At 62.4% G+C, this 55,692-nt stretch carries 56 protein-coding genes (2 of these 56 cut by a window edge); 34 read left to right on the top strand and 22 right to left on the bottom strand.

Features of this window, described 5'->3' with window-relative positions:
* Positions 1-679, bottom strand: the 5' portion of a protein-coding gene (locus tag ACFORG_RS02545) for an LLM class flavin-dependent oxidoreductase (RefSeq protein ID WP_386733800.1). 458 nt of this gene lie to the left of the window's left edge; the window shows 679 of its 1,137 coding nt (coding positions 1-679); it begins with the start codon at positions 677-679; its stop codon lies off the left edge, out of view.
* Positions 680-821: 142 nt separating this feature from the next.
* On the opposite strand from ACFORG_RS02545, the gene ACFORG_RS02550 reads away from it, so the two are divergent.
* The gene (locus tag ACFORG_RS02550; protein ID WP_386733801.1) at positions 822-1,358 is read left to right on the top strand and encodes a winged helix DNA-binding protein; all 537 of its coding nucleotides are present in this window, start codon (positions 822-824) and stop codon (positions 1,356-1,358) included.
* Here the strand turns inward: ACFORG_RS02550 and ACFORG_RS02555 are convergent, their stop codons facing one another.
* Positions 1,359-2,375 carry an AraC family transcriptional regulator gene (locus ACFORG_RS02555; protein WP_386733802.1) on the bottom strand — a complete coding sequence of 339 codons (1,017 nt, stop codon included), beginning with the start codon at positions 2,373-2,375 and terminating at the stop codon, positions 1,359-1,361.
* A gap of 140 nt (positions 2,376-2,515) precedes the next feature.
* On the opposite strand from ACFORG_RS02555, the gene ACFORG_RS02560 reads away from it, so the two are divergent.
* The 18 genes from ACFORG_RS02560 to ACFORG_RS02645 all read left to right on the top strand — a co-directional run bounded on the left by ACFORG_RS02560 (position 2,516) and on the right by ACFORG_RS02645 (position 22,938).
* Positions 2,516-3,292, top strand: a complete 777-nt coding sequence (locus tag ACFORG_RS02560; protein ID WP_386733803.1) for an SDR family oxidoreductase — start codon at positions 2,516-2,518, stop codon at positions 3,290-3,292.
* A gap of 26 nt (positions 3,293-3,318) precedes the next feature.
* Positions 3,319-4,548 (top strand): styrene monooxygenase/indole monooxygenase family protein, encoded by a 1,230-nt coding sequence (locus ACFORG_RS02565; RefSeq protein ID WP_386733804.1) that lies wholly within the window; start codon positions 3,319-3,321, stop codon positions 4,546-4,548.
* Between the two features lies 1 nt (position 4,549).
* Positions 4,550-5,047: a flavin reductase family protein gene (locus ACFORG_RS02570; RefSeq protein ID WP_386733805.1), complete on the top strand. Its 498-nt coding sequence runs from the start codon at positions 4,550-4,552 to the stop codon at positions 5,045-5,047.
* 210 nt (positions 5,048-5,257) lie between these two features.
* Entirely contained in the window at positions 5,258-7,543 is a 2,286-nt protein-coding gene (locus tag ACFORG_RS02575) for a bifunctional salicylyl-CoA 5-hydroxylase/oxidoreductase (protein ID WP_386733806.1), read from the top strand.
* The gene (locus ACFORG_RS02580; protein ID WP_386733807.1) at positions 7,540-8,283 is read left to right on the top strand and encodes an SDR family NAD(P)-dependent oxidoreductase; all 744 of its coding nucleotides are present in this window, start codon (positions 7,540-7,542) and stop codon (positions 8,281-8,283) included. Before ACFORG_RS02575 ends, ACFORG_RS02580 begins: the two co-directional genes overlap by 4 nt.
* Complete coding sequence (locus tag ACFORG_RS02585) at positions 8,280-8,723, top strand: acyl-CoA thioesterase (RefSeq protein ID WP_386733808.1); 444 nt, start codon at positions 8,280-8,282, stop codon at positions 8,721-8,723. The genes ACFORG_RS02580 and ACFORG_RS02585 overlap by 4 nt, the downstream gene beginning before the upstream one ends.
* Before the next feature lie 94 nt (positions 8,724-8,817).
* Positions 8,818-9,282 carry a MarR family winged helix-turn-helix transcriptional regulator gene (locus tag ACFORG_RS02590; protein ID WP_386733809.1) on the top strand — a complete coding sequence of 155 codons (465 nt, stop codon included), beginning with the start codon at positions 8,818-8,820 and terminating at the stop codon, positions 9,280-9,282.
* Between the two features lie 287 nt (positions 9,283-9,569).
* Entirely contained in the window at positions 9,570-10,361 is a 792-nt protein-coding gene (locus ACFORG_RS02595; RefSeq protein ID WP_386733810.1) for a cyclase family protein, read from the top strand.
* A 9-nt stretch (positions 10,362-10,370) separates the two neighbouring features.
* Entirely contained in the window at positions 10,371-11,945 is a 1,575-nt protein-coding gene (locus ACFORG_RS02600; RefSeq protein ID WP_386733811.1) for a phytoene desaturase family protein, read from the top strand.
* Complete coding sequence (locus tag ACFORG_RS02605; protein WP_386733812.1) at positions 11,942-12,391, top strand: MarR family winged helix-turn-helix transcriptional regulator; 450 nt, start codon at positions 11,942-11,944, stop codon at positions 12,389-12,391. The genes ACFORG_RS02600 and ACFORG_RS02605 overlap by 4 nt, the downstream gene beginning before the upstream one ends.
* A 42-nt stretch (positions 12,392-12,433) precedes the next feature.
* On the top strand, positions 12,434-14,578 hold the full coding sequence (locus tag ACFORG_RS02610) for a thiamine pyrophosphate-dependent enzyme (protein WP_386733813.1): 2,145 nt from the start codon (positions 12,434-12,436) through the stop codon (positions 14,576-14,578).
* A gap of 11 nt (positions 14,579-14,589) precedes the next feature.
* On the top strand, positions 14,590-16,149 hold the full coding sequence (locus tag ACFORG_RS02615; protein ID WP_386733814.1) for an indolepyruvate oxidoreductase subunit beta family protein: 1,560 nt from the start codon (positions 14,590-14,592) through the stop codon (positions 16,147-16,149).
* A complete protein-coding gene (locus ACFORG_RS02620; RefSeq protein WP_386733815.1) occupies positions 16,146-17,690 on the top strand; it encodes a phytoene desaturase family protein in 1,545 nt (514 codons plus the stop codon). Before ACFORG_RS02615 ends, ACFORG_RS02620 begins: the two co-directional genes overlap by 4 nt.
* Before the next feature lie 70 nt (positions 17,691-17,760).
* Positions 17,761-19,293 carry an ABC transporter substrate-binding protein gene (locus ACFORG_RS02625; RefSeq protein WP_386733816.1) on the top strand — a complete coding sequence of 511 codons (1,533 nt, stop codon included), beginning with the start codon at positions 17,761-17,763 and terminating at the stop codon, positions 19,291-19,293.
* Positions 19,294-19,348: 55 nt separating this feature from the next.
* Positions 19,349-20,356 carry an ABC transporter permease gene (locus tag ACFORG_RS02630; protein WP_386733817.1) on the top strand — a complete coding sequence of 336 codons (1,008 nt, stop codon included), beginning with the start codon at positions 19,349-19,351 and terminating at the stop codon, positions 20,354-20,356.
* Positions 20,349-21,212, top strand: coding sequence for an ABC transporter permease (locus ACFORG_RS02635; RefSeq protein ID WP_386733818.1), 864 nt, complete (start codon positions 20,349-20,351; stop codon positions 21,210-21,212). The genes ACFORG_RS02630 and ACFORG_RS02635 overlap by 8 nt, the downstream gene beginning before the upstream one ends.
* Positions 21,209-22,096, top strand: coding sequence for an ABC transporter ATP-binding protein (locus ACFORG_RS02640; RefSeq protein WP_386733819.1), 888 nt, complete (start codon positions 21,209-21,211; stop codon positions 22,094-22,096). Before ACFORG_RS02635 ends, ACFORG_RS02640 begins: the two co-directional genes overlap by 4 nt.
* On the top strand, positions 22,093-22,938 hold the full coding sequence (locus ACFORG_RS02645) for an ABC transporter ATP-binding protein (RefSeq protein WP_386733820.1): 846 nt from the start codon (positions 22,093-22,095) through the stop codon (positions 22,936-22,938). The genes ACFORG_RS02640 and ACFORG_RS02645 overlap by 4 nt, the downstream gene beginning before the upstream one ends.
* Before the next feature lie 61 nt (positions 22,939-22,999).
* Here the strand turns inward: ACFORG_RS02645 and ACFORG_RS02650 are convergent, their stop codons facing one another.
* From ACFORG_RS02650 to ACFORG_RS02670, 5 genes are read right to left on the bottom strand one after another with little or no spacing between them, the layout of a single operon-like run.
* Positions 23,000-25,120, bottom strand: coding sequence for a hypothetical protein (locus ACFORG_RS02650; protein WP_386733821.1), 2,121 nt, complete (start codon positions 25,118-25,120; stop codon positions 23,000-23,002).
* Positions 25,117-25,986 (bottom strand): flagellar motor stator protein MotA, encoded by an 870-nt coding sequence (gene motA / locus ACFORG_RS02655; protein ID WP_386733822.1) that lies wholly within the window; start codon positions 25,984-25,986, stop codon positions 25,117-25,119. The genes ACFORG_RS02650 and motA overlap by 4 nt, the downstream gene beginning before the upstream one ends.
* Positions 25,987-26,015: 29 nt before the next feature.
* Positions 26,016-26,585, bottom strand: a complete 570-nt coding sequence (locus tag ACFORG_RS02660) for a MotE family protein (RefSeq protein ID WP_386733823.1) — start codon at positions 26,583-26,585, stop codon at positions 26,016-26,018.
* Positions 26,585-26,980: a hypothetical protein gene (locus ACFORG_RS02665; protein WP_386733824.1), complete on the bottom strand. Its 396-nt coding sequence runs from the start codon at positions 26,978-26,980 to the stop codon at positions 26,585-26,587. The genes ACFORG_RS02660 and ACFORG_RS02665 overlap by 1 nt, the downstream gene beginning before the upstream one ends.
* 10 nt (positions 26,981-26,990) lie before the next feature.
* Positions 26,991-27,497 (bottom strand): flagellar basal body-associated FliL family protein, encoded by a 507-nt coding sequence (locus tag ACFORG_RS02670; RefSeq protein WP_386733825.1) that lies wholly within the window; start codon positions 27,495-27,497, stop codon positions 26,991-26,993.
* A gap of 115 nt (positions 27,498-27,612) precedes the next feature.
* Between ACFORG_RS02670 and fliF the strand changes: the two genes are divergently transcribed.
* Genes fliF through fliP form a run of 4 tightly spaced genes read left to right on the top strand, consistent with a single transcriptional unit; the run spans position 27,613 to position 30,812 of the window.
* Positions 27,613-29,202, top strand: coding sequence for a flagellar basal-body MS-ring/collar protein FliF (fliF, locus tag ACFORG_RS02675; protein ID WP_386733826.1), 1,590 nt, complete (start codon positions 27,613-27,615; stop codon positions 29,200-29,202).
* Positions 29,202-29,801, top strand: coding sequence for an ABC transporter ATP-binding protein (locus ACFORG_RS02680; RefSeq protein ID WP_386733827.1), 600 nt, complete (start codon positions 29,202-29,204; stop codon positions 29,799-29,801). The genes fliF and ACFORG_RS02680 overlap by 1 nt, the downstream gene beginning before the upstream one ends.
* Positions 29,794-30,078 (top strand): FliM/FliN family flagellar motor switch protein, encoded by a 285-nt coding sequence (locus tag ACFORG_RS02685; protein WP_386733828.1) that lies wholly within the window; start codon positions 29,794-29,796, stop codon positions 30,076-30,078. Before ACFORG_RS02680 ends, ACFORG_RS02685 begins: the two co-directional genes overlap by 8 nt.
* Positions 30,075-30,812, top strand: a complete 738-nt coding sequence (fliP, locus tag ACFORG_RS02690) for a flagellar type III secretion system pore protein FliP (protein ID WP_386733829.1) — start codon at positions 30,075-30,077, stop codon at positions 30,810-30,812. The genes ACFORG_RS02685 and fliP overlap by 4 nt, the downstream gene beginning before the upstream one ends.
* A gap of 242 nt (positions 30,813-31,054) precedes the next feature.
* Here the strand turns inward: fliP and ACFORG_RS02695 are convergent, their stop codons facing one another.
* The 6 genes from ACFORG_RS02695 to ACFORG_RS02720 all read right to left on the bottom strand — a co-directional run bounded on the left by ACFORG_RS02695 (position 31,055) and on the right by ACFORG_RS02720 (position 38,285).
* On the bottom strand, positions 31,055-32,155 hold the full coding sequence (locus ACFORG_RS02695) for a flagellar basal body P-ring protein FlgI (protein WP_386733830.1): 1,101 nt from the start codon (positions 32,153-32,155) through the stop codon (positions 31,055-31,057).
* Positions 32,152-33,156 (bottom strand): flagellin, encoded by a 1,005-nt coding sequence (locus ACFORG_RS02700; protein WP_386733831.1) that lies wholly within the window; start codon positions 33,154-33,156, stop codon positions 32,152-32,154. The genes ACFORG_RS02695 and ACFORG_RS02700 overlap by 4 nt, the downstream gene beginning before the upstream one ends.
* A gap of 4 nt (positions 33,157-33,160) precedes the next feature.
* Positions 33,161-34,585, bottom strand: coding sequence for a flagellar hook-associated protein FlgK (flgK, locus tag ACFORG_RS02705; protein ID WP_386733832.1), 1,425 nt, complete (start codon positions 34,583-34,585; stop codon positions 33,161-33,163).
* Between the two features lie 32 nt (positions 34,586-34,617).
* Entirely contained in the window at positions 34,618-35,919 is a 1,302-nt protein-coding gene (locus ACFORG_RS02710) for a flagellar hook protein FlgE (protein WP_386733833.1), read from the bottom strand.
* A 91-nt stretch (positions 35,920-36,010) separates the two neighbouring features.
* Entirely contained in the window at positions 36,011-36,856 is an 846-nt protein-coding gene (locus ACFORG_RS02715; RefSeq protein WP_386733834.1) for a flagellar motor protein MotB, read from the bottom strand.
* 88 nt (positions 36,857-36,944) lie between these two features.
* On the bottom strand, positions 36,945-38,285 hold the full coding sequence (locus tag ACFORG_RS02720) for a FliI/YscN family ATPase (RefSeq protein WP_386733835.1): 1,341 nt from the start codon (positions 38,283-38,285) through the stop codon (positions 36,945-36,947).
* Positions 38,286-38,372: 87 nt separating this feature from the next.
* Here ACFORG_RS02720 and ACFORG_RS02725 point away from each other — a divergent pair, with 87 nt between their 5' ends.
* Genes ACFORG_RS02725 through ACFORG_RS02765 form a run of 9 tightly spaced genes read left to right on the top strand, consistent with a single transcriptional unit; the run spans position 38,373 to position 42,899 of the window.
* Entirely contained in the window at positions 38,373-38,762 is a 390-nt protein-coding gene (locus ACFORG_RS02725) for a FlgB family protein (RefSeq protein WP_386733836.1), read from the top strand.
* 5 nt (positions 38,763-38,767) lie between these two features.
* Positions 38,768-39,160 (top strand): flagellar basal body rod protein FlgC, encoded by a 393-nt coding sequence (gene flgC, locus ACFORG_RS02730; RefSeq protein ID WP_386733837.1) that lies wholly within the window; start codon positions 38,768-38,770, stop codon positions 39,158-39,160.
* Positions 39,161-39,171: 11 nt separating this feature from the next.
* Positions 39,172-39,462: a flagellar hook-basal body complex protein FliE gene (gene fliE / locus ACFORG_RS02735; RefSeq protein WP_386733838.1), complete on the top strand. Its 291-nt coding sequence runs from the start codon at positions 39,172-39,174 to the stop codon at positions 39,460-39,462.
* A gap of 4 nt (positions 39,463-39,466) precedes the next feature.
* Positions 39,467-39,739, top strand: coding sequence for a flagellar biosynthetic protein FliQ (locus ACFORG_RS02740; RefSeq protein WP_386733839.1), 273 nt, complete (start codon positions 39,467-39,469; stop codon positions 39,737-39,739).
* A complete protein-coding gene (locus ACFORG_RS02745) occupies positions 39,739-40,452 on the top strand; it encodes a flagellar hook-basal body complex protein (protein WP_386733840.1) in 714 nt (237 codons plus the stop codon). Before ACFORG_RS02740 ends, ACFORG_RS02745 begins: the two co-directional genes overlap by 1 nt.
* A 12-nt stretch (positions 40,453-40,464) precedes the next feature.
* On the top strand, positions 40,465-41,250 hold the full coding sequence (gene flgG / locus ACFORG_RS02750; protein ID WP_386733841.1) for a flagellar basal-body rod protein FlgG: 786 nt from the start codon (positions 40,465-40,467) through the stop codon (positions 41,248-41,250).
* The gene (gene flgA, locus ACFORG_RS02755; protein WP_386733842.1) at positions 41,250-41,663 is read left to right on the top strand and encodes a flagellar basal body P-ring formation chaperone FlgA; all 414 of its coding nucleotides are present in this window, start codon (positions 41,250-41,252) and stop codon (positions 41,661-41,663) included. The genes flgG and flgA overlap by 1 nt, the downstream gene beginning before the upstream one ends.
* Positions 41,663-42,394 (top strand): flagellar basal body L-ring protein FlgH, encoded by a 732-nt coding sequence (gene flgH / locus ACFORG_RS02760; protein ID WP_386733843.1) that lies wholly within the window; start codon positions 41,663-41,665, stop codon positions 42,392-42,394. The genes flgA and flgH overlap by 1 nt, the downstream gene beginning before the upstream one ends.
* Positions 42,395-42,404: 10 nt before the next feature.
* Complete coding sequence (locus ACFORG_RS02765; RefSeq protein ID WP_386733844.1) at positions 42,405-42,899, top strand: flagellar basal body-associated FliL family protein; 495 nt, start codon at positions 42,405-42,407, stop codon at positions 42,897-42,899.
* Here ACFORG_RS02765 and ACFORG_RS02770 read toward each other — a convergent pair.
* From ACFORG_RS02770 to gcvT, 6 genes are all read right to left on the bottom strand, one after another.
* Complete coding sequence (locus ACFORG_RS02770; RefSeq protein WP_386733845.1) at positions 42,896-43,324, bottom strand: hypothetical protein; 429 nt, start codon at positions 43,322-43,324, stop codon at positions 42,896-42,898. The two genes, ACFORG_RS02765 and ACFORG_RS02770, sit on opposite strands and share 4 nt — an antisense overlap.
* Positions 43,324-44,409 (bottom strand): flagellar type III secretion system protein FlhB, encoded by a 1,086-nt coding sequence (flhB, locus tag ACFORG_RS02775; RefSeq protein ID WP_386733846.1) that lies wholly within the window; start codon positions 44,407-44,409, stop codon positions 43,324-43,326. The genes ACFORG_RS02770 and flhB overlap by 1 nt, the downstream gene beginning before the upstream one ends.
* Positions 44,406-45,173 carry a flagellar biosynthetic protein FliR gene (locus tag ACFORG_RS02780; protein ID WP_386733847.1) on the bottom strand — a complete coding sequence of 256 codons (768 nt, stop codon included), beginning with the start codon at positions 45,171-45,173 and terminating at the stop codon, positions 44,406-44,408. Before ACFORG_RS02780 ends, flhB begins: the two co-directional genes overlap by 4 nt.
* Entirely contained in the window at positions 45,170-47,257 is a 2,088-nt protein-coding gene (gene flhA / locus ACFORG_RS02785) for a flagellar biosynthesis protein FlhA (protein WP_386733848.1), read from the bottom strand. Before flhA ends, ACFORG_RS02780 begins: the two co-directional genes overlap by 4 nt.
* A gap of 10 nt (positions 47,258-47,267) precedes the next feature.
* The gene (locus ACFORG_RS02790; RefSeq protein WP_386733849.1) at positions 47,268-47,957 is read right to left on the bottom strand and encodes a transglycosylase SLT domain-containing protein; all 690 of its coding nucleotides are present in this window, start codon (positions 47,955-47,957) and stop codon (positions 47,268-47,270) included.
* Positions 47,958-48,019: 62 nt separating this feature from the next.
* Positions 48,020-49,114 (bottom strand): glycine cleavage system aminomethyltransferase GcvT, encoded by a 1,095-nt coding sequence (gene gcvT, locus ACFORG_RS02795; RefSeq protein ID WP_386733850.1) that lies wholly within the window; start codon positions 49,112-49,114, stop codon positions 48,020-48,022.
* A 193-nt stretch (positions 49,115-49,307) separates the two neighbouring features.
* Between gcvT and ACFORG_RS02800 the strand changes: the two genes are divergently transcribed.
* Both ACFORG_RS02800 and ACFORG_RS02805 read left to right on the top strand, forming a co-directional pair.
* Positions 49,308-50,081 (top strand): HAD-IIB family hydrolase, encoded by a 774-nt coding sequence (locus tag ACFORG_RS02800; protein ID WP_386733851.1) that lies wholly within the window; start codon positions 49,308-49,310, stop codon positions 50,079-50,081.
* A 12-nt stretch (positions 50,082-50,093) separates the two neighbouring features.
* Entirely contained in the window at positions 50,094-51,329 is a 1,236-nt protein-coding gene (locus tag ACFORG_RS02805) for a glycosyl transferase (protein WP_386733852.1), read from the top strand.
* Here ACFORG_RS02805 and ACFORG_RS02810 read toward each other — a convergent pair.
* The 3 genes from ACFORG_RS02810 to ACFORG_RS02820 all read right to left on the bottom strand — a co-directional run.
* A complete protein-coding gene (locus ACFORG_RS02810) occupies positions 51,307-53,058 on the bottom strand; it encodes a sugar phosphorylase (RefSeq protein ID WP_386733853.1) in 1,752 nt (583 codons plus the stop codon). The two genes, ACFORG_RS02805 and ACFORG_RS02810, sit on opposite strands and share 23 nt — an antisense overlap.
* Before the next feature lie 260 nt (positions 53,059-53,318).
* Positions 53,319-55,364, bottom strand: coding sequence for a penicillin-binding protein 1C (gene pbpC, locus ACFORG_RS02815; protein WP_386733854.1), 2,046 nt, complete (start codon positions 55,362-55,364; stop codon positions 53,319-53,321).
* Positions 55,345-55,692, bottom strand: the 3' portion of a protein-coding gene (locus ACFORG_RS02820) for a putative glycolipid-binding domain-containing protein (RefSeq protein WP_386733855.1). The gene runs 225 nt beyond the window's last position; the window shows 348 of its 573 coding nt (coding positions 226-573); its start codon lies beyond the right edge, outside the window; its stop codon occupies positions 55,345-55,347. The genes pbpC and ACFORG_RS02820 overlap by 20 nt, the downstream gene beginning before the upstream one ends.

Below are 55,692 nucleotides of genomic sequence, written 5' to 3' on the forward strand. Positions count from 1 at the left end.
GCGACCGCTCCAAGTCGATTGCAGGTGTGAAAAGATAGTTGGCGTTCTGCGTTGCAAACTCACGACCAAGACCGGACCCTGCCGCGTTCAGAATGGGAACCTCGCCATTCACCGGCCACGGATCCCCTTTCACACCCTTGAGCGAAAAGTTCTCGCCGTTCCAATCGAAATGCTCCTTACTTCTCCAGAGCTTCTTGATGATGTCGTACCATTCCTGCGCATAACCGTATCGTGTCTCGTGATCGTCCGGCAGGGAAAGGCCGAGGGCTTCGTATTCCGGTTTGTTCCAACCGGCGACGATGTTCAGCCCGGCACGGCCCTGACCGACCTGGTCCATCGTCGCGATCTGTTTGGCGACAACGACCGGATGGTTCGCAGCGGTGTGGATCGTGGCGAAGACGGTCAGGTTCTTCGTATTGGCCAGAAGGGCGGTTGCCCAAGTAACCGTTTCCAGAACGCCACCGTGAAAATCCGTCTCGCCGCCATATCCTATCCAGCGCGCAATCGGCAGCATGAAGTCGATGCCAGCCTCGTCCAGCATCTTGCCCAGGGCAAGGTTGTTCTCCCAGCTGTTGTCCCAGCGCTCCGAAAGCTTGCTGACCGTCATGCCCGAAGAGCAATTGGACGAAAAGGTTCCAAGCTTGAACCCTTCCTTTTGAAGCATCTTGTTGGTGGTCATGGTCGTCTCTCCTGTTGGATAGGTTTTTAAATTTACTTTCGGATTGATTTTTTATTTGAAGCATGAAGCACCCAATCGACTTGAGTCAAGCCTCTTGTCGGGCGAAGCTTTGCAGTGGCGGATCACACGGAAGGAACGGGATATGACGGAGGAAGATCAGAAAGACCGCAGCGGGCTCGATTTCCGCTGGCACTTATCCTCTGATCCGCTGGAAATCCGAACCACAGAGTTGGAATTCGCACTGATGCGAACCTTCGAGAGTTTTGGCCGTTGGCAGGCCGAATGCCTGATCGGGGCATCGGGGCTGACATTGAGCGGACCCGAAAACGCCCTGCTGCACATCATTCGGATGAACGACCGCCCAAAGACCGTCAAGGAACTGGCCCGCCTAACCAATCGCGACGATATACCCAACATACAGTATTCATTGAGGAAAATGGTGTCCGAGGAGTTGGTGGTGAAAAAGGGCACCAACCGTTCGGGCGTCACCTATGAGGCCACCGAAAAGGGACGGCGTGCGACGGATGTTTATGCCGAGATCAGGCGCAAACTGCTGATCGAAGAGCTGTCGGAACTCCCCGATTTCGCCAATCGATTGGAAGAGGTCACGCGGGTTCTCAACATCTTGTCCGGCATTTACGAGGAAGTGTCTCGCGTGGTCGCCACGCATCGCCGCTGATCAGGCTTGTCGCGCCCGGCGCAATGTCTCGATCGGCGAGCATCCGAACTTCGCGCGGTATTGCTGCCCGAACCGTCCGAGGTGAAAGAAGCCTAGGGCAGTCGCGACGTCGGTCACACTTGTGTTTGGTCCGGGATGGCTCAAGTCCTGCCACGCCTGTTCCAGCCGCATTTCTCGCAGGACCGTCATCGGAGACCGGCCACGACTCTCGCGAAAAGCGCTCTGCAAGGCGCGTGGGCTTACTCCGGCCTCTGCTGCCATCACTTCCAGTGTGATGGGGTTGCCGAGGTTCGCCGTCATGAACGCTTCGGCCAACCGTACCGCCCGCGGTCCTGCAGCCGGGGCGGGCACGTCACTCAGATTATGGCTCTGGCTTTGAAGAAGACCCACCATCAGTGTTGTTTCGACCTGCTCGGCCATCAGGTCCGGCCCATCGAACAAGTTGCACCCGAAGTCAGCCTCGCGGACCACATGCTCCAGCAACCCGGCAAAAGCCCGCCCGGACCCGTGCGACAAGGCGTTGGACCCCGCGAATCGCAATGCCGCGCCAGCCGGCAACCCAAACCGGGTGCGTGCCAAGGCCTCCAGCGCCGTGCGTTCGACCTGAATCATTACCTGCACGCAGTCCTCGCTCCAGATCATGCAGGTTTCGGCGTCGGGGTTCAGCACACCGCTGCGACCACCGCCGATCTCATGGATGTTATCCCCATTGCTGACAGAGGCATGGCCCCGGATCGGAAACTGGAACAGGAAAAATCGCTCCAGCGCGCCGGGCGCAATCATCGTTTTCGACCCGTAGGTCATGATGTTGACCGACAGCGACCGTCCCTCGATCCGGTTCTGAACCGCTGAAAACGTGCCACCGCGCACCACGTCCAGCCGATGGTCGCAATAGACCCGCGCGACCCGCGCGCGCGCCTCGTCGACATCCGCCGAAGAAAACAGCCGATGACCCGCCAGCGGCAGAATCGCCCCTTGTCCAAGGGACAAGTCGAACGGTCCTGGCTGTCGCGTCACGGGCACCTCCACCGCCGGATATTTCGGGTTTGAAGTTGTTATTTGCGCAATCCGGATAACGCCATCGTTCAGAGGATAGCGGCAATCCCCCCGCAACGATCAAGCTTTCTTTTCAGATCATAAGAAACAGGGAGAACATCATGCGCGGACTTAAAGGCAAGACAGCCATCGTGCCCGGCGGCGCAACCAAGATCGGCGCAGCCATCGTCGCCGCCTTTCGCGAGCACGGGGCAAACGTGGTGATCGCCGATATCAATGCCGAGGCAGGCAAAACGCTCGAGACCGAGGGCGTCGCCTTTATCGAGGCGAACCTGCGGTCGGACGCCGACGTGGCCAAGATCGTGCAATTCGCCAAGGACAGGTTCGGGCGGATCGATTTTCTTGTGAACGTAGCCGCCACCTATCTGGACAATGGCGCCGAAAGCACACGCACCCAATGGTTGGAAGCTCTGGATGTAAACCTCGTCGGCTCGGTGATGCTGATGCAGGCCGCGCGCGAGGAACTGGCCCGTAACAAGGGGGCGATCGTCAATTTCGGCTCGATATCGGCCCGGATCGCACAGACCGGTCGCTGGCTCTACCCTGTCAGCAAGGCGGCCATCCTGCAATTGACGCGTAGCCAGGCGATGGACCTTGCGGCCGATGGCATCCGTGTCAACGCGGTCTCTCCGGGCTGGACTTGGTCCAATATCATGGACGAGCTGACAGGCGGAAACCGCGACAAGACTGACAAGGTTGGCGCCGATTTCCATCTTTTCCCTCGGGTTGGAGACCCCGAAGAAGTCGCCAACACGGTGATGTTCCTGTGCTCGGACGAGGCGAGCTTCATCACCGGAACCGATATCCGTGTCGATGGCGGATACACCGCCATGGGGCCAGAGCGGGCCGAACCCGCCATTCCGCGCCTCATGGACTGAACAACCACACCAACAGGAGAGACAAGATGAAAAGCATCAGCATCGTGGGCGGCGGTCAATCCGGCCTGCAACTCGGGATTGGCCTTCTGCAAAAGGGTTACGACGTAAAGATCATTCAGGATCGTACCGGAGAGGAAATCGCCAGCGGTCGGGTCCTGTCATCCCAATGCCAGTTCGACGCGGCCCTGCAACATGAGCGCGATCTGGGATTGAACTACTGGGAAGACGAATGCCCGCCGGTCGAAGGCATCTCTTTCGTCGTGCCCAACCCCGAAGGTCCTGGCAAGGCGATCGACTGGTCCGCGCGGCTCGATGACAAGGCGCAATCCGTGGATCAGCGCGTCAAGATGCCCCGCTGGCTGGAGGAGTTCGAACAGCTGGGCGGCAAGCTCGAAATCGCCTCGGCCGACGTGGCCAAACTCGAGCTTGAAGCGAAAGGCGCCGATCTGGTGATCGTCGCCTCGGGCAAAGGTGAAATCGGCAAGCTGTTCGAGCGCGACGCCGACCGCTCGACCTTCGACGCGCCGCAACGGGCCCTTGCGCTGACCTATGTGCATGGGATGAGGCCGCGCGAACCCTTCTCGGCGGTCAACTTCAACCTGATCCCCGGTGTCGGCGAATACTTCGTCTTTCCCGCCCTCACCACCACGGGACCCTGCGAGATCATGGTGTTCGAGGGCATCCCCGGTGGCCCGATGGATTGCTGGAAGGATGTGAAGACACCGGCAGAACACCTTGCGAAATCCAAGGAGATTCTGAACACCTTTCTCCCATGGGAGGCCGACCGCTGCCACAACGTCGAACTGACCGACGAAAATGGCATCCTTGCCGGTCGTTTTCCTCCGACCATTCGCAAGCCGGTCGGGACACTGCCTTCAGGCGCCAAGGTCATGGGGCTCGGCGACGCCGTATGCCTGAACGATCCGATCACCGGGCAAGGCGCAAACAATGCCGCCAAGGCGGCAGCCGTCTACCTGGATGCGATCCTGGCACATGGCGACCGACCTTTTGACGAGGCATGGATGAGTGCAACGTTCGAGCGGTTCTGGGACTATGCGCAATGGGTCGTGCGCTGGACGAACATGATGCTGCTGCCGCCCCCGCCCTTCGTTCTGGACATCATGGGCTCAGCGCAGGTGCTGCCGGGCCTCGCACAGCGCATCGCCAACGGGTTCGACGATCCGCGCGACTTCTTCCCATGGTTCGCCGATTCGAACGCGGCCCAGGATTACCTGACCAGCCTGCAGGCGGCGTGACATGACGGTCGATGTTCCAACCTTTCGGCGTACGATGGGCCTGTTTCCCGGCGCGGTAACCCTGATCACCACCGGTTCGGGCGACCTGCGCCGCGGGATCACCGCAACAGCGGTCTGTTCGGTCACCGACAACCCGCCCAGCCTGCTTGTCTGCGTCAACCGCAAGACCGGCACCTGCATGGAGATCGCACGCCTCGGGCTATTCTCGGTCAATCTTCTAGGTCAGGATCATGCTGACGTGGCCATGGCTTTCGCTGGGGCGCACGGCGTGACCGGGCCTGAGAAGTTCGACTTCGGGCATTGGATCACCTGCCCTCAAGGCCTCCCCCGGCTCAGTGGTGCTTTGGCAAGCATCTCGTGCAAGGTCACCGCCACCACCGAGGCAGGTGGGCATTCGGTCTTCATCGGCCGGATCGAGGACGTTGCCTTTGCCGATGAGGATGGCGGTGCCTTGGTTTACGCCCAATCCCGTTTCCACAGGCTACAATCCGTGGCCTGATCCTCCCCAACTTCGCGGCCCCGCAAGCCTGCCGGGGCCGTGCCTTTTAGTTTGTGGTCAAAGTTGGGTCAGGACACCCTTTCTCTGCAAGCATCTGTTTTCCATCGTCCAATATGCCAGAAGAAATCTTTTTGACCTCCTGTTATTTTATACTTGAAGTATATTTCGGCGCCGCTACCCTAATCACAAACAACCTCAGAAGGCTTCGACATGAAAATCGCTGTTCTCGGCGGCGGACCCGCCGGCCTTTACTTCGCCATCTCGATGAAACTGCGGGATGAAAACCACCAGATCACCGTATACGAGCGTAACCGGGCCGATGATACGTTCGGGTGGGGCGTGGTCCTTTCGGATGAGACGATGTCGAATTTCGAGGGCAACGATCCCGTCACCAACCAGATGATCCGCGGCAGCTTTGCCTATTGGGACGACATCAAGGTCGTTCGCGGCGACGAGGCGATGACGTCTTCCGGTCATGGGTTTTGCGGGATCGGACGCAAAAAGATGCTGCTGCTGCTTCAGGAGCGCGCCCGGGCTCTGGGTGTCGAAACCGTGTTCGAAACCGAGATCACGCCCGAACGGATCGAGGAACTGAAAAATTCCAACGACCTCCTCGTTGCCGCCGATGGCCTGAACTCTCGCACCCGCAGCATTTACGCGGATAAGTTCCAACCCGAGATCGACATGCGCCGCAACCATTTCGTTTGGCTCGGCACACATCAGAAGTTCGACGACGCGTTTACCTTCATTTTCGAAAAGACCGAACATGGCTGGGTCTGGGCCCATGCCTACCAGTTTGACGATGATACGGCGACGTTCATCGTCGAATGCGGCCCAGAAACCTATGAGGCTTTCGGCTTTGCCAACCTGAACCAGCAGGAAAGCATCGCGCTGTGCGAACGGATCTTCGAAAAGCACCTCGGCGGCCATAGCCTGATGACCAATGCCAACCATATTCGCGGCTCGGCCTGGATCCGGTTCCCGCGCGTGACCTGCGAGAACTGGCATTTCGACAACGTGGTGCTGCTGGGCGACGCCTCGGCCACAGCCCACTTTTCGATCGGATCGGGATCCAAGCTTGGCATGGAAAGCGCGATCGCGCTTGCCAATGAGTTGCATTCCGGCAAACCCCTTGCCGAGGCGCTCGACAGCTACCAAGAGGACCGCAAGCTGCAAGTTCTGCGCGTCACCTCCGCCGCGCGCAATTCCACCGAATGGTTCGAAGAGATCGACCGCTATCTCGACCTCGACATGATGCAGTTCAACTATGCGCTGCTGACCCGGTCGCAACGTATCAGCCACGAGAACCTGCGGCTGCGCGATCCTGAATGGCTTGCCTCTGCCGAGGCATGGTTCCAAAGCCAGTCGGGCACAAATTCCAACCGGCGACCGATGTTCGCGCCCTTCAAACTGCGCAATCTGACACTGACCAACCGGGTCGTCGTCTCGCCCATGGCGCAGTACAAGGCCAAGGATGGGATGCCCACGGATTGGCATTTCTCGCATTACGCCGAACGCGCCAAAGGTGGTGCCGGGCTGATCTTTACCGAGATGCTTTGTGTCAGCCTCGAAGGTCGTATCACCCCCGGATGCCCTTGTATCGGACCCGAGCAGGTGCCGGCCTGGACCCGACTGACCGATTTTGTTCACGCCGAGACCGAAGCCAAGCTATGCGCTCAGATCGGTCATGCCGGGCGCAAGGGATCGACGCGACTAGCCTGGGACGGCATCGATCAGCCGCTCCCGCATGGCGAAACATGGCCGTTGATTTCCGCCTCCGCAATTCCGCTCGCCGATGGCAACGTCGTGCCCAAGGAAATGGATCGCGCCGACATGGACATGGTCAAGGAACAGTTCAGTCGGGGGGTGAAAGCGGCGCTTGATGCGAATTTCGACATGATCGAAATGCACGCGGCACATGGTTACTTGCTGGCCTCCTTCATATCACCCATCACCAACACGCGCTCGGACGAATACGGCGGGTCGCTTGAAAACAGGATGCGCTTCCCTCTCGAAGTGTTCGAAGCGATGCGTGAGGCATGGCCCGAAGACCGCCCAATGACGGTACGTATCTCGGCGCATGACTGGATGGGCGAGGATGGGGTAACGCCCGACGAGGCCGTGAAAATCGCGGCGCTGTTCAAGCAGGCTGGTGCCGATGCGATCAACGTCTCTTCTGGCCAGACCGACAAACGCGAACAGCCTGTCTATGGCCGCATGTTCCAGGTTCCCTTCGCCGACCGCGTCCGGCAAGAGGTTGGCCTGCCCACATTGGTTGCGGGCAACATCTACGAACCGGATCACGTCAATTCTATCCTGATGGCAGGTCGCGCCGATCTTGTCCTTCTGGCCCGCCCGCATCTGACCGATCCTTACTGGACGATGCATGCCGCGGTCGAACTTGGCGATCAGGAACAGGTCTGGCCGAAACCCTATGAAAGCGCTAGGCGCCAGGCCTACACCCTTGCCGAACGCGCACAGGCCATGGCCATATGAACCTGTCAGGAAAGACCGCATTTGTAACCGGCGGCGGGACCGGGGTGGGGGCGGAAATCGCCCTCTCACTGGCCGAGGCCGGGGTATGCGTCACCATCTGCGGTCGTCGCGCCGAACCGCTCGAAGTAACTGCGGCGCGTCACCAGCGCATCCAGGCAAAGGTCTGCGATATCACCGATGAGACTGCGCTCGCATCGGCAATGGCCGAAATCTCTCCGGATATCGTGATTGCCAACGCCGGAGCCTCGGAAAGCGCGCCGCTGGTCAAGACCGAACGCGCTGCGTTCGAGCGAATGGTCGAAATCAACCTGACGGGCACTTTCCTGACACTGCGCGAAGGGTTGCGCGCGATGAAAGACAAGCCTTGGGGGCGTTTCATCGCGATCGCGTCGACCGCCGGTTTGAAAGGGTACGCCTATGTCGCACCTTACTCTGCAGCCAAGCATGGCGTGATCGGGCTGGTCAAATCCGCGGCTTTGGAGGTTGCGCGAAAAGGCATCACCGTGAACGCGATCTGCCCCGGGTTCCTCGATACAGAGATGACCGAGCGATCCATCGCGAACATCGTTGAAAAGACAGGCCGCAGCGCGGAAGAGGCGCGCGCCTCGCTCGAAGCGACGAACCCGATGCACAGGCTGGTCCCACCCGGTGATGTGGCACGTGCCGTGTTGTGGCTGTGTGGCGATGGCTCGGAAATGGTCACTGGTCAGGCGATCTCGATTTCGGGGGGGGAAACATGAACCAGATGTTCACCTTGCGTCGCCAGGTAGAGTTCAATCACTGCGACCCGGCCGGCATCGTTTTCTATCCACGGTATTTCGAGATGATTTCGGCCACGGTCGAACGGTTTCTTGCGGACGAGATCGATCTGGCATGGGCAGACATGGATTTTCGCTCCGGTGCCGGAACCCCCCTTGGTGAAATCGAGGCCCGCTTTCATGCGCCCTCGCGGTTGGGCGACAAGCTGGAGCTTTCGCTGCAGGTGGAGCGCATTGGGCGCAGCTCCTTTACTGCTCGGATAACCTGTGCCTGCGTGGGCGAGGCGCGGTTCACTTGTCGCGCCACCATGATCCACACGAACATCGATGCTGGTGGCTCGCAACCGTGGCCGGCCGAAGCACGCGCCCGGATGACACGATTCCTGATCGACGGGTCGGATGCCACCCTGAAATCTGCTTGACGCGGCCATCCGGGTCGCGCTTACCCGCTTTGCCCCGGCCCAACATGTTGATAGAGGAAACGGACTCATCGCCGACACTTTGCAGGACACTTCGATGAACACTTCCACGTCGCATCGAATCGAAGATGATCATCTGGCCCGCCAGCGTGTTCGCCTTTGGCTGCAGATGCTCAAGGCGACACGTCACGTCGAGGCCGCGCTGCGCGAGCGCCTTCGCGAAGGATACGGCACCACCCTGCCGCGCTTCGACGTTCTCGCGACCCTGCATTCGCGGCCCGACGGAATGCGCATGAGCGAGTTGTCTCAACACCTTGTCGTATCCAACGGGAATGTCACCGGGCTGGTCGACCGGCTCGTCGCCGAAGGGCTTGTTGAACGAGAGACGCTCGAAACCGATCGGCGGGCTTTTGTCGTCAGGATTACCGAAACGGGCAAAGCTCTCATGGACGAGATGACCGCCAGCCACCTTTCCTGGATCGACGAGTTCCTTGGAAACGTGACCGAGGCCGATGTCGCCCGCGGTATTTCCATAATGCTCGATATCCGCCACAACGGATAGACTGGCGGACAAACCCCCACTTACTTCACAACTAAAACAAAAACTCGAACATCGCCTTGGCGGGTTCCTTCTGCACGCGCGACGCTCATGCTGCACCCGCAGCATTGCCATCGTAGGTCGCAATTTTTGACCTAATACTGTCTATTTTCCGGTCATTTGCGCCACCCACATGGGCTGGACACAAAGAAAACGCGCAATGTGAAACTTTGTACTTGAAGTAATGAGAAACATGCAGTTGCATATTTCTCGGACATCACACCGCCCAGAACAAGACAGGGAGAGCTTTCATGACTAATCAGGACACACTTGCCAGCCTTGCCACGGGCCTGCTCGACGGATCGATCAGGGTGGTGGATTGCTCGGGGCCGCTGGGGCCCGACACGCCGATCCTTCGCCTACCCGAGGATTTCGCCAAGAACACGCCCAAGGTGGAAATTCATAAAATTTCGAAATATGACGAGGATGGCCCGTTCTTCGCGTGGAACTGGCTGAAACTGGGTGAGCATTCCGGAACCCATTACGATGCGCCGCATCACTGGATCACCGGCAAGGACTATCCCGACGGGTCCGTGGACACGATGAACCCGCAGTATTTCGTGGCGCCCGCAAACGTCATCGACTGCTCCAAAGAGGCCGACGAAGATCCCGATTTCCTGCTTACCGCCGACCACATCAAGGCGTGGGAAGCCGAGCATGGCGAAATCAAGGAAGGCGAATGGGTCCTGATGCGCACCGATTGGGACAAGTTCAACACGGACGAGGAGAAATTCCTCAACGCAGACGATACCGGCCCCCATACACCCGGGCCGACCGCTGACGCGATCCAGTACCTGATGGAAGACCGAAAGGCACTTGGATGGGGCAGCCAATGCATTGGTACGGATGCCGGCAAGGCCGGTGAATTCGAGATCCCGTTCCCCGCGCATAATCTGCTGCACAAGCACAACCGCTATGGCCTCGCATCGCTTGCCAATCTCGACCAACTACCGCCCAAGGGCGCGATCTTCGTTGCCGCACCCTTGAAGATCGTCAAAGGCACCGGCTCCCCGATCCGCGCTTTGGCACTCGTCGCAAACTGAGGCGCGCGCATGTCCGGACCTGTCACCAATCCTGATGTCGCTATCATCGGCTCGGGCATCAATGCCCTTGCTGCCGGAGCGATGCTCGCCAAAAGCGGCAAACGCGTCGCGGTCTTTGAGCGTGAAGAGGTGGCAGGCGGTTGCATGCGCACCGAAACACTGGCCGAGGGAGTCACATACGATCCCCTCGCCACCACTTTCGTCCTTTGGGTGACCGGGGCCGCACATGGCGCGTTGGCGGATGATCTTGCGCGGCACGGGGTCGAATTCTGCGCCACCGACACGCCGACCGGTGTTCTGCTGCCGGACGGGCGGGCGCTGACCTACACGATAGATCGGACGCGTAACATCGCGGCCTTTGACGCGGCGCATGACGGCGACGGCAAACGACTCGCCGCCGATCTGGACGCTTTTGCCGGAAATGCCGACTTGCTGTTCGGGTTGATGGGTGGCGACCCGTGGTCGCGCCCCACCGCCAAGATGCTTGGTCGCGAAGCGTGGAAGCGCGGGACCCATGGCCTTGCATCCACCCTGGGCGGGGCGCTCTCGTCGATGCGCGGCTGGGTTGAGACTTCGTTTTCATCCGACCTGTCACGCGCCATCTGGGCACCGTGGTGCCTGCACGCGGGTTTGGGCCCGGAGGCGGCCTTTTCAGGACAGATGGGCCAGGTGATCGGCTTCGCTCTCGAAGCTGCGGGCGCCCCGATCATCAAGGGCGGCTCCGCCAACATGGTCCGCGGCCTGGTGGCGATCATCGAAGAAAACGGCGGCATCGTCCGGACCGGCGCAAATGTCGACGAAATAATGGTCAGCAATCGCCGTGCGGTCGGGCTTCGCCTGTCCGACGGTAACACCATCACCGCTCGCACGATCCTGGCGTCGACGACTCCGCACCAGCTTTACGGCGATCTCGCGCCGCAGCCCGAACATGCGGATGACTTGCGTCGCTACCGCTATGGCAAAGGCAATTTCCAGCTCCACTACCTGCTTGATGGCCCTGTCGGCTGGAAAACCGAAGGACTGGACAAGGTGCAGCTCCTGCACCTCACACCGGGCCTCGACGGTGTCTCGAAGGCCGGGAACGAAGCAGAACGTGGCCTGTTGCCCGAGGTTCCGACGATCTGTGTCGGCCAGCCCTGCGCCGCCGACCCGACGCGCGCACCCGACGGAAAAACCGTCCTTTGGCTTCAGATGCCCGAAGCCCCGCGCGAGGTGAAAGGTGACGCGGCAGGCCAGATCGAAACGCCCGCCGATGGCACGTGGACCGAGGCGCTGCGCGACGCCTTTGCCGACAGGATCGAGGGTGTCCTTTCCGATCACATTAGTAACTTCAAATCGCGCGTGGTGACACGACGCGCCCTGTCGCCCGCCGATCTGGAGCGGTACAACGTGAACCTCGTGGGTGGTGATCCCTATGGCGGAGCCTGCACGCTGGACCAGTTCTTCTTGTTCCGCCCCTTCCCCACCAGCAAACGGCACGAGACCGGGATCAAGGGGCTGCACCATATCGGTGCATCGACCCATCCGGGTCCGGGCTTGTCCGGCGGCTCCGGGTACCTGGTCGCCAAGGAGCTCGGCGCATGATCCATCAGCGGCCCGAAGAGCTCGAAGAGTTCACACCCTACCTGATGAACCGCATCATGGCGCGGTACAACAAGGGGGTTGAGGCCGCACTGCGCGAGGTCGGCGTCACGGTTGCTCAGATGCGAGCCTTGGCGGTTCTGGCCGATAACGGAACATGTACGATCAACGAGCTTTCGGTTCTGACTGTCATCAAGCAGTCGACGCTATCCCGCGCGCTAGACGGGATGGAAACCGCGGGCCTCGTCCGCCGCGAAGCACAGGACGGCGACAGCCGCGTCCGCCGCATTACGCTGACGAAGGCAGGTCGCGCCGCCTATGACGCTGCATGGCCCGAAATGCTGCGTGCACGCGACCGGATGCTGGCCCCGCTCGACGAACGTGAACGGGCAGAGTTCAACAACACGTTGCTGCGGATCTTTTACGACATCCGCCACCACGATTTCTGACGCGCCCCTTGCGGGCAGCGCAGCAGACCAAGGAGACCACCCATGGCAGAACGTTCATTCGCCAAGGAAGTCCAGAAACTGACAAAGGGAGAGGGCGAAACCTTCTCTGGCGAGGGTATCCTGGCCATCACAAAGGCGCTGTTGGAAAACGGCGTCGGCTATGTCGGCGGCTACCAGGGGTCGCCCATCAGCCACCTGATGGACGTTCTTGCAGACGCGCAAGAGATCCTGGGAGAGCTTGGCGTGCATTTCGAGGCCTCTGCATCCGAGGCGACGGCCACCGCGATGCTCGCCGCCAGTGTTCACTATCCGATCCGAGGCGCAGTCACCTACAAGTCGGTCGTCGGCACCAACGTGGCCTCTGACGCCCTTTCAAACCTCGCCTCGGGCGGTGTGACGGGCGGCGCCTTGATCATCGTGGGCGAGGATTACGGCGAAGGCTCCTCGATCATGCAGGAACGGACCTATGCCTTTGCGATGAAAAGTTCGGTCTGGATGCTGGACCCGCGCCCCAACCTGCCCTCGATCGTCAAGACCGTCGGGGCCGGGTTCGAGCTCTCCGAGGCTTCGAACACGCCTGTGATGCTTCAGGTCGGCATCCGCTCCTGTCACGTTCACGGCCATTTCACGGCCTCCGACAACAAGCGGCCGCCCGTCACCGTGTCGGACGCGCTGGAAAACCCGAAACGCGACCTCAATCGCATCGTGCTGCCGCCCGCGACCTACCTGCACGAGAATGAAAAACTGACCAAGCGCATGCCCGCCGCCCAGGACTTCATCCTCGAAAAGGGGATCAACGAGAGGATGGGAAAGCCCGGTTCAAAGGTCGGGCTGATCCTGACCGGGGGCAGCTACAACACCGTCATTCGCGCGCTCAACCGCCTCGACCTCGCCGACATCTACGGTGACACGGATCTGGACCTGCTGGTGCTCAACTGTGTATTCCCGCTGGTCGAAAGCCAGATCATGGAATTCTGCGAAGACAAGGATGCCGTGCTGATCGTCGAGGAAGGTCAGCCCAATTACATCGAGCAGCAGATCGCCCACATGCTCTACAAGTCGGGCAAGCGCATCGCGCTGGAAGGCAAGGGCAAGCTGCCGATGGGCGGCGAGTATACCGGACAGGTCATGGTCGACGGTATCGCCGACTTTCTGGCGGATCATACGCCTTCGTTGCTGCCCGTCGCCAAGGTTGCAACCAACGAAACCCCTGTCGAGATTCCCGACCTGTCACAAACGCTGCCGCCGCGCCCGCCGGGTTTTTGCACAGGATGCCCAGAACGGCCGATCTTTGCCGCGACCAAGCTGGTCGAGCAGGAATTGGGAGAGCACCATATCTCGTCCGATATCGGCTGCCATCTTTTCTCGATCATGCCACCCTTCGACATCGGCGCGACAACGATGGGCTACGGCCTCGGTCCCGCCTCGGCCGCGGCCTTTCACAACGAAAACCCCAAGGGCCGCCGCTCCATCTCATTCGTGGGCGATGGCGGCTTCTGGCATAACGGGCTGACCTCTTCGATCGGCAATGCGGTCTTCAACAAGTCCGACAACGTCATCGTCATCGTCGACAACTATTATTCTGCCGCAACAGGCGGACAGGACATCCTGTCGTCACGTGCAGACAACCGCACCAAGCAGACGCAGAACTCCATCACCGATGCGGTCAAGGGTATGGGGGTCAAATGGGTTCGCCAGATTGATCGCACCTACGACGTCACCAAGATGCGCGACACGTTGAAAGAGGCGCTGACCACCGAAGAGACCGGCCCAAAGGTCATCGTCGCCTCCTCGGAATGCATGCTCAACAAGCAGCGCCGCGTGAAACCGCAACTCGCCAAGGCCGCAAAGGACGGCAAGCGCGTCGTCCGGCCTCGCTTCGGCGTGGATGAAGACGTCTGTACAGGCGATCATGCCTGCATGCGTCTTTCAGGCTGTCCGTCACTGTCGGTCAAGGACACCGGCGACCCGCTGCGCGACGACCCGGTCGCGGCCATCGACCAGACTTGCGTGGGATGCGGAAACTGCGGCGAGGTGGCCGACGCCGCCGTGCTGTGCCCCTCGTTCTACGAGGCGCAGATCGTCACCAACCCCACAGCTTCCGAGAAACGCCGGGCCAGCCGCGCGCAACGCCTGATTGGCTGGCTGCAATCACGCCGCGCAGCACGCCGTATCGCGCTGGTTTGAGGGATAGCACCATGAACATGCAAGCAAGCCCCGTCATCGCCCGCCGCTCTCCCGGCCCGCAGGGAGAAAAGATCATCACGCTCGCCGCGCTCGCAGTCGGTGGCCAAGGCGGCGGCGTTCTGACCAATTGGATCGTCGAAGTGGCCGAAGCCAACGGTTACCGCGCACAATCGACATCCGTGGCAGGTGTTGCGCAACGTACCGGCGCCACGATCTATTACATCGAAATGTGCCGCGATACGGGCCGGATGCCGGTCTTTGCCCTTTCTCCTGCGGTCGGCGATGTCGACATCCTGATGGCCGCGGAACTGATGGAAGGCGGCCGCGCGATCATGCGTGGCTTCGTCACGCCCGGACGCACCACTATGATCGCCTCGACCCACCGGATTCCGGCGGTGGCCGAGAAGGTGGTACCGGGCGACGGTCGGGCCAATGGTCCCGAGGTGCTCGACGCGATGGGCATTGCCGCAGACCACGTTGTCGCCTTTGACATGGAGCGCATCGCGAAGGATGCGGGATCCGTTATATCTTCTTCCATGCTGGGGGCACTTGCGGGATCGGGCGCGCTGCCGTTTCCGCGCGAAACCTACGAAGAGGTCATCCGCAAGTCGGGCCGTGGGGTAGAGGCAAGCCTGCGCGCCTTCGTCGAGGCCTACGAGGTCGCCAAGGGTGAAAAACCCGCACCAGTGCCCGATGTGCCGATGGCCAAACCGTCGCCAACCCTGGCCATCCCGGACAAACTGCGCCCGAAATGGGAGGCTTTGGAAAGCCGGCTGGCAAATCTTCCCGTCCCGGCACAGGACATGGCCCGGGCCGGCTTGGCAAAGGTCGTCGATTACCAGGATGTCGCATACGGCGCGCAATATCTCGATATGGTCGAGCGGATCGCAGCATTGGACGCCGCGCCCTTCGACCTGACGGACAATGCCGCGAAATACTGCGCCCGCGCGCTCTGCTACGATGACATCCTGCGCGTGGCTGACCTCAAGACGCGGGCGTCGCGCTTTGACCGTGTACGCGACGAAGTCTCCGTGGATGACGAGCAGGTCTTGATGCTGACCGAGTACTTCCATCCGCGGTTCGAGGAGTTCACCACCACCCTGCCCCGCGGCATCGGCCGCTGGATACAGAGCCGCAAGGAGATCGAGGCGTTTTACACCCGGCATTTCGACAAAGGCCGCCGCATCCGCACCGACCGCATCGGCGGCTTCGTGATGCTCTGGATGGTCTCCGCGCTACGCCCGATGCGCCGCCGCCTGCTGCGACATGACAGCGAGATGGAGCATATCGACCGGTGGTTCACCACGGTAACCGATGTTGCTCAGGAGGATCACGCACTCGCGTCGGAGCTCTTGGCGAATTACCGGCTTATCAAGGGATACTCAGACACGCATGCACGCGGTCTGTCAAAATTCGCCCGCGTGATGGGTGCTCTCGACATGTTGCGCGGCCGCCCCGATGCCGCCGACTGGATGCGTCGCCTGCGGACCGCCGCACTGGAAGACGAAGAGGGCACGGCGCTTGACGGCGCGCTGGCCACCGTGCGCAGCTTTGCCGAGTCTGCGGCATGAGTAAACCGATCATAATCATTGGCGCGGGTATCAACGGGCTCGTTGCCGCTGCCGATCTGGCCAAACACGGAAAAGCCGTTCGGGTCCTCGAACGTGGTCCCACACCAGGCGGCGCGGTCCGGACCGAGGAATTGACACTGCCCGGCTTCCGCCACGACGTCGCCGCGATGAACCTGTCGCTTTTTGCCGGTTCCGGGTTCATGGCTGCGCATGGCGAAGAGATGGCCAACCACGGATTGGAATTCACCCCCATCGACCGCCCGTTTGCACAGGCCCTGGTGCCGGGCGATCATCTTGGCGTGACGACCGACGTCGAAGAGACGCTGTCCAGTTTCCATAGCGAAGCCGACAAGACGCGTTGGCGCGAGATGATGGCAGATTTTCCCGCAAGGGCCGAAGTCGTCGGCGGGCTTCTGGGCACGCCGATGCGCCGCGGACCTTTGGCGAAGTTCCTCTGGAAAAGCTGGCGCAAGCTCGGCACCGGAAAGTCAGTCGAGATTGCGCAGTTCCTTGCAACATCACCCCGCGCCTTTCTCGAGGAGAACTTCGAAGATCCGCGCCTGCGCGCAGCTCTCGCTTCGTGGGGCATGCATCTCGACTTCGCACCCGACATCGCCGGCGGTGCCATCTTTCCGTATCTCGAGGCGATGGCAGGTCAGGCAATGGGCATGGTGATCGGCAAGGGTGGCGCCGACACCGTGACCCGCGCCCTCGTCAAGATGATCGAGGCGCATGGCGGCAGCGTGGAAACCGGAACCGAAGTCACGGGCATCGCGCATGCGGGCGGCAAGGTGACCGGCGTCACGACCGACTCGGGTACCTTTGCCGCGCAGACAGTCCTGGCCGGCCTCGCGCCCAAGCATCTTTTGCGCATGATCGGTGGATCCGGCGATGCTCGGTTCGACCGGGGCCTCACGACTTTCCGTCATGCGCCCGGCACGATGATGCTGCATCTCGCGCTGGACCGGCCCGTGCCTTGGCTTGCGGATCCGCTGGGTCGATTTGCCTATGTCCATATCGGCCGGTCGCTGGATGGCGCGGCGCGCACCTATGCGCAGGCGATGGCCGGTTTGCTGCCAGCCGAACCGCTGCTCGTGGTCGGACAACCAACGCTCTTTGACCCCAGCCGTGCGCCCGAGGGCAAGCACACGCTCTGGGTCCAGGTCCGAATGGTTCCTGCCGAGATCAAGGGCGACGCCGCCGAAAAGATCGCCGCAACCGACTGGACGGACGCACTCGGCCCGATGACCGAACGCGCGCTTGACCTGATCGAGGCGCAGGCACCCGGTTTTCGCGATACGATTGTGGGTCATCGCGCCGTTTCGCCGCTCGATCTCGAGGCAGAAAATCCCAACCTCGTCGGCGGAGACCAGATCTGCGGATCGCATCACATCAGCCAGAATTTCCTGTTCCGGCCCCTGCGCGGCTTTGCCGATGGGACAACCCCCATCTCGGGTCTGCATCTGATCGGTGCGGCCGCATGGCCCGGCGCGGGAACCGGAGCAGGATCAGGATTTTTCACCGCGCAGACGTTGAAATGAGTCCACGAAACCAGACCAGGAAGAACCCGGAAAACACCGGGCCCCAACCAACCAACGGGAGAACCAGACCATGACCAAACCCACATTTACCCGGCGCGGGTTTCTCGGCACAAGTGCCGCGCTGTCCGCCCTGCTGGCCTCGGGCCTGCCTGCCATGGCTCAGGATGGCAGCCTGACCATCGCCTACAACGTCCCCGTGCAAAGCTGGGACCCCACAACCGGACCGTCGGCGGTGAACCCGACGCTTCAAGCGATCTACCTGTCCGTTTTCGACCGTTTCATCGGACAGAACCCCGATCTTTCCTTTACCGAGGGCCTGCTGACCGATTGGGGCTTTTCCGAGGACAAGAGCCAGATCACCATGACCGTCCGCGAAGGCGTCAAATGGCATAACGGCGCGGACCTGACGCCCGAAGACATCGTCTGGTCCCTGACGCGTGCGGGCGATCCCGCCACCGGTAACCCGATCCAGTTCGTCTGGGGCAAGATCGGCAACTACCAGATCGACGGCAACACGATCACCGCGGACGTCAAGGAATTCGAACCCGCGCTGTTCAAGTGGATGGCCTTCCTGACCGGTTATGTGCTGCCCAAGGATTATTATGAAGAGGTCGGCGCCGAAGGTTTCGAGAAGGCGCCGGTCGGTACCGGCCCCTACATGGTCGATGCGTTCGAACAGGGGGCCTTTGTCCGGCTCAAGGCATTCCCGGACTATTGGGGCGAAAAACCTCAGTTCGAAACGGTCACGATCAAATTCGTCACAGATGCAGCCTCGCGCGTGGCCGAGGTCGAGTCGGGCAATTCCGACATGACGCTCAACATCCCCTACGAAGAGTATGACCGCCTGACCGCCAAGGACGAGCTGTCTGGCACTGCGATTCCGATCACCGATATCGGCATGATCTTCCTCAACGATATCGACGTGATGACGGACAAGAACGTGCGCCTTGCCGCCCATCACGCAATCGACAAGCAACTCATTATCGACCGTCTGCTGCGCGGCTACGGCGTGCCGATCTCGACGCTGGATGCCCCGGGATACGCGGCCTATGACGAAAGCATCCAGGTGGCGCACGATCCGGAGAAGGCCAAGGAACTGCTGGCGGCGTCGGGCTACTCCACCGACAACCCGGTGAAATTCACCATCCAGACCACGCGCGGATTCAAGCCCAAGGATTACGAAATGATCCAGGCCATTGTCGGCATGTGGCGCAAGGTCGGAATCGAGGCCGAGATCGAGGTTTATGAAATCGCCAAGCATTTCGAGTTGCGCGCCGCCGACGAACTGGCGCCAGCAGCCTTCTACAACTGGGGCAACTCTATCGGCGACCCTTCGACTTCGACCGGGTTCGCCATGTTCGGACCCTCGCCGCACTCCGTGTGGGATGGCCAGGATCTGATCGAGATGATCGGGCCCCTGTTCGGTGAACCGGATGAAGAGAAACGTATCCAAGGTTATCGCGACGTTTCGCGGCACATTGCCGAGCAGGGCTATGTCATCCCCCTCCTGCAATACGTGATGCCGATCGTCCACCGCTCGGACCTTTCGGTCACACCCTACAGCTCGGGCGACCTGCTGCCGCAAGCCGTCGGCAACAGCTGATACGTCATAGCGCGGGCCGATCGACGGCCCGCGCCTTCCTGCACACGGGGGCATAATGCTGATCCGAACCATCCTTGCGCGGCTGTTGACCACTGCCGTCACACTTTTTGGTGTTGCCGTCGTCGTCTTCACTCTTGTCCGCGTCGCACCCGGAAACCCGATCGCGATGATGCTGCCCCCGGGCGCCACCGAGGAGGATATCGCCGCGCTCACCGCGCTCTACGGATTGGACAAGAGCCTGCCACAGCAATTCGTGATCTGGCTGGGCGGTGTCGTGCAGGGCGATTTCGGCACCTCGATCACCCTGCGCCAGCCGGTGGAGGAGCTGGTTCTGGGCCGTCTTCCCGCGACCCTCGAACTGTCCCTGATGGCATTGGTTATCGCCGTGGCCGCAGGAGGGCTGGCTGCGGTTCTGGGTGCCCGTCATCGCGGAACGGGAACCGAGGTCGGCCTCGATCTCGGCGCCGGGGCGGTTCTTTCGATCCCCGATTTTCTCTGGGGGCTGCTATTTGTCCTGCTGTTCGGCGTGTTCTGGCCCGTCCTGTCGATCTCGGGGCGCATCGATCCGCGGCTTGAATTCGACTTCACCACGAATTTCTACGTGATCGAAGGCCTCTTGCGAGGGCGGTTCGACGTGGTCGGATCGACCCTGTCGCATATGCTGATGCCTGCCATGTCACTCGCCTTGCCCCTGGCCGCGATGATCGCGCAATTGCTCAAGCAAAACCTCAAGGAGGCGCTGGTTCAGGATTACACGACGCTGGCCCGCGTGCGCGGCTTTTCCGAAACAGCCGTGATCCTGCGCGAGGCACTTCGTAACGCGGCCCTGCCGACACTCACCCTGGTGGGGGTACAGTTCACCTTCCTCATCGGTGGTACTGTCATCGTCGAACGCCTCTTCGCCTACGAGGGTCTCGGGAACATGGCCATCGATGCGGTGATCAACCGCGACCTGCCTCTTATCCAGGGAATCGTTCTGCTCTTTGCCGCTCTCTTCATCGCGATCAACCTGATCGTCGATCTGTCCTATACCCTCTTGAACCCGAGACTGCGCCATGGCTGATGCAACCGCCCTTCCCCGCGCGCGCCGATCGGGCGGCCGGAACCTTCGGCTCTGGCTGCCCCTCGGCTGGCTCGGCCTGCTTGCCCTTGCCGCGCTCTTTGCCCCGTTCATCGCCCCGCATGATCCGCTGGCGCAGGACCTCTTGATGGAGCGTCTGCCGCCCTTCTTTATAGCGGGAAGTGAACCCGGTTACTGGCTGGGAACAGACAGCCTTGGCCGCGACGTTCTATCTCGGATGATTTACGGTGCGCGGGTGGCGTTGTTCGTTGCCCTCATCGCTGCAACGATCACCTGCGTGTTCGGATCGATCCTCGGGTTGCTCGCCGGGTATTACGCCGGATGGTGGGACCGCGTGATCTCCCGCCTGATCGAGATCTGGATGGCCTTTCCCCCCGTCCTGTTCGCCGTGCTGCTCGTCGCCGTCATGGGCACGGGCCTTTTCTCGGTCATCGCGGCCATCGCCCTGATCGACTGGACCCGCTTTGCACGCGTCATCCGGGCGGAAACCATGGTTCAGTCCCGCATGGATTACGTCGACAGCGCCCGCATCGGCGGCGCCAACCGATTGACGACACTGATCGGAGAGATCCTGCCAAATGTCCTGCCTTCGATCATCGCGCTGCTCATGCTCGAAATGGGCATCGCCGTGATCGTCGAAGCGATACTGTCCTTCGTGAACCTCTCGATCTCGACCGACGACCCGACCTGGGGCTCGATGATCGCCGAAGGTCGCGGGGCGATCCATTTCGCCTGGTGGGTCCTCCTTTTCCCTCTCATCGCGCTTTTCCTCACCGTCCTGTCCTTTTCGACACTGGGCGAAGGGCTCAAGCAACGTTTCGACCCGGTGCTGCAATGACCAACCATCGCAATACACTCGACGTTGTGGACCTGACCATCGAACTCCCGAACGGGATGCGCCTTCTTCGCGATGTCTCTCTGACACTGGAACCTGGCGAAGTTCGCGCGCTGGTCGGCGAGAGCGGGGCGGGCAAATCCATGATCGGCAAGGCGGTTCTAGGTATCCTGCCCTCGGCGCTCTCCATCACACGTGGTGAAATCCTGATGGAGGGGCACAATCTCGGCTCCCTCTCCCTAGCCCGACGCCGCGCTACTGTTGCGGAAACCGCCGCTCTTATTCCGCAGGATCCGCTCACGGCACTCAACCCGGTTCGCAAGATCGGGCCACAGATCACCGACCCGCTGGTACGCATACGCGGTTGGTCGGCAGCACAGGCACGAGAGCGCGCGCTCGACCTTCTGGATCGCGTTCATATCCGCGCACCCGAACGCGTGATGAACAGTTACCCGCATGAACTCTCGGGCGGGATGCGCCAGCGCGTTCTCATCGCTGCGGCCTTTGCCCCCTCGCCCCGTTTGATCGTCGCGGACGAACCGACCACCGCGCTCGACGTGACGGTGCAGAAACAGATCCTGCGCCTGATCCGGGAGTTGCAACAGGAAACAGGTACGTCTGTCCTGTTCGTGACGCATGACATGGGCGTCGTCGCCAAGATCAGCCAGAAGGTGACTGTGCTGTTCGCCGGCAAGGTGATGGAGGATGCAGCGACGCGTGACATATTCACAAATCCCGGCCATCCTTACACGCGTGCCCTGATCGCCGCGACACCCAGCCATGCCGACCCCGATCGCAGCTTCTCGCCGGTGCCGGACAGCCTGATCGCCGATTTGCACCGCCAGATCGCGCTGGATGACAAACACGCTCAGGGGGTCCGCGCATGACCATGTTGGAGCCGCTGACCGCCATGACCACCGAAGCTCAACCCGCCCTCTTTTCCGTTCGGGACCTGCGGCTCAGCTTTCCGGACATGGCACATAAACCGCTGTTCGGCCCCGCCCCGAGGATCGAAGTCCTTAAAGGGATTTCGTTCGATATTCCCACCGGGCAGATCACCGGTATTGTAGGGGAAAGCGGGTCAGGCAAGTCCACCGCCGGGCGCGTTCTCGTTCGCCTGCTGGAACCCGACGCGGGAAAAGTGCTGCTTGACGACCGCGACATTGCACATCTGGGCGAAGAAGAGATCGCCCCTCTGCGCCGTGATTTGCAGATGATCTTTCAGGATCCAATGTCTTCGCTAAATCCGCGCCATACCGTCGGACGGATCATTGCGACGCCGATGAAACGCTATGGTCGCGGCGGAACGCGTGACGACGCCGCGGCCGCTCTGGTCAAGGTCGGATTGCCCGCCAATTTCGTCAGCAGGTTTCCGCATCAACTCTCCGGTGGGCAGCGCCAGCGCGTCGGGATCGCCCGCGCCATCGCGCTTGAACCGCGCTTCATCCTTGCTGATGAGATCGTGTCGGGCCTCGACGTTTCGTCACAGGCCCAGGTGCTGGAATTGCTCAAGACGCTGGCACGCGACATGGGGATCACTGTTGCCTTTATCAGCCATGATCTATCGGTCATCCGCCATCTCTGCGACAACGTCATCGTGCTCGACCATGGCAAGATCGTCGAACAGGGTCCCGTTCAGAAAGTGTTCGACCACCCCGCGTCACAGATCACACAAACCCTGTTGTCCGCGATACCGCGTCCGGAACTCGATGACAGCTGGTTCGATTGACCTGCGCGGCGTCCCCGGTAATTGGTTCTCGACCAGCACAGGGCGACGGGTCGGTGTCTCGTTACTCGACCTTCCCCAAGAGTGCATCCACTTGTGCACGAACGGTTTCACTTTGCGCAAGCAAAGCTTCTGCATCTGCCAGAGGTGTGCCGGGAAGGTTTTCTTCACCGGACAATTCGAGCGACAAGTCCACCACCTCGCCAAAAGCCCCTGCGTCATCAGGCGGCCCTTGCTCCCAAGCGTCCCCAAGCCAGAAGTAGCGCGCAGCGCCTTCTGAGTCACCTACGGACAAAAGCGTCTCCGCGGCTTCGAGATATGCGCCATTGCGGGCCAGGGCCATGCCTCGGATCTGCTGAGCGGCCTCATCATCGCGCCCCTGCAATTCAAGAAGCGCCCGGTGCGGACGACCAAGTTCAAGAACGGCCGCTGCAATGAGGTTCGCCCTCTCACGTCTTGAAGGTTGGTCCCGAGGCCTGTCAGCAAAGGCGAGCGCCTCTTTGGGAAACCCCAGCGACAACAGCCTGTCGGCGATCAGGCGGGATGTTTCCTCGCCAAGTCTTGCGAGATGTTTCGGCGCGATCTCCATTGCATGACGCAAAAAGGTGACATCATCGGAATTTTCCGACAACAGCGCAAAAACCCGGTCAAGCGTTATGGTGTCTTGATCCTCTCCCTGCCTTCGACCGAGAAGAAGGATCGCGCGGTCAAAGTCCTGATTGAGCGCAAGCGCCAAAACATGCGCCTTTTCGATCTCGGGACCGATACCCGATGTGCGGTACTCGCGCGCATAAGAGGCGGCGAGGTCCAGTTCCTTGTCGGACACACCTGATCTTTCTGTCCATCTTTTCTCTATCAGTTGAACGATTGCCTTAGCCGCTTCGATTTCTGCATCCGGTGCAAGAACGGCCGCCTGCAGCTCCATTTCCTCTGTTTCGGGCGCCTTTTCCAAGGCAGCCAGTTCCGCCTCCGCAAGATGGGTGGCGCTGTTTTCAGTGGTACCGGCGCGTTCGACAGAGCGCAGAATCCTTTTCGCAGAATCGATGTATCCGCCTCGCGTCAAGGCTGATGCAACGCTCGGGCCCAGATGGCCGCGCAGGTGGACCGGTAGTTCGGAAAACGCACGCTCAACCGCTGTTGCATTGGTCGTTTCCCCTGCTTCCTCGGATTCTAGAACCGACCAAAGCGCAGCCGGGCCATCGCAAACTTCCTGACCCGCAAAGACAGGGGACGTCTTTGACGGCGAGCCATCAATCACTCCGGCGACAGCCCACAGAACCGACGAACCGCCTGTCTCCGACACCAGCCGCAACTTGGTGCGTGCTTCGGCTCCAAATCCGAAATGGATGTACAGACGGGCCAGATCCTCGACAGCCGGTTCATCTATTCGGTCGAATTCACCAAAGAGCCTCGCGCGAGCCGAACCGATCTGTTCATCGAAACTCGTATCATCTCCCCAGTCTTTGACATTGAGGTCTTCCGCCGGAAAACAACGTGCCGTTTCGACGTCCTTCGTCAGTGCGCCGCGTATTCTGTCGAGATCGCGGTGCATCGCAGTTTCGATACGGATGTTCGCCTCGGGTTTAGCGCCTGTTAAAGAATCTCCTTCGGAAACCGTACTCGAAGGCCGGGGGCCGATGCGGGCCGGTTTGAGTTCAAGGATTTCCCCGTCCACCCCACCGAGAAGACGTTTTGCAAGACTGTCCTCTACCTCACGGTCAAAATCGGGCAGCACCAGCGGCATGTCGATCGAACCCGGCGTCTCGAAGACCACCGGCAGGTTAACCGTGGACGGACTACTACCGACCTCAACCGAGCTACTGATTTGCTTGGGCTGGATATCAACCACCAGCAGGGTCTTTCCTTCGACAAATGCCTTTGCTTGGCAATCGCACGCGAATGAGAGTTCGAGCGGTGCGCCCGGTTCAAGCTGGATCAACGCATTCAGGCGAGCCCTCGGGATCCTGCCAAAGACACTGCTGGTGTCGAATACAACCTCTTCGATCCCGATCCGCAATCGGGCGAGCCCTTCGCCGCCCTCCAGATCCCAATCCGTTCCTTCCGGGATACGAAAGGTCAGCCGGGTAAAGTCCGGATGCGCGCCGGATCGAACCGGAATGGTAAAGGCATAAGCAGTGCCGGCAAGAAACAGGAAAATCAGGGACAGAAAAATCGATCGCCTCATGCCGCGTCCTGTTTCAATTCCTTGAGCGCGCCTTCCAGCTCCGCGAAATCAGGGCGATTGTGGGTAGGGGTGTTTTGCCGTCCGACTTCGATGCACATTGCAGCGCTGTGATTGTGGAGGTTGGCGACGAGGACCTCCTTGATGAGTTGGTAGAAGTGATTGTCCTCCTCGACGACGTTCTTCAGCTTTGACGCGAAAGGACCCACCAGGCCATAAGCCAAGAATACGCCCAGAAATGTTCCAACCAGAGCTCCTCCGATCAATTTGCCCAGTATCTCCGGTGGCTGATCGATGGAGCCCATCGTTTTGATGACACCCAGAACCGCGGCCACGATGCCAAGGGCCGGCAACGCGTCTGCAACAGTCTGAAGCGCATGGCTTGAATGAAGCGCATGGTGAAAATTGCTCTCCATGCGCTTTTCGAGCACCTCTTCAACCTGGTGTGGATCGTCGTAATTCATCGAGGCAGAGCGCATTGTATCACAGATCAGGTCCACAGCTTCGCGATCGCCCTGGATCTTGGGATACTTCGAAAAAAGGGACGAGGCCGCCGGGTCCTCGATATGCTGCTCGACCTCTACTGGGTTGGTACGAGCGATCCGGATCAATGAGAATAGCAGGCACAAGAGATCTCGGTAGTCCTGGGGCTTCCATTTCGGACCCTTGAAGACTTTTGCCACGTCCCGGAGCGTGTGCTTGATGCCACCGGAGTCGTTACTGATCAAAAATGCCCCTGCAGCAGCTCCACCGATCATCATCAACTCGAACGGCAAAGACTTCAGAATGATCGTCATCTTGCCGCCTGCGGCGAGATAGCCGCCAAACACCATCACGAAGATAACGACGATGCCGATTAGTCCGATCATTTCTCTTCTCCGATCTTGGAGGAATTTTTCTAGTTCTTTGGCACTGATGCGTTGCGACCGGCGAGAATGACGCTGATCGTGTATGCCGCCTGTGGGCTGAGTCCTGCCATGACACCCGCTGCGCTTTCAGGTTGCATTCTACCAAGAAACCCTGCGGCGAATGCGGGATCCATTTCCTCGAAAAGGATCGCTGCCTCCTTGGGTTTCATGTTCTCGTAAACGTCCGTCAGCCGGACCAGATCGTCCTCGGCCGCGACCTGCGCCGTCGCAAGCGTTTCTCTCAGCGCAGTCTCGGCCTCGCGCAAGGCGGTCAGTTTGCGTTCCACGGCTCGATCCGCGATTTCAAGCGCCTTGAGCCGGTCGGTCAGGTTGCTTTCGCGATCGCGCAACTCGGCTTCGCGAGCCCGCAGCCTTTGGAGCAAAACGTGCATGTCCTCTCTGCCCGGATCGGCGCGGGTTGGCAGTTCGGTCGCCTCCGAACCCGCTTCGCGCGCGAAGGCCGGTCCGGACTCCAGCGCGACCCTTATTGCGGCGGACGAGATCATCAGCAAAGAAATCGCAAGCAATGTTCCGCTTCGGCTGGCTTTCGGGCGCGTCATCAGGCACCACCGGCCGCATTGCGTTCGTGGCGCACGAACATGACACCCGCGGGCGGACGGGCCTCGTCTTTCTTCGCCGGTGCGGGCTCGTTGTCTTCTGTCGACCTCTCAGGAACCACGTCATGCATCGACGCCATCATCAGCTCCAGTCGCTGCGCGACAGATTCGGCGCGCCCGGTGAGTGCATCGAGAGCATCGGTCGAGCTGTCGGAGGCCGAGCGTGCCACGGCAAGCGTTCGGTTCAGTTCTTCGACCTGCGAAGACAGAACGGCAACCGCCCCGCCAACGCCTTTTTCAAGGTCGTTGAACTTTTTCAGACGTCGGGAAAGAACCAGGCAGTAAAGCCCTGCCCCTAGTGCGCCCGCCGCCAAAAGTATGTCCGCCACCAATTCCAAGTCGGTCTCCCTAGTTCAGAACGAATTCCATCACGAGAATGTCGCGTACCCTGCCTTCGCCGAGGACAATGTTGATACGCCGCAGGATGTGTCCACGAAGCCTAGACAGGGCGAGCGGGTCGCGCAGATCCGTAACCTCGAGAGCGCGCAGGTAACCGTTGATCACGTCGACGATTCGCGGCTTCATGCGCTCCACTTCCTGCGCATGGGCGTCCTCGACCTCCAGTTGAGCATGAAAGCGCAAGTGCAAAAGCTCACCCGTATCGCCCAGTGAAACTATGATCGGGGAAAGATCGACGAATGTGACCTGCGGCAGAGCCGCGACGCCGGAATCGCCGCTGGGCGCACGCCCCACGTCGTGCTTCGAGGCACCTCCGCCGACATAGGGAAGGGCACCTGTCACGGCGGCATAATAGCCGATCCCAGCCCCGGCTATACCAAGGATGGCAGCCAGAATGACAGTCATCCTGCCTTTCTTGCCGACCGGCTCCTGAACCTCGACCGTCGCGTCCGTCATGGTGTCCTCTCCTTCTGCGAGACCAGTCATACCCCCCAGAAACTAACCGATTGTTAAGGCGCTTCGACCAAACAGAAGGAGCGCCCGGCAGAACGCCGGCGGGACGGAGGTTGAAGTGCAGCAGATCACGAACATCTGGGCGAATCTTGATTGGCGAAAAAGGATTATCGTTCTGGGGGCTACTCTCGCGGTCTTCGCAAGCCTTGTCGGCATGACGCGAATCGCGTCTTCCCCGTCGATGACACTTCTATATGCGGGGCTGGAACCAGGCGCTGCCGGAGAGATCGTGCGCGCGCTGGACGCTAAGGGCACGACGTACGAAGTGCGCGGCGGCTCGATCTACGTTCCCTCGATGGAGCGCGACGAACTCCGCATGACACTTGCGAGCGAAGGCATGCCCGCGAATGGCGGCAAAGGCTATGAGCTACTCGACTCACTCAGCGGATTCGGCACGACCTCGCAGATGTTCGATGCTGCTTACTGGCGCGCCAAGGAGGGCGAACTGGCCCGTACAATCGTCGCGAACCCGCATGTCGCGCAGGCCCGGGTGCATATCGCGAACAGCACGGCCAACCCGTTCCTGCGATCCGCGGACCCGACGGCATCCGTCTCTATCGTCCCAAGCGGCGGCTCCGTCACACCGGCGCAAGCCAACGCCATCCGGTATCTCGTGGCCTCTGCAGTCACCGGTTTGGAGGTCGAGAATGTCGCGGTGATCGATGCCACAGGGGCCGTGATCGGTTCGCCGGAGACAACCCCCGCGGCCAGCACGGCCGAGGATCGGGCGCAGCAATTGCGCGAACGCGTGCTCCGCCTTGTCGAGGCGCGCGTGGGCCGGGGCAACGCGGTTGTCGAGGTCAGCGTCGAAACCGTTACTGAAACGGAATCCATTCGCGAACGCCGAATCGATCCCAATGGAAGGGTGGCCATCAGCACTGATGTCGAGGAACGGTCCGACACTTCTCGTAACCAGTCCGCGGACGTCACGGTTGCCTCGAATCTACCGGATGGCGATGGCGCCACAGGCGATGAATCCAATTCGAGCACCAGCGAGACTCGTGAGCGCGTGAATTACGAGGTCTCTGAAACAGAGCTGGAGATTGTTCGGGTTCCCGGAGCGATCAAGCGTCTTTCGGTCGCGGTGCTCGTCGACGGGATTCGCGGAACCGACGAGGCTGGCGCGGCGACCATTGCCGAGCGTCCGGAAGGCGAGATGGAGGCCCTGCGCGAACTGGTCGAATCGGCCGTGGGCTTCGACGCCGCACGCGGTGACGTGATCACGTTGAAGTCGATGGACCTGCCCTCGGTCGCACCGCAAGGCACGGTGGCCAATGCCTCGGCCTGGCCCGATTTCTTGGCTGATCCGATGGCGATTCTTCAGATGGCGACCTTGGCCCTGGTTTCTCTGATCCTTGGATTTTTCGTCATACGCCCGGTTTTGATGCGCCCTGCGCCCGACACTTTGAGCTTGCCACCCGGTGATCCTGCAAACGGCGCAGATGTCACAGCCCCGCCCGTGCTCATGGGCGAAGTCCAGAACGAGGACGGCAGCTTTGGCACTGCCGGCGATGGGCAGCTGCCCGCCATCGCAGCAACTCCCAGCGAGGATGCCGTCGCACGGCTGCAAATGATGATAGGCGACAAGCAGGAAGAAACCGTCGAAATCCTGCGTAGTTGGCTTGAGGAACGAGAGGAGAAAGCGTGATGACCATCGCTCATCTCCTCCAGGATTTCGAAACGGACCCGCTGAACGCTGACAAGGTCCATCTCATGTCCGAAGAAGCGCTCGAGGAACATCGCCTCAAGGCTTTCGACCAAGGATACTCTGCCGGTTGGGACGATGCCGCGGCAGCGCAAGCCGACCAGAAAACGGATGTCGCCGCAGCACTTGCCCGCACTCTCGAAGACGCATCCTTCACCTACCAGGAAGCGCTCGCACAGCTCAGCGCGGCACTCGATCCCATGTTCAAGCGCCTTGTCGATACCGTCCTGCCTGGTGCTCTCAAGGACGGTTACGGCATGCACCTGGTCGAACAGTTACATGAGATGGCTCGCGGGCAAACCAGCCAACCGGCGCTGGTCGTCGTTCCCAATGGGGCAGGCGCAATCCTCAAGCCTCTGCTCGAACGCGAATTCGCAATGCCCGTTCAGATCGTCGAAGAGGCCTCCCTGCCCCCCGGGCAGGCCAGCCTTCGCATCGGCAATGCGGAGCGCGCCGTGGATTGCGATGCGCTGATGGCAGCGCTTGCAACGGCACTCGAGTCTTTCACCTACCACGCCAAGGAGGCCGCCCAGAATGTCTAAATCGACGAGCCGACCCGACACTCCGAACCCGTTCGAAGCCGTACCGATCGAAATCACCGTTTCGGTCGGGCGCGCAAGGCCACTCATCAAAGAGCTCGCCACCTTGGGCGAAAACGCGGTTCTCACTCTTGACCGCCGTGTCGAAGATCCGGTGGAGCTTTACGTCGGTGACCAATTGGTGGCCCGAGGCCAACTCGAAGAGATGGAAGGCGAGGCTGCGGGTCAACTCGCCGTTCGCCTTACCGAGGTTTCGAACGTGAAGACCGGCCTCGAATGAAACACGCAGGCCTGGTTCTCGCCATTCTGGCGATGACAATCGCAATTCCGGGTCAGGCCGTTGCGCAGGACGTTACGGTCAACCTTGGAGCGGACAGCTCGCTTTCGGGCCGTGCGATCCAGCTGATCCTGCTGATCACGGTTCTCAGCCTTGCGCCGGGCCTTGCGATCATGGTGACCTGTTTTCCATTTCTCGTGACCGTACTGGCAATTCTGCGCCAAGGGATCGGGCTTCAGCAATCGCCACCCAACATGCTGATCGTCAGCCTGGCGCTTTTCCTCACATATTTCGTGATGGAACCGGTCTTTACCCAGGCTTGGCAGACCGGCCTGCGCCCCTTGATCGACGAAGAAATGGCACTGGAACCGGCCTTGCGGTCTGCCATCGAACCATTCCGCAATTTCATGGCTTCAAGGGTAGATGCCGAAACCTTTGCCGCAATCGCCGCCTTGCGGCCCGACGGCATAGCAGTAAGCCCAGCTCCGGACGCGTCGCTTTCGGTCCTCGTACCTTCTTTCATGCTGTCCGAGATCGCTCGCGCCTTCCAGATCGGCTTTCTGGTATTCCTGCCGTTTCTTGTGATCGATCTCGTGGTCGCAGCGGTTCTCATGTCCATGGGTATGATGATGGTCCCGCCCGCGACGGTCGCGCTGCCTTTCAAGCTGGCATTTTTCGTCATCGCCGATGGTTGGACCCTGATCGCCTCGGCGCTCGTCCGCAGTTACCTGCCATAAGATCATCAATTGTGCCGAAGCTCCCGCGCTTGGTTGTTCCCTGATCCAGATCGCGATCGGTGTCGGCAGAACGGCCACGTTCCGAGCGACGTTGACGCCTGTCTTTGAACCTTGCCGGCGCTCGCACTCACGTCTCTACGCGCCTTATGGTTCCGCCCTTCAGAACGGCTCCATCCGCGACGGGAGAGCATCTCGGACAGGGGGCCGCGTTCACCCGGTATGCTTACGCCAGTGTCTCGGGATCAGTGCACGATGAACTCTGCGTGCAGGGCGCCGGCCGCCTTGATCGTTTTGAGAATGTCGATCATGTCGCGTGGCGAAACGCCCAAGGCATTCAAACCGGCAACTACTTCGGAAAGCGACGTGCTCTCGGGCAGCTCGGCCAGCCCTGTTCCCTCGTCCTCTTCGATCTGAGCGTTGGTGCGCGGAACGGCGACCGTCTGACCGTCCGAGAACGGGTTCGGTTGAACGACAATGGGCGCCTCTTCGACCCGCAAGGTCAGATTGCCCTGTGACACGGCGACGCGCGAGATCCGCACATCGTCGCCCATCACGATCGTACCCGACCGTTGATCGACCACGACCCTGGCCTTGCGCTCGGGCTCGACCAGGATGTTCTCGATCCGCCCGATGGCATGGGCCACCGACACCGACCGGGTCGCGGGTACATCCAACTCGATGGTTCCCGAGTCCCGCATTACGGCTACCGGGGCGTTAAATTCGGAGTTCACCGCTCGCTCGATGCGGCCTGCCGTGGTGAAATCAGGCTCTCGCAAGGCCAGACGAAGGCTGGTCAACGACCCGAGGTCAAAGGCGACCTCACGCTCGACCCGCGCACCCGAGGGGATCACGCCGGAGGTTGGTACGCCCCGCGTGACCGAGGCCGCATCACCTTCGGCAACGGTCCCGCCAGCCAGCACGGTGCCCTGCGCAACCGCGTAAATCTGACCATCGGCGGCATTGAGCGCCGTCATGATCAGAGTACCGCCGAGCAAGCTCTTGGAATCGCCGATTGCCGAGACCGTTACGTCGATCTGGCTTCCCACCCGGGCAAAAGGGGGCAAGGCGGCGGTGACTAACACGGCTGCCACGTTCTTGGGGCGGAACTGCTCTCCATCGACGTTTACGCCCAGACGCTCGAGCACGTTCGACATGATTTCTTCGGTGAAGGGCGTGTTGCGCAGGCCATCGCCCGTGCCGTTGAGGCCGACGACAAGGCCATATCCGACCAGATCGTTGCCACGCACCCCGTCAAAATCGACAAGATCCTTCAGTCGGATCGACCCGGCCTGAGATGTGACGGGCAGGAGGACAGCAATACAGAAAAGCAGGATACGGATCATTTCAGGTAATTCACCAATGATAATTGCGCATTCCGCACCGTTACAGAATACAAGGCATCAAGCTGCCCCTGGGCGGCCTGAAGCCGCGTCGCGGTATCATAAGGATCCGCGCCGATCAGTTCGTTCCGCGCGATTTCGAGGCTCGACCGCGCCGCCGCATTGCGGGCAGCCGCTTGACCGATACGATCCTGGGCCGCACCGACCTTGCCTTGCAGACCGATGACCTTGTCACCGGTATTGGCGAGGGCAACGCCCAATTCGCGGGCGAGGACGCCGCGTTGTTCCATCGACAGGCTCAGAGCGGGGTCATCGTTCAGCGCGGCTACCGCCGCCGCCATCAGCCCATCGCGCAAGGCAGGGTCCATTACCGTGAGATCCAGCGCAACCGTCTCGCGTTCGGAAACCTGCATTGCGGAAAGCGCCGTGTCGCTGCCGCCGTAAAGAGTCGCAAACCCGGCCGGATCCTGAAACCAATCCTGCGCCTTTTCGATTGCGTCTCGCGCCGATCCCGCGCCTTCGAGGGCTTCTTTGAGTCTGGCGAGCAGGATATCGGCCTGTGGCAAGGGCGTGCTGTCCGTTGCCACCCCCGCGAAAACGCTACGCCCGCCTACACGCGTGTTGAGCGACGAGATCATGTCCTCCAACGCACCACGCGCCTCGGTCGCAAGGATACCGTGTTGCCCCGCCATTCCCGCGGAATCGGCCTGTAGCAGGACCGTCGACAAACCGCTCGACCGATCGGCGACGCGGGTCAGACCCGCCTGCATCGCGTCTGCGAATAACCGGGCCTCGGTCCCAGAGATCCTGAACGCGTCGAGGCGCGACATGCCACGCTCGATATCGGTCACGTGAGAGTAGTCGCCTGCAAGATGCGCGGAAACATCGCTAACCCGGCCACTGCTCAACTCTTTCGAGAGACGTTCGACATCTGAGCGGATCTCGGCGCTGCGGGTCTTGAGCATCAGCCCGCGGGCGAGATCTCCGACGGAAGTCATGGTCATGTCATTAGATCCTCAGCAATTGATCCATCATGTCGTCGAGGGTTTCCAGCAAGCGCGCATTCGCGGCATAGACCTGCTCCACCCGCATCAGCGATTGCAGCTCTGTATCCGTATCGACGCCCTTTTCCATTTCGAGACGCTGCATCTCGACCGCCTCGCTGTTGGCTCGGGCCAGTTTCTGGTCTGCCTGATGTGCGCGTCCCCCCGAACGAGACATCACGGCGTTTGCAAGATCCGAGGCCGTCATAGCTCCGCTTCCCAGGACAAGGTCCGATTGCGCACGCGCATTTTCGAGCGCGGACACAAAGCCCTGCAACAGTCGGGCCTCGCCCGGCGGGCCGGGCGTTGTGGCGCCAAGCCCGTCGCGCAGTCGCCAACTCTGACCTGGCGACAGGACCTCTGACAGCGCGATCCGACTTGCGAGACCGGTGGTATCGCCATCGAAACGTTTGCCACCGTCCGTAAACATTCCGGCTGCGGCGGCGCCAAGGGTCGCATCTAGGCCAGGGGCCTGAAACCGTTCGACAAGGTCGCGCGCCATGGCGTCCAGATCGGCCTGCGCCTCGGCGCCCAGAACGTCACGGATGTCGAACTGCGCGGCGAGCGAGCCACCCGCCAGAGCCTTGGTGCCTATGGGCACCCCGTTGACAGCGACACCGCCGAGTGCGCCGTTTTCAAACGTCATGTGCGCCGTGACGAGGCCGGTTTCCCGGAACGTCACGTCGGCTGCCTTCCCGTCCAGCAGGATCGCGCCCCCATCGGTGTAGAGCGCAACTGCATCCCGGCCCCTCGGAACCTCGTTTACCGGGACGATCCTGTTTATCTCGTCGATCAGGGTCTGACGGCGATCCAAAAGGCTCGACACATCCTCACCGCTTGCCCGTAGTGCGGGGATCTTTCCGTTCGCAACCTCTACCTCCGTCAGCAGGCGCCCCAAGCTGTCGACCTGGCGCGCGATCTCACGGTCGGCATCAGTGCGCGCCTGCTGCACTTCGCGCGCCGCCATGTTGAGCGACGTGGCGAGGTCAGACGCCGAGGCAACCGCTGCATCCAGGCGGACGGCCGAACCGGGAAGGCTGGCTGCCTCGATGAGGCGCGACTCCAAGGCCGCAACGTGTCCGGCAAGCGAGGTTTCTTCTCCGACCGTGCCGCTTACCCGTTCCATCCGCGAATGAAAGCCGTCGATCGTCTTGGCATGGCCCAACACAGCCTCCGCCTCTCGCCGGTTGGCGATCAGCACCGGATCGGTATGCCTGCGGACCCCCGCAAATCCGACACCGCTACCAAGTGCGTCCCCAACCAGCTCGAGGCTTCGCCGCGCGTATCCCGGTGTCAGCGCGTTCGCGATATTGTCCGAAATCAGCGAGGATGTCCGGCTGGCGGCGGTCAGACCACTCAGGGCCGAATTGAAGGCAGTGGAAATGCTCATGCCGCACCTCTCATAGAATGATCATGACGACGTCAGCGTTTGATGTTCGTTGTTTCCTGCAGCATCTCGTCAACGGTCTGGATGACCTTGGCGCTGGAGGAATAGGCCCTTTGTGTCTGGATCATAGAGGTCAATTCCGTTGCCACGTCGGTGGTCGATTCCTCGCGTGCAAAGGACACCAGGTCACCTGTCGGACCGTCACCGGCATTCCACAGAAAGATCGGCCCGCTTTCCCGTGACGGCGCATAAGTCTGCTTGTCCAGCGGGGTCATTCCGTTCGGATTGGGAAGATCCACCAGAGGGACCTGGAAAATCCGCCGGCTGGCCCCCGTGTCAAAGAAAGCGTGAACATAGCCGTTTTCGTCGACCTCGACACGGGTCATGCTGCCCACCGCCGATCCGTCCTTTTCGATCGACACAGGCGCAAAGCGGTCGGAAAGCTGCGTCAGCCCACTTGGGTCGCCAAGCTGTCCAAGTCCGATTTCGATCGGTCCGCCCGCCGCCTCGACAACCACACTTCCAGTCGCAGGATCATAACTGCCGCCGCTGGTCATTGTGACCGAGGAAAGCGTCCCGCCACTGGCCCGATCATCGGTAAAGCTCAGCGTGTATTCTCCCACGACGGTGTCGCCTGACGCGGTATCGCGCAAGCGCATGGTCCACTGGTTGGATTCGCCTGAGGCAGGAATCGTCGGAACGAATTCGATCCGGATGCTTTCGGACTTGCCGAGGTTGTCGAAATACTCGACCGAGAGGTTCTGCACTTCCCCCTCCGAACCGGCCTCGGTCTGTGTCGCGGGAAGGTTGATGCCCAGTGCGATCCGGGTCGTGGGCGAACCCGAGAGTTGGTTGACCTTGAGCTCCACAGGTTCCAGCCCCTCCGCCGTGTCGCGCGGATAGGTCGGTATCGTGCCATCGGGCGCAGCTGGCCATCCCAGCAGGACGAGGCCCGATTCGGTCACCAGCCTGCCGACATCGTCGGTGCGAAACGATCCGGTCGTGGTCAGCCGCATCTGTGGCGCACCATTGTCGGCGTTCAGTTCGGGTACGGATGCCACGGGAAGCATCCCGCGCCCGCGAACCGCAAGATCGGTCGCGTTCGACGTAGTAACAAGTGAGCCGCGTTCGTCGATCATGCGCTGCGCGGTTGTACGCACACCGCCGGCGGCATACTTGCCCCCGTTGCCCGCGTTCACCACCGAGTGGAAATCGGTTTCGACCCTTTTGTAGCCGAACGTCGACGAGTTCGCGATGTTGTCCGAAATCGTCGCCAGCCGGCTGGCATTCGCGGTCAGCGCCGCCACACCGGCATTAAGCGAGGAAGAGATCGTCATTGGGCCGCCTTTCTGCTGCATCGGTCGGATCGTGATGCAACAGCTACCGTGCGCCCGCTTAACAGGCGGCTAACGGCGGCAAGATTCCCTCCTACCCTGCCGGTTTTCGTAAAAAGATGACCTCAACGCGGTTGTTTCTTGCTGCCATCGGGTTGCGATCGGCCAGTTCGCGGTCGGCGTGGCCGGTAACGCGGCGAACGCGACTTGAGTCGAGGCCCCTGGATTCGAGCAGCAAGCGCGTGCGCTCCGCCCTGCGGTTCGACAATTCCCACACCGGACTTTCGGCAAGAACGACGGGATGAGCCCGAATATGCCCTCCGACCGCCACCCAGTTCGTGACGATGTCGGCAGAGCGCGCGACCACGCGCGCCAGTTCCTTCATCAGATCGGTAGGCCGGTCGGAGCGTTCTTCGAACAAGGGGGCGTCCTCGGTCGCGAACAGCTCGACGATCAGCCCCTCGTCGGTTACGCGCGTCACGATATGGCGCAGCAGTTTGTCGCTGACCAGGCTTTCACCCCCGCGGCCCTGCAACAGCGCCTCGAGTTCGGTGAACTCCTCGTGCGGCGCTCGGTCACCGCCTTCGGCGTCGACGCCGGTCGAACCGCGCGATTGCCGCGCATCGGCCGGTCGCCAGTTGGTCGCGCCCGAACCGTTCATAACCATGGTCTCTTCCGAGAACATGCTGTCCCCGCCAAAGGCGCCATCGCCGCCGCCCGAAACCGGGTTGACCGGTACATCCGGCGAAAAGTAATCCGCCAGCCCCTTGCGTTGCTTCTCCGTCGTCGCGTTCAGCAGCCACATCAACATGAAGAAGGCCATCATGGCGGTGACGAAGTCGGCATAAGCGACCTTCCACGCGCCACCGTGATGGCCATCGCCACCCACGATTTTCTTCTTCTTGATGATGATCGGCGCCGCATTGGATTGCGCACCCATCTCCACCACTCCTAATCACCCGTGACCGGGATAGCAGTCGAGACGTTAAGGCGAGGATAACACCTAAAGCTTTCGCGATTTCCGCAACTCAGCCGGGATGGGCACCGGCCCGCGCACGCCGCAATATCAAAGACAACCGGTTGAAACTGTGCGCTATTCCCTGCGGGTCCTGTTTGCCGAAAAACGCATCCAGCTCTTCCCATACGCGGACGGCCTGGTCCAGCACAGGGTCCGACCCCTCGGAGTAGAGACCTGCCCGGATCATGACTTCGGACCGTTCGTAGCTGCCAAGCAATTTGCGCGTCTCGGCGATCATTTCGTTTTCCTGCGTTGTCGCGGCTTCGGGCAGCGACCGCGACACCGACCGGCTGACATCGACGGCAGGATAGCGCCCCCGCTCGGCGATTTCGCGGCTCAGAACGATATGCCCGTCCAGAACCCCGCGCAGGATATCGGCAACCGGCTCGTCCATGTCCGAGCCCGCCACCAGCACGCTGAAGACGCCGGTGATGTCGCCCTGGCCATCGGCCCCCGGCCCGGCCCGCTCGCACAGCCCGGTAATCAGTGGCGTCACCGAGGGTGGGTACCCGCGCAGCGCCGGAGCCTCGCCCATCGACGCCGCGATCTCGCGATGCGCCTCGGCAAAGCGCGTGATCGAATCGGCAAGAAACAGGACGTTCCTGCCGGCGTCGCGGAACCGTTCGGCAACGCTCATGGCGGCCAGCGCACACCGCCTGCGGGTCAAAGCAGACTGGTCCGAGGTGGCGGCGACCACGACCGAGCGCCGCCGCCCCTCGGGGCCAAGGGTCTTGTCCAGGAAATCGTTCACCTCGCGCCCCCGCTCACCGATCAGCGCGACAACGACGGCATCTGCCTCCATGCTGCTGGCGAGGGTGGCCAGCAAGCTGGATTTCCCGACACCGGACCCGGCGAACAGACCGACGCGCTGGCCCCGCACGATGGGCAGCACGGTGTTCAGAACCGCAAGCCCGGTTGCCATCCGCCCCCCCATGGACCGGCGCGATACGGCCGGTGGCGGCGAACTGAGGACATCGCATTCCTCTTCCCCGCGCAACAATGGGCGGCCATCCAGCGGCCGTCCAAACGGATCGACCACGCGGCCCAGCCAATGCAACCCGGGCGCAAAAACGGGCATTGGCTCCAGAACCACCTTGTTGCCCAGCGCAACGCCTTCGGGCGCGCTGTCAGGCAGCATGTGGACGATATCGCGCTCGACTTGCAGAACCTCGCCCGTCAGCTCTGTACCCCAGTTGCGAGACAGGATCAGGCGATCGCCAATCCGCGCCTGCTCGGCCAGCCCTGAAATCTCGACCGTTCCCCGCCCGATTCCAGCGACACGCCCGACATGCCGCACAAGGCTCAGGCTGTTCAGTTCGGCCGTCAGGCAGCGGGGATCGGGGGCAATCATGTCGAAATCTCCATCCATTTGCTGAAAACGGTTTCTAAAGGAATCGGGGTTAAGCCTTGATTGAAATCGCTCGAGGGAGAAGCCCCGATGTTCCAAGATATCAACGTGTTCAAGACTGCGTACGCCATGGCAACACATGCCGGAAAACGACAGGCGATCGTGGCGCAGAACATGGCAAATGCCGATACCCCCGGCTACCGGGGCCGAGATATCGAACCCTTCGCCGCAAGCTATGATCGCGACGCTCCTCGCACTGCCATGCGCGCGTCTCGCCCCGCCCATATCAACGGGATCGCGCAGGGCGGCACCGAATGGGCCGAGGTGGCGACACAAGGCGCGACCGACCCCAATGGCAACAGCGTTTCCCTCGAAGAAGAGATGCTCAAGGCGGTGGAGGTCAAAAGACAGCATGATCGCGCGCTTGCGATCTACAAGACGTCGCTCAACGTGCTGCGTGCCAGCCTCGGCAAGGTGTGACGGGCATGAGCGAGTTTGCCAAATCCCTGATCGTCACCGCCAGCGCGTTGCGCGCGCAGGCCGCGCGCCTGCGCCATGTCTCCGAGAACATTTCGAACGCCGACACCCCCGGCTACCGGCGCAAGCTCGTGCCCTTCGAAACGGTCTCCGACCGGGCGACCGGAACCGAGACCGTCGTGACCGGCCGCGTGCATCTCGACCGTACCGACTTGCCGCAGGTCTACGATCCCAGCCATCCCATGGCGGATGACAGCGGCCATTACGAGGGCTCGAACGTCGATCTGATGATCGAGATCGCGGACGCGCGCGAAGCGCAGCGCAGCTACGAGGCCAACCTCAAGATCTTCGACCAGGCACGGCAAATGTCATCCGGCCTGATGGAACTGCTCAAGAAATAAGGGACACCAGAATGGATATCCGAACGCTCTCCGCCGCGCAGAGCTATGCCTCCGCACGCCCGGCAACCCAGGCCGATCCAGCGCATGACGGTGCGGGCCAGATGCTGCGTGGTGCCGCGCAGGATTTCGCCGCGACCCTCGCGCATAGCGAACAACTCTCGCAAGCGGCGATGACCGGACGCGCCGATCCGCATGCCCTCGTCCAGGCCCTCGCCCAGACCGAGTTGGCGGTAGAGACCGCGATCACCGTGCGCAACAAGGTGGTCGAGGCCTACCAGGAAATCCTGCGCATGCCGGTCTGATGGCATGCTGAGCGAGGGTCTTTTCTACGATACCGTGCGCCAGACGCTCTGGATCGCGGTGATCACCTCGGTTCCGATCCTGACGGTCGCACTGGTCGCGGGTCTGGCCGTGGGCCTGTTCCAGGCGCTCACCTCGATCCAGGAAATGACCCTGACCTTCGTGCCCAAGCTTCTGGCCATCGTCCTAGTGTTCTGGATCTCGATGGGATTCATGACCCAGACGCTGGTCTCCTTCTTCACCACGACAATCGTACCGCTCATATCCGGAGGGTTCTGATGGAAACCGCAAGCTACGCCGCGCTGTCGCGTCAATCCGGCCTGATGCACGAGATCCGGTTGATCGCGAACAATATCGCGAACATGTCCACCTCGGGCTACCGGCAGGAGGGGCTGGTCTTCTCGGAATACATACAGGACAGCCGCAACCAGCCCTCGCTCTCGATGGGGCGGGCGCAGGTCAAGAACACCTCGCTGGAACAAGGAGTCCTGACCCAGACCGGTAGCAGCCTCGACTTCGCCATCGAGGGCGACGGGTTCTTCCTCATCGAGACCCAAGCGGGAGAGCGCCTGACCCGCGCGGGCAGCTTCGCCACCAACGCCGCCAGCGAACTGGTTAACATGGACGGCCACCGGGTTCTTGACGTCAACGGCGGTCCGATCTTCATCCCGCCCGACGCCGATGGCGTTCAGGTCGCGGCTGACGGCACGATCAGTGTCGAAGGGCGCCTGCTCACGCAGATCGGCCTCTATCAGCCAACGAACCCGAACGGGCTGCGCCGCGAGGGTGGCGTGATGTTCCGGGCCGAGGACGGGGTGGAGCCCACCGAGGGCGCAAGCATCCTGCAAGGTTTCGTCGAAGGCTCGAACGTCAGCGGCATCGAACAGGTCGCGCGGTTGGTCGAGATCCAGCGCGCCTACGAACTGGGGCAGAGCTTTCTCGAAGCCGAAGACGAACGCATCCGCAACGCCGTCAAATCCCTGATGCGATAAGGAGACAGGATCATGCGCGCCCTCAAGATCGCCGCCACCGGCATGACCGCACAACAGATGCGGGTCGAAACCATTTCCAACAACCTCGCGAACATGAACACCACCGGCTACAACGCGCGCCGGGCCGAATTCGCGGACCTGCATTACCAGCAGGCGACGCGTGCGGGTACCGTGAACGCCGCCGACGGAACCGTCCTGCCAACTGGCGTTCAGCTGGGCCTCGGCGTGCGGCCCTCGGCGGTCTCGGTTCACCTTGCGCAGGGTGCTCTGTCCGAAACCGACAACGATCTGGACCTTGCCATCGAAGGGCGCGGCTATCTCGAGGTCACGCTTCCCTCGGGTCAGCCCGCCTTTACCCGCGACGGTGCGCTCAAGCGCTCGGCAGAGGGGTTGATCGTCACGTCGGACGGTTATGCAGTGGCACCCGAAATCACGATCCCGGACGACGCCCGTTCGATCTCGATCAACGCCTCCGGCGAGGTCTATGCCTATTTCACCGACACCGCCGACGGGCAGCTTCTCGGCCAGTTCACGCTTGCCAGTTTCCCGAACGCCAAGGGGCTCGAAGCCTTGGGCGGCAACCTCTTTACGGAAACCGAGGCATCCGGCCCCCCCAATGCCGGCAATCCCGGTGAGGATGGGCTGGGCACGTTGCGACAAGGTTATCTCGAGGACAGTTCCGTCGACGCCGTGCGCGAGGTGACGGAACTGATCGAGGCGCAGCGCGGCTATGAAATGAATGCCAAGGTCATCTCGGCGGTCGACCAGATGATGGGCGCGACGACGCAGGTCCGCTGATGCTGCGCCTGTCCCTCGCCCTCCTGCTCGCCGCCTCGGGCGCTGTTGCCGACACCGTGGTACCGACGCGTACGATTCGCCCGAAAGAGATCATCGGCGCGGCGGACGTCACCGTGAAATCGGCCGAGCTTCCCGGCGCGTTCCGTCGCATCGATGCCGTGATCGGCCAGGAGGCGCGCGTGGCGCTTTATGCCGGGCGACCGATAAATCCGGGCGATATCGGCCCGCCCGCGCTCGTGGATCGCAACGATCTGGTCACGCTGGTCTATGACACCGGCCTGCTCACCATCTCGACCGATGGGCGCGCCCTGGGGCGCGGCGCCGTGGGCGAACTGATCCGCGTCATGAACCTGTCTTCCCGCAGCACCGTCAGCGGCCGCATCCGGTCAGACGGCTCAATCGAGGTCAATTGATGAACTCTTCAGTCAAACCGCTTCTTGCTTCTCTCGTTCTGCTGACGGCCTGCGGCCGCGGCGATCACCTCGGCAAACCGCCAAGCTTTACCCCGACCACCGACGGGTCCGAGCATGTCGCCATGCTCTGGCCCGGTCTGCCGATGCATACCCAACCGCAGCGAACGGTCGACCAGGCATCGCTCTGGAGTGGCGGGCAAAGCTCTCTTCTGGGCGATCAGCGCGCGATGAAGAAAGGCGACATCCTCACCGTGGTGATCGAGATCGACGAGAGCGCCGAGATATCGAACGACACCGACCGCTCGCGCAGCGGATCGGAAAGCCTCGGCCTGCCGCATCTTTTCGGTCTGCCGCAGCGCGCCGATGTCAAACTGCCCGAGGGCGCCTCGATGGCGAATGCCGTCTCGATCGACTCGACCAGTTCCAGCGCCGGCCGCGGCTCGGTCAAACGCGAGGAAAAGCTGGAGCTGCGCGTTGCCGCCACGGTTGTCGACGTTCTGCCGAACGGCGTTCTGTCGATCTCTGGCACGCAGGAGCTTCGGGTGAATTTCGAACTGCGCGAATTGCTGGTAACCGGCTACGTCCGGCCCGAGGACATCTCGCGCCGCAACGAGATCACCTATGACAAGATCGCCTCGGCGCGGGTGTCCTACGGTGGGCGCGGCCAGATCACCGACGTTCAGCAACCGCGCTACGGCCAGCAGGTGCTCGACACGGTCCTGCCGTTCTGAGAGGCCCGGAATGAAGAAACTCCTACCCATACTGTTCCTGCTGCTGGGTCTAGCGGGCGGCGTCGCCGCGGGGCTCGTGCTCGGCCCCGCGCCGGCCAAGACCGCATCTGACGAGGAGGAACCTCCAGCCGCACAGAGCGAACACTCCAAGAAGCCCGCCAAGACCGAAAAGGACAGCGGAGCGTCGGAGTACATCAAGCTCAGCAAGCATTTCGTGGTACCCTTGGTGAAACATGACCGGATCTCGGGCATGGTGACCCTGGGCCTCAGCCTCGAGACAGAGCCAGGCCTCGGCGAAGACTTCTACGAGATCGAACCCAAGCTGCGCGCCACCTTCCTCGAGGTGCTTTTCGACCATGCCAACATGGGCGGGTTCGAAGGAGCCTTTACCCGGCCGGGCAACCTGGAGACGCTGCGCACCGCGTTGCTCGAGGCCGCGCATCGTGACCTTGGCGATGGCGTCCGCGAGGTTCTGATCGTCGATATCGCCCGACAGGACGGCTAGCGCCGATCATCTGCCGGCGCGATCGCAAGATCCTGCAACAACCGCTCCGCCCGTGCCTTGTCGCGGGCGGTTTTGCGTTTGATGGCATCCTCGCGCTGTAGCGCCGCCACCGCCTCCCTGCGCCCGAAGGCCGCGCGCAGCCCGTCCATCGCCACCAGCCGTTGCGCCCGCGCGCGCGCCAGTTCGGTCGTCAGGGCCGCGCGGGTTCGCGCCTCCCAGCCGTCCCACACCAGATCGGCACCCAGCGCGCGGTATCCTTCGGCCAGATCCTGCGCGGCACGCGTTTCGGCCGCCTGGCGGTCGAGCTTGGCAAGGTTTGCACGGGCGCGCGCTTCAGCCTCAAGAACGGTACGGATCCTTTCATGCTCGGCCAAGTAGGCCGCCTCGCAGATCCGCGACATGTCCTCGAACGGCGGCTTGCGCATTACACCGCCCCCTTGGCCCGCTTGCGCATCGCCTCGGCAAAGCGGATCGCGGCGGCGACCGGGCGGAAATGCTCCTCTGCAATCTCCTGCCCGATCTCGACCGTGGCATGAAGCGCCCGCGCCGTGGGCGGGTCGGAATGCAGCGGCACGCCGGCCTCCTGCGCACGGGTCCGGATAGCTGCCGCGATCTCGTCGACACCCTTGGCGACGCAGACCGGGGCAGCCCCCTTGGCCCGCGACCACTTCAGGGCCACCGCGAAATGCGTCGGGTTGACGATCACCACATCGGCACCCGGCACGTCCGCCAGCATCTGGTTCATCGCGATCTCCTGCCCGCGCTGGCGGCGTTCCTGCTTCATGTGCGGATCGCCCTCGGCCTCCTTGGTCTCGTCCTGTATCTCCTTGCGGGACATGCGGTTCTTGCGCATGTGCTCACCGTATTGCCACAGGTAATCGACCCCGCCGATCACCAGCGCCACGGCGATCACGAGGAACATGAACCGCACCAGCAGCGACATCATCAGAACGACCGACAGCTCGGGATGGGCAGCGCTGGCCGACACGATCTCCGACAGGTTCGCCCAGAGAAACGCGCCGAGACAGATCGAGTAGATCACCAGCTTGACGAAGCTCTTGGCGAATTCGAACAGCCCCGCACGCCCGAACTTGTTCTTGGCGTTCGACACAAGAGAGATCCGGTTCACCTTGGGCTGAAGCTTGCTGGGCGCAAAGACGAACGCACGCTGGGCAAGGACCGATAGAACCACCATGACCAGCGGGATCGCGAAGAGCGGCAGGACAGCCGCCATGCTCCGCCCCAGAAGACCGCCCACCGGTCCGGCCGCGCGCCCCTCGACGAAAAGCGGCCCCAACGTGTCGGCCTGGTCGATCAACACCATCAACGTGGTGCCCAATGTCTCGATCGTGCCGGCCCCGATGGTGAGCAGCGCCAGAAGCAGCCCGGCATAAGCTGCAACCACGGACAGATCCGCCGATTTCGCGACCTCTCCCTTGTCGCGCGCCTTTTGCAGCTTCTGTGGCGTCGGCTCGAATGACTTCTCGGTATCGTCGTCCTGCCCGCTCATGGCGCGCCCGCGGGATCGGCCAGAAAGGCGAACATCGCATCGACCCAGACAGGCAGGATCACCGGCGTACAGATGAACAGAAGGAACAGCCCGGCCATGGTGATCGCCGGAGCCCCGACAAAGGCGACCATCAGTTGCGGCATGGCACGGTTGATGACGCCCAGTGCGAGGTTGTAGAGCAGCGAGGCGATCACGAAGGGCGTCGCAAGCGTAAAGGCCAGCCCGAAGCTCCGCGCGACCTGCGCCACGCCCCAACGCGCCATATCGGACGGCACAGGCAGATCACCGGCGGGGAACAGCGTGTAGGAATGGATCAGGAACGCCGCCGCCCGGACATGCAGCCCGAGGATGAGCGCCAGTGTCGTCCCCGCCAGCGCCAGCAGCATTCCCATAGCGGGCAAAGGCTCTCCCGCGCCGCCCAGGAACTGCGACAAGGAGGTTGCCTGCGCCGCGATCGATCCCGCGGTCTGCAGCGCCAGAACGAACAGCCGGATCGCAACGCCCAGCGCAAGACCCACGAGGATCTCGGGAATGGCAAAGGCAGCAAAGCCAAGCGGGCTGGCCGGTAATGGCATCTCTCCCACCGCGGGGGCCACGATCAGCGCAAAGACGATGGCGATTGCCAGTTTGACCCGAACCGGGATGCTGCGCTCACCAAAGGCGGGCATCAGGGACACCACCGCCGACACCCGAAGGAACACGCCCAGCATCTGCCACAGCTCCTGCGTGGCCAGCGCGATCAGCGCGGGCGGCACCTCGATCATGCGGCGACGACCCCGACCAGAGAGGGGCGCGCCTCCAACCCGATTTCCTCGAAGGACAGGACCGGGTTCGCGATCCCCCGCGCCCGCAGGATGGTGCGCAGGAATCGCCTGCGCCGCGTGGAGGTGACCATCGCCGGGTTAAGCCCCTGTTCGGCCGATTGGCTCAGCCGCTGCGCCACACCGTCCGCCAACCGGTTGAACAGGTCCGGCGGCAGGGCCACGTCCAACCCGCCCGGCGCACCCTCGATCTGGTAGGCGGCAAAGGTGTCTTCCCACTCGGGGGCAAGCTGCACGAGAGGAATGGTTCCGTCCTCGCGCTTGAGGTCGGCGACGAGCTGGAAGCCCAACCGCTGCCGCACCTGCTCGCAGATCGATTCCGGCTGGGTGGTGAACAGCCGCGCCTCGGCAATCGTCTCAAGGATCAGCGGCATGTTGCGGATCGACACCCGTTCGTCCAGCAGCAGCCGCAGAACCGCGTGCAGCGTGTCGATCGGCACCTTGTCGGGGATCAGTTCGTCCAGCAGCTTGCGATTGGCCTCGGCGCGGACCGGGTCGCTCAACCGCGTCATCTCGCTCAACAGGCGCCGCAGCGATTTCAGCGTCAACAGGCGCGAGAAGTTCTGCTTGATCACCTCCAGCAGGTGCGTGGCCAGGATTTCAGGCGGCGAAACGATGGTCGCCCCCGACAGCGCGGCGGTCTCCTGGTCCCTGGGCAGGATCCAGCGGGCCGGCGCGCCATAGACAGGCTCCGTCACGTCGGTGCCCTCGGGCAGAAGGTCGGGCGCGTCGGTCATGAGGGCAAGCACGAGGTCGGGATGCAGCACACCGCGCACCTGCTCCACGCCATGCACCTTGATGACATAGGTTCCGCTTGGCAGCTCGGCGCTGTCGGTCAGCCGGATCTCGGGCAGGATCAGTCCATAGGCCGAGGCGACATGCGTCCGCATGTTCGCGATCCGCGCGTCCAGCCCCGTTCCGGGATCCAGCGCCATGCCGACAAGATCTGGCGCGAATTCAAGGTGCACGTCATCGAGGTCGAGAATGTCGCCTATGGCCTGTTTCGGGGGGGCGGACTGGTCCTGCTCGGGCTCGATCCGCCGCTCGGCCTCCTCCTTCTGCTTGCGGTGCATCACCCAGGCCGCGCCGCCCAGCACCCCGCCGCCGAGGATGAAGGGCAGAAAGGGCAGGCCCGGCACCAGCGCAAACAGCGCCATCAGCCCTGCAACCGTTGCCAGAGCCGCCGGGTGCCGCCCCAGTTGCGAGAAGAGCGCATCATCCGTGGCCCCGGTCGTACCGCCCCGCGCCAGCAGCAGCGCCGACGCGATCGAGATGATGACGGCGGGGATCTGGCTGACCAGCCCGTCGCCCACCGTCAGGATCGCATAGGTCTCGAACGCGGCGCCCATTGGCATTCCGTGCACGATAACGCCCATCACCAGGCCCATCACGAGGTTCAGCAGCGTGATCAGCAACCCCGCAACTGCGTCGCCCTTGACGAATTTCGAGGCCCCGTCGAGCGATCCGAAAAAGGTCGTCTCCTGCTGTTCGCGTTCCCGTCGTTCGCGGGCCTCCTGGTGGTCGATGGCCCCGGCGGACATGTCGCTGTCGATGGCCAACTGCTTGCCCGGCATCCCGTCCAGCGCAAAGCGCGCGCCCACTTCGGCCATCCGGGCCGCGCCCTTGGTGATGACCATGAAATTCACGATCAGCAACACGCCAAAGACCACCAGCCCCAGAAAGATCGAGCCGCCCATCACGAATTGCGCGAACCCTTCGATCACGTCCCCGGCGGCATTGGGCCCGGTATGCCCCTGCCCGATGATCAGCTTGGTCGAAGAGACGTTGAGCGACAGCCGCAGCATCAGCGAGGCCAACAGGATCGTCGGGAAGGCCGAGAAATCCAGCGGCCGCTCGATGAACAGCGTCAGGGTAAAGATCAGGATGGCGAGCGCGAAAGAGGCCGCCAGTCCGATATCCAGCACCCAGGCGGGCATCGGCAGGATCATCATGACGATGATCGCCATCAGCGCCAGTGCCAGCAGAACGGTCGGAGAGAACAGCGCCCGGGCGTCGATTTTCGGCATTCCCACGCCCTTAGAACCGGATGAAGGGCGTAACCGCACCCGAGACCGGCACCAGCGAACCCAGTCGCGGCGCATCCGCCACGGGCTCACGCGCGACGGTCAAAGGTGCGGGCGCGGATCGGGCCGGGGCGGGTCGCGACGTGCCGACATCGGCGCGCACCCGGTCGAACTTGGCCCGGTAGATCCGCGCATAGGATTCGGTGCGCGAATGATACGCCCCCGCCGCCGCACTCCACGACCCCAGTTCCCCATGCAGCCGCGCCAGGAACCGCGCGGCGTAATCGGCATTCGCATCGGGGTCGAACATCGCGTCGATCGAACGGAACCCCTCGGAATGCCAGCGATAGTTGATCTGGAAACAGCCGACATCGAAACTGCGCGCGCCGCCCTTGAAGATGCGAAAGACAAAGGCCTGCGCCGCGTCCCTGCTTGCGAACCAATGCCCCTCGCCATCGTGATTGACCGTCCAGGGCCAGGGCATCAACTCGCCGCCCTTGCTGCGCCCGGTCTCGACCCGCGTGATGGCCATCATAACATCCAGCGGCACGCCATGACGCTCGGCCGCCACGCGCGCCGCCCGGTCGCAGCGCTGCGCGACGCGTGGTTCCACCGCCGCGGCCAGCGGACCCGCAAGGGCGCAGCCCATCACCCACAGGACAAGACCCCGCCACACAGGCGGGAGGAGACGTGTCGCTGGCATTCTGCCGCTCCCCGGAATCGTTCGCTCCCGGGCACGCTAGCGGCGCGCAGGTTTACAGGAGGTTAGCCGCGCTTGTAGTTCTGCGTGACGAAAGGCAGCGCCACGACCTCGGCCGGGTTGACCTTGCCCCGGATCATCAGGTCCAGCTTGGTGCCCGGTTCGGCATGCTCCGCCGCCACGTATCCCATGGCGACCGGTGCGCCCACCGTCGGCCCGAACCCGCCCGAGGTGATCGTGCCGACCGGCGCATCGCCAACGCGGATCTCGACACCCTGTCGCGCCGGGGCACGGCCTTCGGGCTTGATGCCTACCAGGCGCCGCGCCGGACCCTCGGCCAGTTCACGCCCGATCCGTTCGGCCCCCGGATAGCCGCCCTCTTCGCGGCGACGTTTCTGGATTGCCCAGGTCAGCCCCGCCTCGATGGGAGAGGTCGTGCGGTCGATGTCGTTACCATAAAGGCACAGCCCCGCCTCCAGCCGCAGCGAATCGCGCGCACCCAGCCCGGCAGGCGCGCAGTCGTCATGCGCCAGCAAGCGCCGCGCCAGCCCCTCGGCCTCGTTCGCCGGAACCGAAATCTCGAATCCATCTTCCCCGGTATAGCCCAGCCGCGATACGCGGCAGGTGACGCCGCCGGTCTCGGCCACCATCGTCTCCATGAAATTCAGCTCGCGCACCGCCGGACACAGCTCTGCCAGAACCGCCTCGGCCGCCGGTCCCTGCAGGGCGATCAGCGCCTGATCCGTCAGTTCGATCACCTCGACGCCCTTCAGGCTCGCGCGCATGTGCGGGATGTCCTGGTCCCGCAGCGCCGCGTTGACCACGACATAGAGGTGATCCCCCGCGTTCGACAAGATCAGGTCATCGAGGATCCCGCCCGTCTCGTCGGTGAAAAAGGAATAGCGCGCCTTGCCCTCCTTGAGCGTGGTAAAGGCCTGCGGGCACAGCCGCTCCATCCCTTCGGCGGCGCCGTCGCCTTGTAGCACGACCTGCCCCATGTGCGACACGTCGAACAGCGCGGCCTTTTCGCGGCATTGCTTGTGCTCGGCCATGATCCCCGCCGGGTATTGCACCGGCATCTCCCACCCCGCAAAGCCCACCATCTTGCCGCCAAGTTCGACATGCAGGTCATGCAGGGGGGTGCGTTTGAGGTCGCTCATGATCAGGGCCTTTCCAAAAGGTGTTTCGCGGTCGCCTTGTTTCCTATAGTGGAATCCACCACGTTCAAACCGTTTTTCCGGGCCAACTGCTGCGACGGTCCTGCGCGCAAATGGCCGCAGAGACCTTGTTTCGGCTTTCGCGCTGGCCAAAACTGGCGCAATCCGGTTACGCGCGATGCAAGGTCTGGCTGCGATGGTCCCGCCCCTTTCACTTCTGGTCTTTTCCGATCTCGACGGGACGCTTCTCGATCACCGCGATTACAGCTGGGACGCGGCCCGGCCCGGTCTCGATGCGCTCAGGCAGATGGGCGCGGGCCTCGTGCTGGCAAGCAGCAAGACCGCGGCCGAGATTGCCCCGCTCAGGGCCGCAATGGGCGCCTCCGACTGGCCCGCCATCGTGGAAAACGGTGCGGGTATTCTCTGGCCCGGCGATGCCGCCGGAAACGACCGGGACCAGTATGACCGCCTGCGCGCCGTGCTGCACGATGCGCCAAGGGAGTTCACCGGTTTCGGCGACATGACCGCGGAACAGATTTCCCGGCACACCGGCCTGCCGGTCGAGGCCGCCACACGCGCCGCCAATCGTCAGTTCAGCGAACCGGGGCTCTGGACGGGCAGCGAGGCCGATCTCGACGCCTTTCTGAACGCTATCGCGCGACAAGGCATCCACGCGCGCCGTGGCGGGCGGTTCCTCACGCTGTCCTTCGGGCGAACCAAGGCCGACGCCATGGCCGAGGTCACCGCCCGCCTGCGCCCGGCCCGCACCATCGCGCTTGGCGATGCGCCCAACGATGTCGAGATGATCGAGGCCGCCGATCGCGGCGTCATCATCCGCAACCCCGATGCCCCGCCCATACCCCCCTTGCCGGGCGAGGCACAGGGAACCATCCACAGGACGACGCGTTCCGGCCCCGCGGGCTGGTCCGACGCGATCACCCGCCTGGTAGACGAGATTTCACGACATTAAGGACGAGGCGCCATGGCCGATTTTCAGCAGAACGGTAACATCACCACCTTGCACAACCTGCGGTGCCGCCGGCCCGAACACCTCACGCACGAGATCGCGGTGATGGCCGAGACCCGCAAGATCACGCTGATCCTGCCCAGCCTCTATTCCGAACTCGAAGGCCCCGCGCTGCCCGGCATCCTCGACGAGCTGTCCAAGGTCTCCTACCTCCACCGCATCATCATCGGACTCGACCAGGCCGACGAGGCGCAATACCGCCATGCCCGCGCGTTCTTCTCTCGCCTGCCGCAGGATCACGTGGTGGTCTGGAACGACAGCCCGCGCCTGACGGCCCTGCAATCGCGCCTTGCCGATCTGGGCCTCGGCCCGGTGGAGCCGGGCAAGGGCAAGAACGTCTGGTCCTGCATCGGCTACATGCTCGCGCGCGCCGATTCCTCGATCATGGCGATCCACGATTGCGACATCCTCACCTACCGGCGCGAGATGCTCGACCGGCTGGTCTACCCGGTGGTCAACCCGTCCTTCCCCTACCAGATGGCCAAGGGCTTCTACCCCCGCGTCGGCCCCGACAAGCTCAACGGCCGCGTCACGCGCCTGCTGGTCAGCCCACTGCTGATCGCGCTGAAAAAGGTGATCGGCGACCGCGACTACATCGATTACCTGCGCAGCTTCCGCTACCCGCTCTCGGGCGAATTCGCCATGCGCACACCGGTGCTCGCCGATCTCCGTATCCCGTCCGACTGGGGGCTTGAAATCGGCGTGCTGTCCGAGGCGTGGCGCAACCTCGCGCCGAAATCGGTCTGCCAGGTCGAAATCGCAGACAATTACGACCACAAGCATCAGGATCTCTCGCCCGAGGATGCCAGCCGCGGCCTCAGCCGCATGTCGACCGACATCTGCAAGGCGATCTTCCGCAAGCTTGCCGCCGATGGCACGGTCTTCACGCCCAACACGTTCCGCACGCTCAAAGCCACCTATTACCGCTCGGCTCTGGACCTGCTCGAAGGGTACTACTCGGATGCGCGAATGAACGGGCTCAGCCTCGACCGCCACAAGGAAGAGAAATCCATCGAACTGTTCGCCGAGAACCTGATCCGCGCGGGCCAGATCTTTCTCGACAAGCCGAACGAAACGCCCTTCATCCCTACGTGGAACCGGGTACACGCGGCCGATCCGCAATTCCTCGGGGACATGGTCGAGGCCGTCGCCGCCGATCTGGACGAATTCACGCCTGCGGGTAATTCGTGATCCACCGACACTGGTAAGGCGCAAAGGCGATCTCCCCGCCCGCGCGCCCGACCACCTCGCCGGTCAGGGCATCGACCCATGTTTCGCCATCGATCAGGTTCACATCCATCGGATTGATCCGCACCGGCTCAGCCGAGACGTTGTGAATCGCGAAAATCGACTGGCTGCGGTCCAGGCTCTGCCGCCAGACACCGAACAGCCGATGATCCAGGTGCAGGGTGAATTGCGTCGCGTTGGGGTGGAACCCCGGCTGGCGCGCACGCAGCCGCAGACGCCGCGACATTTCCGACAGGACCCGCGCCTGGTCGGACCCGGGATCGGCCAGCCGCGCCAGCAGGTCCGGATAATACCAGTGATGCCTGTTGATCGCCCGGTTCATGCCGCGACGGCTGACCGCTTCGTGATCGTTCGGCGTGGCCAGCATCGAATGGATGTAAAAGGCCGGGATCCCCTCCAGCGACATCACGATGGTCTGCGAGCAGATGAACCGCGCCAGGTGGAATTGGTCCTCTCCGGCAAAGGTCGCGCGCATCGCTTCGAAATAGCCGCAATTGATCTCGTAAGGCGCCTCGCCGCCGCCGGGCAGCGCGCGCATCGACACCAGCCCGCCCTGCGCGCGCACCGTCTCGATCATCTTCGCGATCTCGCCCTCGGGCAACAGCCCCTCGACCGGGCGCATCCCGATCCCGTCGTGACTGGCGCTGAAATTCAGATAGGCACAGCCCAGCTGTGCAGGCGGCATCGCCGATTGCCAGCGATGCAGGTACTCGGCCGTGCCCGACTGCATCGCATGCAGGATCAGCGGCGGCAGCGGAAAATTGTAGACGGCATGCGCCTCGTTCCGGTTGCCGAAATAGCTCAGGTTTTCGGCCCGCGGCACATTCGTTTCGGTCAGCAGAACGACGGTCTCGGTCGTGTAATCCGCCAGCAGCCGCAGCAGCTGTACGATGGCATGGGTCTGCGGCAGGTGGATGCAGGTCGTGCCGACCTCCTTCCAGATAAAGGCCACGGCATCCAGCCGCAGGATCCGCACGCCCTTGTCGATATGCAGCCGGATGATGCGCAGCATCTCCAGCAGAACCTCGGGGTTGCTGAAATCGAGGTCCACCTGGTCATGGCTGAACGTGCACCATACATGCCGCTCGCCGTATTTCGTCTCGACCTTGCGCAGCAGCGGCGTGGTCCGTGGCCGGACGACCGCACTCAGGTCATCCGATGGCAGCGCCTCGAAAAAGAAGCGGTCATGCGGCGCGCGTCCCTGAAGGTAGTTGTTGAACCACGTCCCCTGGCTCGACACGTGGTTCAGCACGAGGTCCGACATCAGGTGGAACCGCTCGGCGATCCGGCCGATATCCTCCCAGTCGCCCAGCTGCCCGTTGACGGTGTAGTAATCCGTCACCGCGAACCCGTCATCCGACGTGTAGGGAAAGAAGGGCAGGATATGCACCCCGTTCACCACGCCCTGCAGATGCCGCGCCAGAAAATCGTGCAGCACGTCCAGCGGCTTGTGCACCTTGTCCTCGATCGAGTTGCCATAGGTGATAAGGACGCTGTCCTTTTCTGACCACAGCCTGTTGCCGGGCCGCCGCCCCTGCTTGCGCCGGTGCGTTCCTTCCGGCCAGAAGGCCGCGATGATCTGCGCCGCCAGATGCTGGGCGTCGTGGTCGGGATAGATATGGCCCAACAGGTCGGACAGCCGCCGCGAGAAACTGGGGTTGAGCGTGGTCACGTCTTCGGTCCTTGGGTCATTGCGCGATGCTTGAACAGCCCGGCGCGCCTGTCAACCGCACCTCGCAACCCTGCGCGGACAGAGCTTGCCACGACCCGCACGGTTGAAAGGAAAAGGTAAATTTTGTGCAAACCCGCACGGGTTTGAGCGCCCGAACGGCCCTTGCCGGTCACGTCACGTGAATGGCGCGGGGCGCGACACTTGTACAAAAGGGTCAATCCGGTCCTGGAAGGACGTACAAAACGGTCAAAACGATCCGTTCAGTCGACGCGGATCTCTGCCCGCACCCCCCTCCCCGCGGCATCAAGCACGACAAGGCGGGTAAAGCCCGCGCCCGGATAGGGCAGCTCGACCTCGCGCATATGCACTCCCGTCACCAGCGGATCACCATTGGCCAGCAAGGAAAAAGGCGCCTGCCCACCACCGATCTTGACGGTGATCGGCCCCCCGCCAGACGCGATACGCGCCCCGTCCGGCGGAAAAAGCAGGCGAAACGCATCGACCCCACCCTCGAACACCGCCTCCCGCGGCCTGAACCGTCGCAGCGGCGCCGGAAGCTCCGCAGCACCGACGATCAACGTTTCGGGTGGTGGTGGAGGCAAAGGCTCAAACGCGGGTTTCAACCGACCGAACGCCTCGAACAGCACGGGTGCCGCCAGTGCGCCGCCGAACGCACCGGGCACGGGCGTACCGTCCGCGCGCCCCAGCCAGACCCCGATCACGTGTCGTCCGTCGAACCCAAACGCCCATGCGTCCCGATGCCCGTAAGACGTGCCCGTCTTGTACGCCAAACCCCGTGGCGCTCCTGCCGGCGGGGGAACGCCCCGCAGGATGTCTGCCACATGCCATGCCGCGCTGCGCGAGATGACCCGCGCGGTCTGTTCTCCGTCGTCCGATACCCGGTGATGCAGGACCGCACCCTGGCCGCCTTGTGCCATCGCGGCATAAAGCTGTGTCAGGTCGTTCAGCGAAATCCCCAGGCCGCCAAGGCTGAGCGCCAGACCCGGGGCACCCTGCAACTCGGGCCGCGCCCCTGCGCGTATCACAGCCACCATGACGCGGGCCGGACCCAACGCCTCTGTCAGTCTGACCACCGGGATATTGAGCGACAGTTGCAGTGCCTCGCGCACCCGCAGGTCGCCTCGAAACTGCCCGTCGAAATTGCGTGGCGCATAACGGCCAAAAATGACCGGTGTATCGGAGATCAGTGTTTCAGGATGGGCCAGGCCGCGGTCGAAGGCCAAACCATAGACAAGCGGCTTCAGTGTCGAGCCGGGGGATCGAAGGGCCCGCGTCATGTCGACGAAGCCCTGGCGCGCATCGGAATACCCGGCAGAACCGACGGATGCCAGGATCTCGCCCGTCGCATGATCTGCGACGATCAAGGCCGAGGAGACACGGGGGCCGACCTGTCGCGCTGCCGTTGCGACCAACGGCTCCAACCGCGCCTGCAACGCTGCGTCGAGCGTCAGATCGATCACCCGCACGCCGGGGTCTGCGGCGCGCGAGCGGTCGGACAGGTGAGCGGCGAGTTGCGGAAACGGACGTTGCTGTACTGGCATCGGGTCTCGCTTTGCCGCATGAACCTCGGCCGCGGACAGAACGCCTTGGCGCAACATGCGGTCCAGAACCCGGTTGCGCGCGTCACGGGCCGCGTCTGGATGGCGGTCGGGTCGGCGTGCCTCGGGCGCTTGCGGCAGGGCGACCAACAGGGCGGATTGCGCCGGTGTCAGACGGCTTGGTTCCTTGCCGAACCACGCAAGCGCGGCGGCGCGGATCCCTTCGAGGTTGCCGCCATAAGGCGCGTGGGTCAGGTAGAGTTCAAGGATCCGATCCTTGGACACCCCCCGTTCAAGCGCAAGCGCCAAGCGAATCTGGCGCAGCTTCCCCGCCCATCGCCCGGTCGGGCCGTCCTCGATGAGCCGGGCGACCTGCATGGTCAGGGTGGATCCGCCCGAAACAACCTCACCATGCCGCAATGCCTGCGCCGCCGCCCGCAACAGGGCTCGGGGATCGACGCCCCGATGCCGCTCGAAACGCTTGTCCTCGTACCGGATCAGCATGGCGACGAAACGCGGATCGACTGCACCCGGTGCAAGCCGCCACAGGCCATCCTCAACCGGAAAGGCCCGCAAGAGAACACCGTTTCGGTCCCGGATTTCGGTAGAGGTATCGCTGAGAGTAACCGGCAACTCGGTCGCCGCGATCCAGCGATCAACGGCATCCCGCGCGATGGCAAACGCGAAGAGCGAGAGCGCCAGCGCAGCGGCAAGAAACGCGAGCCTGTTATCCCGCGCTCTGGTCATTCACTTCGCCCTCCCACAGGCCTTCATACTCGGTGACGAAACCGCTGGGATGGATATGAAGAACCGCCTGAAACCCGAAGGATGCATAGTGAACATGCTCGGAGGTCAGACAGGAATAGCTCTGCACCAAAGGGTCGAGCCTTCCGCCTTCGTCGGGGCGGAACCATGCTGCTGTAACCTCGGCCCGGCAGCCCTTTGCGATGGACAGGCGTCGGATCGGCAACAGGTTGGTCGCGGGCGTCATGGCTAGATCGATATCGACACACTCGGCCAATCCCGACGGTTTCTCGTTCAGCATCCAGCCGTCGGAATCCCGCTTTATCCGCCA

Source organism: Lutimaribacter marinistellae (assembly GCF_042648365.1).
GTDB classification, from domain to species: domain Bacteria; phylum Pseudomonadota; class Alphaproteobacteria; order Rhodobacterales; family Rhodobacteraceae; genus Lutimaribacter_A; species Lutimaribacter_A marinistellae.

Bases quoted from the DNA above. Each gene is read 5' to 3' on its own strand.
- ACFORG_RS02550 (WP_386733801.1), top strand. From the start codon at position 822: ATGACGGAGGAAGATCAGAAAGACCGCAGCGGGCTCGATTTCCGCTGG.
- ACFORG_RS02560 (WP_386733803.1), top strand. From the start codon at position 2,516: ATGCGCGGACTTAAAGGCAAGACAGCCATCGTGCCCGGCGGCGCAACC.
- ACFORG_RS02565 (WP_386733804.1), top strand. From the start codon at position 3,319: ATGAAAAGCATCAGCATCGTGGGCGGCGGTCAATCCGGCCTGCAACTC.
- ACFORG_RS02570 (WP_386733805.1), top strand. From the start codon at position 4,550: ATGACGGTCGATGTTCCAACCTTTCGGCGTACGATGGGCCTGTTTCCC.
- ACFORG_RS02575 (WP_386733806.1), top strand. From the start codon at position 5,258: ATGAAAATCGCTGTTCTCGGCGGCGGACCCGCCGGCCTTTACTTCGCC.
- ACFORG_RS02580 (WP_386733807.1), top strand. From the start codon at position 7,540: ATGAACCTGTCAGGAAAGACCGCATTTGTAACCGGCGGCGGGACCGGG.
- ACFORG_RS02585 (WP_386733808.1), top strand. From the start codon at position 8,280: ATGAACCAGATGTTCACCTTGCGTCGCCAGGTAGAGTTCAATCACTGC.
- ACFORG_RS02590 (WP_386733809.1), top strand. From the start codon at position 8,818: ATGAACACTTCCACGTCGCATCGAATCGAAGATGATCATCTGGCCCGC.
- ACFORG_RS02595 (WP_386733810.1), top strand. From the start codon at position 9,570: ATGACTAATCAGGACACACTTGCCAGCCTTGCCACGGGCCTGCTCGAC.
- ACFORG_RS02600 (WP_386733811.1), top strand. From the start codon at position 10,371: ATGTCCGGACCTGTCACCAATCCTGATGTCGCTATCATCGGCTCGGGC.
- ACFORG_RS02605 (WP_386733812.1), top strand. From the start codon at position 11,942: ATGATCCATCAGCGGCCCGAAGAGCTCGAAGAGTTCACACCCTACCTG.
- ACFORG_RS02610 (WP_386733813.1), top strand. From the start codon at position 12,434: ATGGCAGAACGTTCATTCGCCAAGGAAGTCCAGAAACTGACAAAGGGA.
- ACFORG_RS02615 (WP_386733814.1), top strand. From the start codon at position 14,590: ATGAACATGCAAGCAAGCCCCGTCATCGCCCGCCGCTCTCCCGGCCCG.
- ACFORG_RS02620 (WP_386733815.1), top strand. From the start codon at position 16,146: ATGAGTAAACCGATCATAATCATTGGCGCGGGTATCAACGGGCTCGTT.
- ACFORG_RS02625 (WP_386733816.1), top strand. From the start codon at position 17,761: ATGACCAAACCCACATTTACCCGGCGCGGGTTTCTCGGCACAAGTGCC.
- ACFORG_RS02630 (WP_386733817.1), top strand. From the start codon at position 19,349: ATGCTGATCCGAACCATCCTTGCGCGGCTGTTGACCACTGCCGTCACA.
- ACFORG_RS02635 (WP_386733818.1), top strand. From the start codon at position 20,349: ATGGCTGATGCAACCGCCCTTCCCCGCGCGCGCCGATCGGGCGGCCGG.
- ACFORG_RS02640 (WP_386733819.1), top strand. From the start codon at position 21,209: ATGACCAACCATCGCAATACACTCGACGTTGTGGACCTGACCATCGAA.
- ACFORG_RS02645 (WP_386733820.1), top strand. From the start codon at position 22,093: ATGACCATGTTGGAGCCGCTGACCGCCATGACCACCGAAGCTCAACCC.
- ACFORG_RS02650 (WP_386733821.1), bottom strand. From the start codon at position 25,120: ATGAGGCGATCGATTTTTCTGTCCCTGATTTTCCTGTTTCTTGCCGGC.
- motA (WP_386733822.1), bottom strand. From the start codon at position 25,986: ATGATCGGACTAATCGGCATCGTCGTTATCTTCGTGATGGTGTTTGGC.
- ACFORG_RS02660 (WP_386733823.1), bottom strand. From the start codon at position 26,585: ATGACGCGCCCGAAAGCCAGCCGAAGCGGAACATTGCTTGCGATTTCT.
- ACFORG_RS02670 (WP_386733825.1), bottom strand. From the start codon at position 27,497: ATGACGGACGCGACGGTCGAGGTTCAGGAGCCGGTCGGCAAGAAAGGC.
- ACFORG_RS02680 (WP_386733827.1), top strand. From the start codon at position 29,202: ATGACCATCGCTCATCTCCTCCAGGATTTCGAAACGGACCCGCTGAAC.
- ACFORG_RS02685 (WP_386733828.1), top strand. From the start codon at position 29,794: ATGTCTAAATCGACGAGCCGACCCGACACTCCGAACCCGTTCGAAGCC.
- fliP (WP_386733829.1), top strand. From the start codon at position 30,075: ATGAAACACGCAGGCCTGGTTCTCGCCATTCTGGCGATGACAATCGCA.
- ACFORG_RS02695 (WP_386733830.1), bottom strand. From the start codon at position 32,155: ATGATCCGTATCCTGCTTTTCTGTATTGCTGTCCTCCTGCCCGTCACA.
- ACFORG_RS02700 (WP_386733831.1), bottom strand. From the start codon at position 33,156: ATGACCATGACTTCCGTCGGAGATCTCGCCCGCGGGCTGATGCTCAAG.
- flgK (WP_386733832.1), bottom strand. From the start codon at position 34,585: ATGAGCATTTCCACTGCCTTCAATTCGGCCCTGAGTGGTCTGACCGCC.
- ACFORG_RS02710 (WP_386733833.1), bottom strand. From the start codon at position 35,919: ATGACGATCTCTTCCTCGCTTAATGCCGGTGTGGCGGCGCTGACCGCG.
- ACFORG_RS02715 (WP_386733834.1), bottom strand. From the start codon at position 36,856: ATGGGTGCGCAATCCAATGCGGCGCCGATCATCATCAAGAAGAAGAAA.
- ACFORG_RS02720 (WP_386733835.1), bottom strand. From the start codon at position 38,285: ATGATTGCCCCCGATCCCCGCTGCCTGACGGCCGAACTGAACAGCCTG.
- ACFORG_RS02725 (WP_386733836.1), top strand. From the start codon at position 38,373: ATGTTCCAAGATATCAACGTGTTCAAGACTGCGTACGCCATGGCAACA.
- flgC (WP_386733837.1), top strand. From the start codon at position 38,768: ATGAGCGAGTTTGCCAAATCCCTGATCGTCACCGCCAGCGCGTTGCGC.
- fliE (WP_386733838.1), top strand. From the start codon at position 39,172: ATGGATATCCGAACGCTCTCCGCCGCGCAGAGCTATGCCTCCGCACGC.
- ACFORG_RS02740 (WP_386733839.1), top strand. From the start codon at position 39,467: ATGCTGAGCGAGGGTCTTTTCTACGATACCGTGCGCCAGACGCTCTGG.
- ACFORG_RS02745 (WP_386733840.1), top strand. From the start codon at position 39,739: ATGGAAACCGCAAGCTACGCCGCGCTGTCGCGTCAATCCGGCCTGATG.
- flgG (WP_386733841.1), top strand. From the start codon at position 40,465: ATGCGCGCCCTCAAGATCGCCGCCACCGGCATGACCGCACAACAGATG.
- flgA (WP_386733842.1), top strand. From the start codon at position 41,250: ATGCTGCGCCTGTCCCTCGCCCTCCTGCTCGCCGCCTCGGGCGCTGTT.
- flgH (WP_386733843.1), top strand. From the start codon at position 41,663: ATGAACTCTTCAGTCAAACCGCTTCTTGCTTCTCTCGTTCTGCTGACG.
- ACFORG_RS02765 (WP_386733844.1), top strand. From the start codon at position 42,405: ATGAAGAAACTCCTACCCATACTGTTCCTGCTGCTGGGTCTAGCGGGC.
- ACFORG_RS02770 (WP_386733845.1), bottom strand. From the start codon at position 43,324: ATGCGCAAGCCGCCGTTCGAGGACATGTCGCGGATCTGCGAGGCGGCC.
- flhB (WP_386733846.1), bottom strand. From the start codon at position 44,409: ATGAGCGGGCAGGACGACGATACCGAGAAGTCATTCGAGCCGACGCCA.
- ACFORG_RS02780 (WP_386733847.1), bottom strand. From the start codon at position 45,173: ATGATCGAGGTGCCGCCCGCGCTGATCGCGCTGGCCACGCAGGAGCTG.
- flhA (WP_386733848.1), bottom strand. From the start codon at position 47,257: ATGCCGAAAATCGACGCCCGGGCGCTGTTCTCTCCGACCGTTCTGCTG.
- ACFORG_RS02790 (WP_386733849.1), bottom strand. From the start codon at position 47,957: ATGCCAGCGACACGTCTCCTCCCGCCTGTGTGGCGGGGTCTTGTCCTG.
- gcvT (WP_386733850.1), bottom strand. From the start codon at position 49,114: ATGAGCGACCTCAAACGCACCCCCCTGCATGACCTGCATGTCGAACTT.
- ACFORG_RS02800 (WP_386733851.1), top strand. From the start codon at position 49,308: ATGGTCCCGCCCCTTTCACTTCTGGTCTTTTCCGATCTCGACGGGACG.
- ACFORG_RS02805 (WP_386733852.1), top strand. From the start codon at position 50,094: ATGGCCGATTTTCAGCAGAACGGTAACATCACCACCTTGCACAACCTG.
- pbpC (WP_386733854.1), bottom strand. From the start codon at position 55,364: ATGACCAGAGCGCGGGATAACAGGCTCGCGTTTCTTGCCGCTGCGCTG.